Here is a 54594-nt window from a genome sequence, read left to right on the forward strand (position 1 = left end):
CCTAAGCCAATAGCCGCAGACAGCATACCGCAGCCTGCTTATTCTTTTATTGTGTCAAAACAAATAAGTTAAACCTGAATAGCCGATTTACTGGCTGTTCGCAATAAAAACATTTTCGAATGAAAATCAATGATAATGTCATACAGGCAATGATTGATCAGGCGAAAAAAGACGCCCCCAAAGAAACTTGCGGTTATCTGATGGGGCACGATGATACCGTCACCGAGAATTACTGGATGGAAAACATCGACCATAGCTCAGAGCATTTTTCTTTCGCTCCCAAGGATCAGTTTGCCGCTCTGAAATATGCCCGCAGCAAAGGACTGAAGATCCTCGCCAATTGGCATAGCCACCCAGCCTCACCGTCCCGCCCCTCACAAGAGGATATCAGACTGGCGAACGATCCGCATATACGCTACGCTATTCTCTCACTCTACCAAGGCATTCATCTGAATTCATTCAAAATCATCAGAAGTAATGTAGTCGACAAAGAGATTCATTACGCGAAAGACTAATTTCTTCTTTACTGAAAACAGATACGAACATGTATAGAATTCCATCAACACTTGACAGTGATCTCGACTATACGGAATCACTGATCAAAAAATTCAAGGCAGGAGAAATCCCTGCCGGTGAGTTAAAGAGCAACCGCGTACCTATGGGTATCTACGAGCAAAGGAAGAACCAGCATTATATGCTCCGCGTACGCTGTGCCGGAGGACTCATCACACCTCAGCAACTGGCCGAGGTGGCTTTTGTCGGTCACCAGTTGTCTACCTCTCATCTGCATATTACCACACGACAGGAGATACAGATCCATAATGTCGATATACTCGATGCCATCCCTGCCCTGCGCAAATTGGAGAAGGCAGGGCTGAGCACTGCCGGTGGAGGTGGAAATACCGTACGCAATATGACTGTCAATGACAGAAGCGGACTTACTGGAGATGAAGAATTCGACGTCTACCCCTACATCGTAGAACTGACGTCAAGGTTGATTGCCGAGAAAGACTCCTTCACGATGCCCAGAAAATATAAGGTAGCTGCAGACTATAATGTAAAGGATGCCCACTCTTCCTATGTCGCAGATTTTGGCCTGCAGGCAAGACTTGTGAATGGCAAACGGGGATTCCGTGTACTCATAGCAGGCAGTACGTCCACCAATCCTCATACCGGTTGGGAGGTTTTCGATTTCTTGCCGGAAGTCGACCTGTACCGCGCTGCAAAAGCCCTGAAGAATTGGTTCAACAAATATGGCAACCGGCGTAACCGCCATAAAGCGCGCATGCGCTATGTCTTCTATAAATATGGTGAAGAGGAAGCTAAGAAGCACTACTATGAAGAGTTCGATGCCTTGAAGAAAGATGCTAGTCTTGACTTCTTCGTGCCTGCCCTGCCTCTGGAACACCACAAACCTCCATTCGATCCCGTCGTTGACAACAGTGATGCTTTCAAGATTTGGAAAAAGCGCTATGCCCACCGCCAAACAACCAAAGAGGGGGTGGCTGAAAACCTCTGGTATGCTTACCTCCCCGTCGAACACGGGAATAACCGGACAGAATTCTTTGCTGCCATAGCAGAACATCTGGGAAAGTTTGGCAATGACGTGATCCGCTTTACACAGAAAGAACAGATCCAAGTACGCAATATCAATGAAGACTACCTGCCGGATATTTACCAGTTTTTCAAGAAGATCGGTGATTACCAAATAGATTATCCTGCCGTCGTGACCAATATGACCTCTTGCACGGGAGCTGATACCTGCCGTCTGGGAATATGCCTGCCGAAAGGCGCCATCAATGCGGTGACCAGACGCCTGATGACCAGTGGGCTCGATTTGGATGCAATCCCCGACTTTGAACTGAATATGAACGGCTGCACGAACATCTGTGCCAACGCGACATGGGCAGACCTCGGATTCAGCGGCCGCATCGCCAGAACAGGTGATGACCCTTTCCCTGCATATACCGTTTGGCTGCCGCTTAAAGGCCATAATGAGATTGATGTCCAACAAGGTTATGTCCCGGCTAAGCATCTCCCCGATTTCGTCACAGACTATCTGCAGGATGTCATCGCAAACAAAAGCAATTACACCGATTATTACGAGTATGTCAAGGCTAAAGGGGTGGATACAGTGGAGAAATTGCTTCTCAAGTATAAAAAAGTAAAACCTTTCTCCGAAGAGCCGAAAGCCTACTATGATTGGGGAGATGACGAGAAGTTCAGCCTCGTGAAATACGGACAGGCCGAGTGCTCCGCAGGTCTCTTCGACATCATCGAGATAGACCAGGACAATATTGCAGAAAAGCGGAAGGCTCTGGAAAGCGGCAATGCCGGGGATGAAGAGAAAATCCTGCACGCCATCGTATTCTCCGAGAACCGGATGTTACTGGTCACGAGAGGAATCGATCCGCGTACGGACGACGATGTCTACGATGGTTTCATCAAGGAATTCATCCAAGCAGGCATCGTACCTGCCAAATTCAAGGTGCTTACCGACAAAGCCCGCCAACATCAGAGTTTAGCGGCTGACAAAACCCTTATTTTCGAACTTGCCGACTTACTGAACGACTTATACAAGAACATGGGAGACAACTTGCAATTCAATATTGAAGGGAAAGAAAACAGCAAGGTTAAGGTCGAAACGAAACCTGCAGAAACAAGTTCCAAAAAGGAAGAAGTTGCTTCAAAGGTTGCTACCGGTAACGAGATCCAACCTGATCTCAAGAAGGACTTCCGTGGAGTAGCCTGCCCGATGAATTTCGTCAAGACCAAGATCGCGCTCTCTCCAATGAAGAGCGGGCAGATCCTCGAGATTCTCCTCGACGACGGGCAACCTATTCAGAATGTGCCGGGAAGTGTAAAGAACGAGGGGCACACTGTCCTTGCCACTGAAAAGGTCGGCAACTATTGGAAAGTGACGATTAAGAAGAAATAATTCTAAAAACATATCCATGCCTTTGAATTTCATTCCCATTGCCGTTAAGACAACTGCCCATATTACAATTATCGGCGGCAGTCCGGAAGGTATCAAGAAAGCCAAAAGACTGGCAAGGCTGACGGATCAGGTGACTTTCATCTCGCCTGAGATACCTGAAGCACTCCGGTCTCTGCCTTTTCACTTCATAGAACGGACATTTGAAGCGGGAGACCTGAAAGATACGAAGATTCTCTATGTCTGCACTGCTGATCTGAAGGAGAACCACCGCATCAAACAGATCGCAGAAAACCGGGGAATCCTGACAAGTGTCTGTGATGATCCGGACTACTGCGATTTCGTATCGCCCGCCGTCTTTTTGAAAGACAACCTCACTATTTCCGTAGGTTCTGACGCAAGAGATGTCAGACGGTCGATCAGGATTCGCAACCGGATCAGACAACTCATAGAACAAGGCATTTTGGATATCACTTGAACGGCATCATTTGCTTAGAAAATCGCAAACAAGAAATATAAGAGAGATTATGTATACTAAAAACATTACACATTTAAAGGAACTCGAGTCAGAGTCCATCTATGTCCTGCGGGAAGTAGCCGCACAGTTCGAACGGCCTTGCATCCTGTTTTCAGGAGGGAAAGACTCTATTGTAGTCACTTACCTGGCTTACAAAGCTTTTTACCCTGCCAAGATTCCTTTCCCTCTACTGCATATCGATACCGGGCACAATTTCCAGGAGACGATCGACTATCGGGACGCATTGGTCAAGAAACTCGGGGCAGAACTCATCGTAGGATCTGTACAGGAGAGTATTGACAAGGGAAGGGTGAAAGAAGAGACCGGCTATTATGCCAGCCGCAACAAACTGCAGACCGTGACGCTCCTTGATACCATCGAAAAGTACAAGTTTGATGCGGCTATCGGCGGCGCACGTCGTGACGAGGAAAAATCGCGCGCCAAAGAGCGCTTTTTCAGCCACCGTGACGAATTCGGACAATGGAACCCCAAGAACCAGCGACCTGAACTCTGGAACATCTTCAACGGAAGGAAGAATGTGGGAGAACACTTCCGGGTGTTCCCCATATCCAACTGGACCGAGATGGATGTCTGGCAATACATCTACCTGGAAAACATCCCTATGCCGAGCCTTTACTTCACCCACGAGCGGGAAGTTTTCAAGCGTGACGGGCAATGGCTCGCTGCCCTGCCTGTCATCAAGCGCAAACCCACAGAGAAGGTCGTCAAGAAGATGGTCCGCTGCCGTACGATCGGAGACATCACCTGTACAGGATTGACAGAATCCAAGGCGACGACAGTAGCTGATATCATCGACGAGATCGCATCCAGCCGCGTCACCGAGCGGGGAGGCCGCGCTGACGACAAGCGCAGTGAGACGGCAATGGAAGACCGGAAAAAGGCGGGATACTTCTAAAAAAACCGCTCGGGATACGAGGAATCGAAATTGCAAAAAAGTATATCATCATCAAATTCAACTAAGGAATAATGCCGGATACAAGAGGATATTTAAATATGGAACTGCTCCGCTTCTCTACAGCGGGCAGTGTAGACGACGGTAAGAGTACACTTATCGGACGCTTGCTCTATGACAGCAAGTCTATTTTCGAGGATCAACTCGAAGCTGTGGAGGCCGCTTCTAAAAGTCGCGGCAATGAAGAGGTGAATCTCGCCCTTCTCACCGACGGCTTACGGGCTGAGCGGGAACAGGGTATCACCATTGACGTGGCTTACCGCTATTTCGCTACACCGAAACGCAAGTTCATCATCGCTGATACACCGGGACATATCCAGTATACCAGAAACATGGTTACCGGTGCCAGCACAGCGGACTTGAGCATCATCCTCATCGACGCCAGGCATGGCGTTCTGGAACAGACGGTCAGACACAGTTATATCTCATCTCTTTTGGGCATCCCCCACATCCTTGTAGCCATCAACAAGATGGACCTTGTCGATTACGACAAAGGGGTGTACGACAAGATCGTCTCTGACTATCAGAAGATGTCGGAGGCGCTTCATATCAAGAACATCGTCTTCATCCCCATCAGCGCCAGAGTTGGTGACAATGTCGTGAACAAGAGTGACAAGATGCCTTGGTATACCGGTAAAGCCTTACTCGACTATCTGGAGACCGTACCTGTGGTACATAAGACCGTGAGTGACTTCTTCCGCTTTCCGGTACAATTGGTGATCCGCCCCATCAGTGATCAATTTCCTGACTATAGAGGATATGCGGGTCGCATGAGCGGCGGACTGCTCAAACCGGGCGATCGTGTCAGAGTACTGCCTTCAGGATTGGAAAGCACCGTCAAAAGCATTGATTTCGTAGATCAACACCTCCAAGAAGCTTTCTCTCCGGAAAGTGTGACAATCCTGCTGACTGACGACATCGATATCAGTCGTGGTGACATACTGGTGAAAGTGGATGAAAAGCAACCCCAAATCAGCCAGGATATCACGATGGACGTGTGCTGGTTCAACGAGCGTCCTGCCCAGATCCGGAACAAGTATATCATCCGCCAGACAACTGCCGAAAGTCTGGGGATCATCCGAAGCATCAACTACCGCAGGAATATCAATACGCTGGAGAAGGAAAACGGCATAGACCACCTGGACATGAATGACATCGCCGAGATTACGGTCCATACGGCCAACCCACTGGTATTTGACAAATATGCCGAAAACAAGGTCACCGGCAGTCTGATCTTCATCGATCCGGATACCAATGAGACGGTTGGCGCCGGTATGATCAAGTAAGAACACATGAAGTCATTATAACTTTGCTGATGAAAACAAAACAAGATAAAGCCAGGCAGGTCGAACAACTCAACCAACTACTCCGCAATGCACCCGCTGAAGAGGTGGTGAGGTATTTCCTCGATGCCTTCCAAGGCCGTATCGCCCTCTCCTCCAGCCTCAGCATTGAGGATCAGGTCCTCACGGACATCATCGTGAAGGAGAACCCGTCCAGCAGGATCTTCACTCTGGATACAGGGCGTCTCTTTCCGGAAACCTATCAACTCATTGACCGGACGAACCTGACCTACAATATCAAGATCGAGGTATTCTTTCCAGACTATAGAGAAGTGCAACGCATGGTCCGGGAAGAGGGCATCAATCTCTTTTATCAATCCATAGAAAGCCGGCACCGCTGTTGCCAGATCCGCAAATTGGAACCGCTACACAGGGCGATGCAAGGCCTGGATGCATGGATCTGCGGACTCCGCAGGCAACAGAGCATCACGCGCAAGGACATGCAACTGGTAGAATGGGACGATATCCACCAACTCATCAAAGTGAACCCGCTGATCAATTGGGAGGAAGATGAGGTATGGGCATACATCAGAAAGCATCATGTCCCCTATAACAAACTCCAGGATCAGAACTATCCGAGCATCGGCTGCGAACCTTGTACACGGGCTGTCAAACCCGGAGAGGATATCAGGGCGGGACGCTGGTGGTGGGAATCTCCCGATCATCGTGAGTGCGGACTGCATCAGAAACAATGAGTCCGACTCTGATTTCCAAAAAAGAAAAAAGGTCTGTTCAGGATAGAAGAAGCCAACAATATTGATCCGGATTTCCGGATCAGGGAGTTGACTGTTTCAATAATTGTGGAAAAATGGAGATAGACTATAGAATACTCAAAGACAAACTGGCAGAAAAGGGAATGTTTGTACTGACCCTTTCTTCAATACTGCTCGTCATTGCCATGGCCATCGGACTATACCTCAAATCAGCTCCGATCCTGCATCAATATCACCTGTGGGATCTGTTGACTGAGAGCAACTGGAAACCGATGCAGGGCAAGTTCGGATTCCTGCCTTTCCTGGCCGGAACTTTCTGGTGTACGGCGGTAGCCATCATCATAGCCCTGCCCATTTCTCTGTTCATGGCTGTCTACCTGACAGAATATGCAAATACTGTCGTCCGTAGATATGTCTATCCCCTGCTTGATATTCTGGCAGGATTACCCTCAGTGATCTACGGTGTCTGGGGCACATTGTTGATCGTACCTTGGATAGCAAAATTTGTCGCACCTTTATTCTCCGGGAACAACAGCGGTTATACCGTATTGACCGGCGGGATCGTACTCAGCGTGATGATCCTGCCCCTTCTCATTTCACTGTTTATGGAACTCTTCTCCAATGTTCCCAGAGAACTGAGGGATGCGTCACTGTCTCTGGGGGCGACCGTTTGGCAGACCACCAAATTCGTGGTCTTGAGGAAAGCCGCCCCCGGCATGATTGCCGCCATCGTACTGGCTCTCAGTCGTACCCTCGGCGAGACAATTGCCGTGCTGATGGTGTGCGGCAATGTACCGGTCGTACCCGGCAGCCTTCTCGATGCCTGCTACCCTATCCCGGCACTGATAGCCAACAACTATGGGGAGATGCTCTCGATACCGATGTATGAGAGTGCGCTCATGTTCGCTGCCTTCCTGCTGTTCTTCGTCATTGTAATACTCAATTTAGGTTCCCGTATCGTATTGCGGAGGATCAAAAATACCTGATGCTATGGTCAAAGGGAAATTCGTAGAAGAGAAGATAGCCAAAATACTGATGTACCTGTCTCTGGCCATCGTATTCTATTTTGTAGTCAGCGTCATTTGGACGATATTCAAACGGGGCTGTCCTGTACTGACCTGGAAGATGATCACCGAGCTCCCCAGTGGGGGGTTCTATATCGGAGGTGAAGGCGGGTTCCTCAACGCTATTGTCGGCAGTGTCTACATCGTAGGGGCCTCTACACTTTTGGGACTGCTCATTGCCCTACCCGTGGTCTTCTACCTGAATGTATACCTGAAACCTGACAGTAAGTTCGGCTATATTGCCCGTCTGGCTTTTGACACCCTCTTCGGAATCCCCAGCATCGTTTACGGTGCCTTTGCCTTCTCTCTGATGATATGGTTGGGAATGCGGGCTTCTTTGGCTGGAGGAATTCTGGTCATCACGCTCCTGATCATTCCCATCTTCATCCGGAGTATGGATGAAGTGGCGAAATCCATTCCGAAAGACATTCTGGAAGTTTCTTACAGTCTCGGCTCTACCCGACTTGAGACGATAGGCGTGGTGCTCCGGCAAATAGCGCCGGCGATAGCGACAGCGACCTTACTCGGCATCGGAAGAGCCATAGGTGACTGTGCCGGAGTCATGTTCACAGCCGGATTTTCCGACCATATTCCCAAGAGCCTGGACCAGCAGGCAGCAACCCTCCCTCTCAGTATTTTCTTCCAACTCAGCGCCCCTCAACAATCTGTACAGGACCGGGCTTATGCGGCCGCGGTCGTCCTCACGGTCATCGTATTGGTATTGAGTCTCGGCGGCCGGTTTATCCTGAATCATTTCTCTAAGAACAAGGTTTAGGATACCCGAAGCTCAGGGCCTCAAAACTGACAGATATTATCCTGATTTGACATACCACAATCGTGGAAAGACACCCTCACTTACCACGTTTATGGTATGTCAAATACCATGTATTTACTATTTTTTGAGTAATATAAAAGATGTACTTTTGTCGTAATTAACAGGAAAGGAGCCTATCATATATGGTAAGATATCTTTTAGCAGATAACCAAGAACTCACTCGAATAGGACTTGAAGCAATAATCGAAAAGGTTTCCCCGGGAAAAATTATCCGTGTAGAAGATAAGACCAGGTTGATAGAACTCCTTAAAGAGGATGGTCATGTGGTTATCCTTCTGGACTATACCCTGTTTGACTTTGAGGATGAGAATGGCCTGCTTATCGTCAGCGAAAGATTTCCTGAGGCGGAATGGATATTGATCAGCGAAGATCTGACTGACGATTTCCTGCGGCGCGTCATCTATTCCAACCACCACTTCAGCGTCATTTTCAAGGATTCTCCCGTCAGCATCATTGGAGATGCGATCTTGGCTGCCACCCAAAAGGACAGATACATCTGCCAGAGGGCTATGGAGATCCTACTGGAGCAACAGAAAAAGCAGGAGGTCACGACTATCCTCACTTCGACAGAAATAGAAGTCCTTAAAGCTATTGCACAGGGGAAGACAACTAAGGAAATTGCGGCCGAACGTTACTGCTCTATTCATACGATCAATACACACCGCAAGAATATCTTCCGAAAACTGGGTGTGAACACTGCCCATGAAGCAGTGAAATATGCTTTCAGGGCGGGACTGGTAGACACCAGCGAATTCTACATCTGATGCCCTGGGAGTGGAATGAGTATAGTGTAGATACTATCAAGAAAAACATTCTGTCAAGAACCACTTCCAAATACCTGTTTAACAGCTTATTTGGCGGTCCGGGAAACAGGGTCTTTTGCCATAGGGAAACAAGCATTCGTAGTTTCGAGAAAGTCAGCCGTCTCTTTCGAGAAACATAACGCTGACTTTCTCGAAACATAAACCGCCCTTTCCCTGATAGAGCAATTCCCCTCTCCCATCACTGATTGGCAGCCCCCTCTTCCAATGAAAATTACTGGCAGAATCAGCACTATAGAGTTTCCATCCTTATACAAGTATTTTTCTCCAAAAGGACTGACGTTGATGTATGAAAAACACTATCTTTCAACTGATCTATTTTGAAAAGGAACGGCCCAAGGCAAGTTGCATTCAGCATCGCAAAAGACCCGATCCCGAGTGCTCAATCGTTTTTAACTTATTTTATAGGACCTACGGGCACAAATGTGGCCGGCAAACCATTGAAAGTAAGATAATTTTGCAGCGTAAATGATTTAGAACTCAAAATTATGGAAAAGAAAATGTTTTGCTTTCAATGCCAGGAAACAGCTTTTGGCACAGGATGTACTTTTAGAGGGGTTTGCGGTAAACTTCCCCAGACTGCTCGCTATCAGGATCTGCTGATCTCTGTGGTAAGAGGCATCGGAACAGTTTATCATGAACTTCACGAAGCATCCGTGAAACCGTTGCCTGACATAGAGACCTTCCTCTATGACGCCATCTTCTCAACGATCACGAATGCGAACTTCGATGACGACAGTATCCTGAGACGTGTAGATGCAGGAGTCCGAATCAAAGCCGAACTGATCGGTCTGGCTCAAAAGAACAATGTCGCTCTGCCTGATTTCCACGAAGTGACATGGAAGGGACAACGGTCAGACTATGAACAGGAAGCTGATAGGGAAACGGTGCTGCGCAATACAGATCCGGATATCCGCTCCCTGAAAGAACTTACAGTATTGGGACTTAAGGGGATGTCTGCCTACGGTGAGCACGCTGCCCGTCTGGGGTATCACAGTCAGGACATCGTCAATTTCATGACTTCGGCTCTGAAGATTGTCTCAGATCCGGAATCGACAAAAGACCAACTCCTCCATACGGTATTGGCTACCGGACAATATGGCGTCAAAGTCATGGCCTTGCTGGACAAGGCGAACACGACTGCGTTCGGAAAACCTGAGATCACAAAGGTCAATATCGGAGTAGGCACGAATCCGGGGATATTGATTTCCGGTCACGACCTCAAGGATATCAAAGACCTGTTGGAACAGACTCAGGGAACAGGTATCGATGTCTATACGCATAGCGAGATGCTGCCTGCCCACTACTACCCGGAGCTGAAGAAATACAAGAATCTTGTAGGCAACTACGGAAATGCATGGTGGAAGCAGCGCCAGGAATTCGAGCACTTCAATGGTCCAATCGTCTTTACGACCAATTGTATCGTACCGCCGACACCGAAGGCCAGTTACAAGGATCGGGTGTTTACCACCAATGCAGCAGGCTATCCCGGTTGGAAACAAATCCCTGTAGATGCGAACGGCCATAAAGATTTCTCCGAAGTCATCGCTTTGGCTAAAACCTGTAAGGCTCCTGAAGAGATCGAACACGGTGAGATCATAGGTGGCTTTGCACACGATCAGGTGCTGGCTCTCGCTGACAAGATCGTTGATGCAGTCAAGAGTGGTGCCATCAAGAAATTCATTGTCATGAGCGGTTGTGACGGAAGGATGAGGAGTCGCGAATACTACAAGAACTTCGCTGAAACTCTACCGAAAGATACCGTCATCCTTACCTCCGGTTGTGCCAAATACAGATACAACAAATTGAACCTCGGTGCAATCAATGGTATTCCGCGTGTCCTTGACGCCGGACAGTGCAACGATTCCTATTCATGGGCTGTCATTGCGATGAAACTCCAGAAAATCTTCAAGGCTAAAGATATCAATGACCTCCCGATAGTCTTTAATATTGCTTGGTACGAACAGAAAGCTGTCATCGTCCTCCTGGCACTATTGAGTCTGGGGATCAAGCATATCCACATCGGCCCGACACTGCCTGCCTTCGTCTCACCGAATGTTCTGAAAGTGCTTCAGGATGAGTTTGACCTTGGAACCATCTCGACTGTAGAAGAAGACGTGAGGAAATTCCAGTTAGTGGAAAATTAAAAGGTCTGTCTATGACCTTCTGCGTAAACGGCAGGAAAGCAACGTTCTCATTCGGAGAACGGTCTTTTCCTGCCGTTTATGTTTTTTGAAAGGCCCTCGACTGTACCTATTGACCTCCAATGATGTCAAACCTATCCATATTGGAGCGGGGCATCGTTTTTTTTCTTATTTTTGCAGAAAACAAATAAAAGAGATGAACAAGTTCTGCAACCCTGTCACGCACATTTTCTTTTTCCTTTTTCTTCTTGCCTTCGACTTAGCGGCAAAGGCACAACCGACGTTCAACCCCGATTCTCTTCGAGAAAGTGATCTCCTTTTTGCTTATGTGCCCAAGGGCAACGCCATCACAAAAGTAACGCAGGGCATCTATGGGACTACCATTGACCATGTCGGCATTGTCATCAGGAAAGACAAGAGATGGCAGATCCTCGAAGCCATACATCGAGGTGTGGTCATCACTCCACTGGATTCATTCATCAACAGGAATACAACGGCAAATTGCCCGCCTTCCATCATCCAAGGACGTGTCACAGGTGACGTGGATATACCATCTTCCATACGGAACGCCATGCACGATATTGGAAGGCCTTATGATTTCTATTTCATGCCCGATGATCGGGAAATCTACTGTAGTGAACTTGTCCAGAAAAATTATGTAGACCACTCCGGCCATCTGATATTTCAGCCTATACCCATGTCTTTCCATGACCGCAAAGGACATATCCTACACTACTGGAAGAAGTATTATCAAAAAGCAGGATTATCTGTTCCTGAAGGTAAACCGGGAAGCAACCCGGGAGAGTTGTCGAGAAGCAGCAGAATCAGAATAATAAAATCATAAGTCTGACTCAATCAGGCATCAATTCCACGAAATAAAATTGATCCAAGTACAACGGCAGACTTACACCTATAGCCTGCCCTTTTCCTAAAGATGATACGCTAACGGTATTTCCTCTCATTACTGTAGGAGATGATTTTACACTCAACAATATGGGAGGAACCATCTGAATAGATCACTTAAACTTGTTCTTTGACAACTGGCATTTATTTTCCCTTAGCCGAAATCAGTTTCAGAAGTTCAAGTCTCAGTCCCCCTCGCGTGATTTCCTCTTATATTCCCATTGTACATAGGGTCAGAACATTAAAAACTATATTCTACAAAAGCCCTATACCTTCATTTTCATCATTCCGGAGCCACAAAGATTTGAGTCTGGAAAACTCTCTCATCATTTATATTTTTTAAGAATTAGAATTTGCAATATTCGATAAGATTAATTAACTTTGTAGTGTTCATTAAACGAAAACATTATGACAAAAGCAAAACAAGTTTATAGATGTGCCGTATGCGGCAACATCGTAGAAGTAGTTAACCCATCGGGTGGTACACTGACATGTTGTGGTCAACCCATGGAATTGTTGAAAGAAAATTCTACCGATGCAGCTTTGGAAAAGCATGTACCTGTAATCGAGAAGATCGACGGTGGGTATCGTGTTAAGGTCGGAGCAGTAGAGCATCCTATGACAGAAGCCCACTATATCCAGTGGATAGAGTTGATAACAGATAATAAAGTGTTGAGACAATATCTGACTCCTAAAGACAAGCCTGAGGCAGAATTCAAGACTGACGCTGATGAAGTTTATGCACGTGCTTATTGCAACCTGCACGGACTTTGGAAGTCTAAATAAACTTTAAAAGAGCATATCTTTTAAGAAGGAAATAACTGAACAATATCGGTTATTTCCTTTTTTTATTTTCCATACCTATGTTTCCCCAATAAGTGGAGATCGTAACGTCATCAATTACTTCATCATAATGAACTTCCCTTATATTCATACGGTGGGTGCCCGAGAAGGAACCCTAAAGGCTGTTTAAAGCTCCGTAGGGTGTTCTCTTTGAAGACTATGACTGAGTTACCCCAGTTGTTCTTGAAGCCAATGTTGAAGAACTATGGCATGATTGTGGTTTTCGTCCCTTGCGCCATAAAGCAACGTCACCGGAGACTTTTCCAAAAGTGACTTGCACTTGACAGCAAAGGCATGGGCCTCATCATTCTGATCGAGTTCGTTCCGGTAGTCTTCAGTGAATTTCGGAAATCGATCGGGCAGATGTCCGAACCATTGCCTCAAACTTGCAGTCGGAGCGATGCCTTTATTCCATTCGTCCAAGCAGGCTTTCTCTTTTGAAAGTCCTCTGGGCCAAAGCCGATCTACCAGAACCCGATATCCATCTCCAAGTGTCATGGGGGAATAGATCCGCTTGATTAAAATTGGATGATTTAACATGATGCGTCTGCCTCCTTCTTATTGCTGATCATTGTCAACTGCATTTTAAAGCGTTCTGGAGCATTGACGGCATGCAAAGCTCCCGCAGGAATAATGAAACTCTCCCCCTTCTTCAGGACATTTGTCTTGCCATTTACAGTCAGTTCCATCTTCCCGTCTATGACATAAATCAAAGCGTCATAAGGTGCCTGATGAGGACTTAAACCTTGGCCTTCATCAAAGGAGAACAAGGTCACTGAGCCAAAGTCAGTATGGACCAGTTCTTTACTCACTACTCCACCATCGGCATATACGATGCAATTCTCAAGATTGAATACTTTTGCTTTTTCAAATTTCATACTCGTGTTTCTCCTATTTCTGAAGTACCAGGCTTCTCCTCCAGAGTTTAAATGATTAAGAGTGCCTTCTCTCTTCGTATACTGCAAAGATAAAGACCAAATGGTTATCCAGAGGGCACAAAAGTGCCCATTTGGAGTTAAGTTATCTTAAAATTTCAGGAGACCTTTTTTCCTTACACCTGAATAAAATATTTTATTTCTTTTTTCCTATCTTTGCAGTATGGAAGAAAAAGCTAAGACCGCACTCCTGTCATGCCCGCTGTTCGACAAGATAGAAGGAGAAGAACTAGAAGCCATAATGGAGGATATCCCTTACAAGACCATCGAATTTTCGAAGGGTGATATCATCACTGTAGCCGGTATGCCTTGCCGTTATGCGGATATTGTCATCAGAGGTTCTCTCATTTGCAGCATGGCTGCATTGAGTGGGAAACAGATCGAAGTCAGCCGTCTGTCTTCCGGGGATATCATTGCGCCCGCTTATCTCTTTTCAGACAACCATGCGATACCGGTGAGCGTCAAGGCTGACAGCAAGACCGAACTTCTCCGGATTTCAAAAGAGAGTCTCAAGATCATATCTGAAAGGCATTCGCAGATCGGATTGAATTTCATTCGGCTGCTCTCGAATATCAATGTCTTCCTGACGGGGAAGATCAGGGTGTTGAGTCTTTATACAGTACGTGAAAAAGTGGCTTATCTCCTTCGTAAAATTGCCAAGGAGCAAGGTAGTCATCTCATCCATCTGGACCGAAGCCGACAAGAGATTGCCCAGAGTTTTGGTATTCAAAAGTTCTCATTGCTCCGTGTCCTTTCTAATTTCGAGCAGGAAGGTGCCATAAAAATTGATGGAAAAGATATCCAGATCCTTGACCTGAGACTTATCAAATAACCGTTTGGACCTTTTATAATCTAAGGTTGTCCGAGAACACAAAGTGGCAGTTTGCCCTCGGATAAAACGCTTGAGGAAGTTTTGGCAATATCTCCTGTGCCTGAAGATATTTCAACAGGAAAGTATTTCCATGGGCCTCAAACTGATGACCGATAGTCGGATATTTTGAATCTGCTCTTACTAAAATTCGACTCGAAAAGGCAATTTCTTGAAAATTATAATTACCTTTGACTACTGAATACAATAGACATATATATGAAAACCATTTTATTTATCATCGGCTCAACGAGAGCCAAATCTTTCAACCTGCAAACTGCAAAATATGTAGAAAGTAAGTTGGCAGGTAAAGCCAGTATAAAATATCTCGATTTCACCGACCTCCCATTCGTCAATCAGGATCAAGAGAATCCTGTTCTTGAAGTTGTTGCAAGGATAAGGAAAGAAGTGATGGAGGCTGACGGACTATGGATATTCTCACCTGAATATAACTTCAGCTATCCCGGGTATCTCAAGAATTTGCTTGACTGGCTATCTCGCCCCAAAGATCCTAACATATTCAATGGTCCTACTGCCATAGCTGGCAAGAAAGTCACTGTCTCCGGTGCTGGTGGAGCATTCGCCACAAAAGGAATGAAAGACAAACTCACAGAACTTCTTGAATTCATCAAGGCTGACGTGATGAAGGCACCAATGACTGGAATCCATGTCAATCAGGATGCCTGGACTACGGATGTCCTTGTCTTATCCAATGAAGACAAGAAACACTTGCAAGATCAGGCAGAAGCCTTTCTGAAATTCATCTGAATAGCAAGGGCAAAATTTCGTTTTCGGTTCGATGAAACCATTTGTTTTAGTAGTAATATGCTGAATTCTAACTTAAGAGTTCAGCATATTTTTTATACCATTCATACAATTTCTGAATCCCCTCATGAAGGGAGGTCTCAGGTTTGTAACCAAAATCGTTCTGCAAACGAGTCGTATCTGCATAGGTACGGGTGACATCTCCTGGTTGCATGCCCAACATCTTCATCTGAGCCTGCTTTCCTGTTACCTCCTCTATGGTATGGATAAAATCGAGTAATCTGACAGGTTGGGAATTTCCGATATTATAGATTCTATAAGGTACTGTTTCCTTTATGTCTGCGTGCAGGACACGGCGGATTCCCTCCACAATATCATCAACATAAGTAAAGTCCCGCAGCATATCGCCATGATTAAAGACTGGGATTTCCTGACCTGAAGAGATGGCTCTCATGAATTTTATCGGGGCCATGTCCGGACGTCCCCAAGGACCATAGACTGTAAAGAAGCGCAGCCCTGTCGTTTGAATATGATAGAGTTTGCTATAGGCATATGCCATGACTTCATCGCTCTTCTTTGTAGCTGCGTAAAGGCTCACCGGTGAGTCGGTGCGATCGGTCTCTGAGAAGGGCACATGGGCATCCATACCATAGATACTGCTCGAACTGGCATAGACTAAATGCGGAAGGCCGTGATGTCTGCAAGCCTCCAGCAAATTCAAGAAACCTACAATGTTGGACTGGATGTAAGAATACGGATTCTCTATGGAATAGCGCACTCCGGGCTGCCCTGCCAGATTACAGACATGGGTAAAATGCTCTTCTTCGAAAAGTTGATTCAGACGCTCTTTGTCTGTCAGATCTAAACGGACAAAACGATAATTTGCCATCGTCCGACTTTGAACAGTTTTTCCAGGCACTATCTCCTCCCGCTTGATCCCGGTATCCTCTAAGCGGGCATATTTCAAATTCGGATCATAGTAATCGTTGATTTCATCAAGTCCTATAATTTCCGCTCCTTCTGCAGCAAGCGCCTTCACTAACTGATGGCCGATGAAACCGGCAGTTCCGGTAATTAGTATCTTCATTTTCCTACCTGTTTTATATCTATTGCCTTCGCAATGTATTTATATTTCCAACCTCCCAAATCTTACATTCTGTCTTGACTCAGTCGTCAGGAGCACAACTTTAAGACAGATGATCTTCAATTCGTTTTTCTTGTTTCTGCTCTTTATGGAACAGGACAATATTTCTAATATATGTCAAGAACCCCACAGACTGTCCCAGTATCAAAACCGGATCCCATCTGAAGACACCATAGCTGACGATAATGGAACTTCCTATTAAACTGATCACCCAAAAACCTATGGGTAGAATGGATTCATGACGATGATAAGAATAAAACCATTGGTAAACAAATCTCAGTGTAAATATAATCTGACCGACCGATCCCCAGATCAAAAGTGGCAATGAAACGGCTTTATTATGCAGGAAACTGGAGAGAAAGTGAGGCACATCGGAAAGCATGAAGCAAATGGCGACCAAAGGCAACGCTCCTATCACAATCCTGAACAGCAGAGGAATCCTCTGCCATACTTTCTTGATGTCCAGATTCCAAATATAAATGTAAAAGGATATCAATTGACCTAAGATAATGGCGAAGTCATCCCGCATCCAACCATAAATAAACAGTAGGATGCTCCCTACCAGACCACAAATCCAATAAAGATCGGGTGACACGACTTTCTTTGCGCGTTCTGACAGAATCCATTGGATAAGCATCCGGGCAGAGAAGAAGCCTTGGGCGATGAAGCCGATGGCATAAACAAAAAGTGGAGATATTTGCATTCAGGCTTTTTTATAAAGGTTTTGTTCGTCTATATGATAACGGATATATCGTTTTTTCATCCACCGATAAGCAAAGCAATCGACAAAGGGACCTTTCAGCCGATTCCACAGATGGTATTTCGAAACTCCTGCCACACGGGGATAATGCCTGACTGGTACTTCCTTGAACTTTCCCTGCTCCAACATCATCAAGGCTGGGAGGAAACGATGCATACCGTCAAAGAAAGGCAGGCGCTTGGCATAAGCTGTCCACATCACTTTCAACGGGCAACCGGTATCTGTAGCTGTATCGCCGGTCATCTTCCGCCGGAAGCCATTGGCAATTTTAGATTGCAGATTCTTGAAAAAGGTATCTTTGCGATGGGCCCTGATACCGGAGACAAGTTGGTAATCAGCCACAAATTGCAACAAGAGGTTGAAGTCCTCCGGATCTGTCTGCAAATCAGAATCAATATAACCGATATATTTACTCTCAACAGTATCTATACCCGATTTCATCGCAGTACTCAAACCGTGATTATCATTTGAGGAGATAAAATAGAAATCCTTATTGCGGGCACATATCGCCTTTATTTTCTCTAGACTGTGATCTTTGGATCCGTCATTGATCAAAAGCAGACAGGTTTTCATCGGGGCTGTCGGCAGATAGGCCTTCAAAGACTTCTCAACTCTGTCCAGATTATCTTCCTCGTTATAAACAGGCATGATAATCGTGAAATCATAATCCCTTGTATTATTCATATCACTGTTTTGTTCCTTTATTTTAGTATATTCATAGTTCTTGTTTTCATTTTCGGGGGTATGCCGAATGTAAAATCGACCGTCCCTTCTTTCCGGTTACAGGAGGGTTGATGGCTTTCTTGGGAGTCGTATCCATTTTCTTCTTCAACAAGGTCACATAATTGAGGAAGGCGCTACTGTAATGTCTATCCTTTTTCGGATGCTTATTATCATCATAATACCCTATCTTGACGACATCCAAATGTTTCAGAATGGAGACAGGCATCTCCTGAGCAATCGGCTTTTGCGAGACGACGGCGAGAGGAAGTGAGGACATGACCTCGATGGAATCGCTTAAATTCATTGGCAAGATCTTCCGATTTGCCTCATAGACAAGTTCTATTCTCAACGGCTCTTTTGCATTGTGATAGAAGGGAACATGCTTGAGGGTACTGATCTGCGATACGGCATTGATGCTATGTGCTTCCGGGTTGCCAAACATCTTTCCGACAGGCTGCAGGAAGAACAATTCCGCGATAAAGAAAAGGGCCGCATAAGTCCAGACAAATCCTTTGGTCAAGTTCTTATGCCGGCTTTCTGTCTCCAGCCACATCAAGACAAATGCTACAGACATGGCTATCGTAGGTGCCATAGGCAGCAAATAGCGCATCTTCTTCTCCGGCATGCAGGAGAGTAGAACAAGTTGGAGCAGCATCCATAGGACAACGAAAAAATATTTCCGCGGTTGTTCCAATCGCTTCTGCCAGAAAGGAACAGCCAAAGAGAGCAATATAAACGGTGCCCAGAGTCCGCCTTCCAGGAAAAAGCGCCAGTAATAATACCAAGGACGGACATTATGCCCGGACCAGGCAGAAGATTCTTTATGGATAACGTATTCTACAGCTTCTGAATGGTAAGTCAGCAAATAGGCATACCACCATCCGCCTAGGACAAGAGTGATCAAAATAGCTACGATCAACGGCCCCCATTTGCCTTTCATATGAGGACGTCTGAGACAGATGACGACTAGGATAAAAGGTAAGAGTAAGGCATAGAGGGAAACCGGTCCTTTACTCTCAAAGGAAAGCCCCATGAAAAGTCCTGCCAACAAGAACCACCGCCATTTATGCTGGTGAACTAACCCAGAATCATAAAAGCCTCTATCTTCTTCATAGAAACCATGGTCATCATCGTAAAATCCCCGCATCAGGAAGTAGATGGCTCCCATCATAAAGGCATGACAGTAGATATCCCATGTCGCAGACCGTCCCATGAGCACGACATTGTACAAAGTAATGAAGACCAGTACTGTATTGACTGCAAAATCATCTCTTCTTGTAAGATACCTTGCCGTCAGGAAAAGAAACAAAGTCCAGATAAGACCCATCACTGCGGGGGCAAAGCGCTGGGCCGAAAGGCTTCCCGGTGCAATCATTTCCACAGCCCCTGCTACCCAAGTAGGCAAAGGCGGTTTTTCCAACCGCAGTTCTCCGTTCATCGTGGGTACGAGCCAGTTGCCGTCAGAGACCATCTCACGGGCAGTCACGATGTTACGGGACTCCATAATATCGGTAGGCAGAGCTCCACGATTGATAAAGAATGTAGTAACGCTCAGGATAATCAAGAGAGCAAAGAGGACCGTATTTCTTGATTTCATCTTACTTCTAATTTGTTTATTCTTAAATTGCGAATTTACTTCCTTATTCTGTAGATTCTTTGGAGATCTCACTGGCAGTATACTGCCGGACTTCATCAACCAATATCTCTACAAGCCGGGGCAAGGCATACTCTCCCAATTCCGATTCCTTAATCCAAATATAGCCTTCCGGCAATTCCGGTTTCACGGTCAACTCCAGCAAATAGAAATCAGCATAAAGGACACGATGCGTCAACACGTGTTTTACGCTTTGCCGGAGCAACACCGGCTTTTCCTCTATCTTCTCCAATATCGGATCTAGCGGTGAATCCGCCTTTTTCTCTATCCACAAGGGTTCCCATAGCCCCTGCCAGATACCCTTTTCCCGACGATGAATGGCGACCTCCCCACCGCAACGCAGATAGAAATAGGCAAACCGAATGGTCTGGATTTTAGTCTTCTTCAATTTCACAGGCAGCATGCCAACTCTATGCGTATGGAAAGCAATACAAGTTTCGATAAAAGGACATGTGGTACATTGTGGAGCCTTCGGTGTACAATGTGTTGCACCGAAATCCATCATTGCCTGATTAAAGTCACCTGGTCGATCCTCCGGTACAAATGACTGCGCCAACTGGGAAAAGAGTTTCTTTCCCTCTGTCGAATTGATCGGTGTATCAATGCCCATCAAACGGGAGAGCACCCGATAGGCATTCCCGTCTACGGCCGCCACTGGTACACCGAAAGCGAAAGACGCCACTGCCGCCGCCGTATAAGGACCGATTCCTTTCAATTTCTCCAACTCTTCAGGTGTTGTCGGGAAATGGCCCAAAGAGACAATTTGCCGTGCCGCTTTATACAGATTGCGTGCTCTACTGTAATATCCCAGCCCTTCCCAAAGGAGGAGGACTTTATCTTCACTGGCTGCTGCCAAATCCTGTACCGTAGGAAAAGTCTTCAGAAAGCGTTCCCAATATGCTTGTCCTTGCACGACCTGAGTCTGCTGGAGAATCACTTCACTCAGCCAAATCGCATATGGATCATGTGTATGACGCCATGGGAGATCCCTGCCATTCGTATCAAACCATCTCAACAGTGCAGGCACAAAAGAGTCATTCATATTATTTATTGTGCAAAGATACGACAAAAATAAATGAATATAAAAAGTTTTCTGTATTTTTGCACCAAAAGGTATAAATTGCAAAGATTCCGAGTCTATATCATTTCCCATTAAGAAAGAGGACGACTCGATACCAGAAAATTGCCAACCAACTCTATACTTTCTAGAAGGAGATCTATTTCCATCCAAGACGGAACATGAAGAATCTCTTCAAACACACAAATAATAGTGATATGACAAATCAAATATTGCCGGACAATCAGATTCAACCCGATCAAACGATCTCTAAAGAGAACGGGAGGTCTCTCTCCATGGGTCCGCATACCATCTTCCACCCCATCAACACGGACCTTCCTCTGCCTGACAAACTAAATGATCCTTTCCATTACAAGCCTCATCCACTTTGTCTGATTGCGGCTAAAGAAGTACAAGAATTTCTGATTTCATCGGAAGTACCCGATGCTTTTAAGGCTGAAATCTCACAAGGGAAGATGTTCGGTGTCCTTGTTGTCCAAGACTCTCTAAGGGACTTGGGGTATCTTGTCGGCTATGGTGGGCAGATTTGCGGACGGAGCGACTGGGAAGGTTTCGTCCCTGCCATTTTCGACTATCTACAGCCAAAAGGCTATTTTAAGAAAAAGGAGTCGGAAATAACGAGTATCAATCGTCACATCGATCAAATGGAACATTCTGAACGATACCACAACCAATTGACCGCTTATAACCTATTGAAAAGGGAGTCTGAAGATGCGGTCAATGAGAAGAAAGAGATCATGAAAACTTTCAAGTTGCAGAGAGATAAGAAAAGGGCTGAACAAACTTTGAGTCAAAGTGAGGAAAAAGAATTGATCCATGAAAGTCAGTTTCTGAAAGCGGAGGTCCATCGTACCAAAAGACTGTATGCAACTTATTTGGACAACAAAAAATTTGCGCTCGACCAATACCGCATGAGGATAACGAATCTGAAGTTTCAGAGGAAAGCCAAAAGTGATGCTTTGCAGCAATGGCTGTTCAATCACTTTAAACTGTGTGATTCACATGGGGAATTCCATAACCTATTGGAGATTTACAGAAGACATTACATTCTGTCTCATCCTTCATTCCGGCCGAATTCATCGGGGAGAGAAACGCTCTTGAACGATATTTATCCACCTTCCGGTTGTGGGGAATGTTGTGAACCCAGATTACTGCAATATGCCAACCTCCACCACTTGCGCCCTATCAGCATGGCTATGTTCTGGTGGGGAAAATCTCCCAAAGGAAAAATCAGGAAACACTTACACTATTATCCGGCATGTGAAAACAAATGCCGCCCCATTCTCTGGTATTTACTCCCATCCGAACAAAGCGGACTCAATAGATAGCGGGAAAGTACTTATACGAAAAACATAATCAGAATCTGGGCTATAATGACTCGGACAAACATTCCCAACGGATAAACTGAAGCATAGGACACACTGGGAGAATCACCTTTCAATGTATCATTGGCATAACCTAAAGCCATTGGATTGGCCATGCTCCCACATAAGATTCCGCAAATCGTTCCAAAGTCGTATTTCTTTGTTTTCAGAGCGATGAGACCGATCAAAAGACAAGGTATAACTGTAATAAAGAAGCCGATGACTACCCAGATCACACCTTCAGGTCTCATGACTGTGGCAAAGAAATCTTTTCCTGCATCCAATCCCAGACAGGCCAGGTAAATACTCAACCCGAATTTTCTCATCATCAGCGATGCCGAACGTGTCGTATAAGAAATGAAATGCATTTGAGGTCCCAAAGCGCCCACGACAATACCCATAATAATAGGTCCACCGGCAATACCCAATCTGATCGGACTTTCCATACCTGGGATATGAATCGGTATCGTACCTAGTGCCAAACCAAGGATAAGTCCGATGAAAATACTGCCCAGATTAGGCTCATTCAAAGTCTTGACGGAATTTCCGAAGAATTTCTCTACATTGTCTATTGCGTCATGAGTGCCGACCACTGTCACCCGATCCCCATATTGCAGTCTCAAATCACTGGTCGCCAAGAGTTTGACATCACCCCTGATCACACGGCTAACATTGACATCATAAGTATCCCTCAGATGGAGTTGTCCCAGATGCTTTCCGTTGAGGACTGTCCTGGACACGACCAAAACCCTGCTCTCGATATTTGCGTCAATGGCATTCCAATTGACCTTATCTTCATTCCAGTTCTTCTTCAGTTTGCCGAAAAGAAGAACTAGGGACTCCTCATCATCCTTAGTCGTCACGATCATCACATTATCGTTGATATGCAGCACCGTATCCGGTTCCGGGATAATGACCTTATTGCTTCGCCATAGCCTGGATACAATGAATTTCAAGTGGGTCATGTGAGTCAGATCCGCAATGGTCTTGCCTTCAAGGGCAGGGTTGACCACAACAAACTGGGCAATATAGGTTTCATCGTCTTCGGTCAATGGTTTCACCTCCAGATCCCGAGGTTTGACAAAGACTTTTCTCATCAGTACCATGACAATAATAACACCCAAAACACCTAAAGGATAAGTTACGGCAGTTGCCAGAGCCAAAGTACCTGAGGGGAGTCCTAAATGAGCCATTGCCTGCGTGGCAGCTCCCAGAGCAGGAGTATTGGTGGTAGCTCCGCATAGCAGACCGACCATATCCGGGAGTTTGACGCCTGTAAAAGGAATAAGGCACAAGGCAAACAGCGTCCCAAAAAGGATGACAGCCAGACTCCATAGATTCAGCCCCATCCCTTCATGGCGTAACGATCCGAAGAAGTTGGGACCGACATGCAGTCCGAGGCAGTAGACAAAAAGCCCCAGACCGAAAGTCTCAGAGTAAACGAGTATCGTATGGTCAATGCTGAAACCGAAATGACCGACAAAGATGCCGAAGAAGAAAACGAAAGCAATCCCCAGTGAAATACCTTTCACTTTGAGTCTTCCCAATCCTAGTCCTACCGCAATAATCAGCGAGATAACTACAACTGATTCAATATCTGAATGAATCTTAAAAAGCCCAGCGAGCCAATCCATGATTTTTCTATGATTTTCCTATGTTGTCTGCAAAATTACTTCAATCTGTGTAAATTACAAACAAATTGCTTGAAAAACGTTTAAATATTCGAGGTAGTTTCAGATGAGAGAAGTGTTTTTAACACTAAAGAACTTTTATTTTTAAACGTTCACATCATAACGTCAACTTACCTCAATTACCGTATCAGATCGTGATTTTCATACTATAAGATATTCAGGTATTGCTCTATAGGAATACCATGATTCTTATCTACATTGTCTTTATTCAAGTCTATGAGTTTCCATACTGCATCCATAGCTTTTTGGGTACTTTCCTCCAGTGTATGATCGTCGAGGACGTACCTGATCAATACCGCAGAAAAGATGTCTCCCGTACCAGGGAAATGGACAGGGATTTCGGTATAGGGGAGGAAGAAATAGGATTCCGTATCGGCATTATAGCCACAGACACAGGTTTGTCCGTCTACCGGAATACTGGTAATCAGGGCAGAACGCGTTCCAAGTTTTCTCAGATGATTCAGCAAAGTACGTGCAGTCGCCTTGTCTACCCCTTCAGGTTGATAAGGACGGTCTGTCAGCATACAAGCCTCTGTATAGTTAGGATAACAAAGGTCAGCTACAGACAACATTTCTCTCATACTCCGGACAGAGTCCTTCGTCATACCGTTATAGAGTTTCCCCTCATCCCCCATGATAGGATCGACAAAAACCGGTGTGCCCGATTTTGCCTGCTCTTTACAATATCGGCTGATATAGTCTGCCTGACGGACACTTGCCAGAAGACCCGTGGCAATCGCATCGAAGTGAAACCCCAGTTCTTTCCATACAGGGAAGACTCCTTTGATATAATCGGTCGTATCCAGCATATTGAATTTTCCATAGTCCAGCGTATTCGACACAATAAGTGTGGGAAGATTATAGGTCGAATAACCGAAATAAGAGAGGATGGGCAGCATTGCAGCTGTTGCCACTTTACCGTAACCGGCAATATCATTGATGAGGAGAATCTGTTTCTTATCCATTTCTAATTCTATTTTTTATGCAAAGTTAATGAAAAATCAATATTCTACGTCAATTATTTACTTTTTCCGGTCAAATTACCCAGAAATCAACTCCTTTACCTTCCATAAAGACGATTCTAAGACTCGAAAAGTATCTGTATAAACAGAATATTAGCTCAGACCACCCGTCTTTTGCGAAAATATAAGTACATTTGCAAAATATTTAAATAAAGAAAGATGAACCAGGCAACTAACCAAGGCGAGAACAACAAGGATAGGATTTCTCAGCAAGATGAGCAGACAAAAGCCGATACAATCTGTTGTATCGGCCATATCACTAAAGACAAGATCATCACTCCTGAGAATACGGTCTATATGGCTGGAGGAACTTCTTTTTATTTCTCCTATGCCATGAACAGACTTCCCAAGAAGGTGAGATTTTCATTAGTCACTGCCATGAACTTGAAAGATGCAGAGCCGGTTGAGAAGATGCGGCAGGCAGGCATCGACGTCACACTTTTCCCGTCGCACGATACCGTCTTCTTTGAAAATATTTATGGCGCTAATCCCAATGACCGACGCCAGCGCTTACTGGCCAAGGCAGATCCTTTCAGTATAGACGAACTGAAAGACATCCACGCTGGAGTTTATCACCTCGGGAGTTTGTTGCATGATGATTTCCCCATTCAACTCGTCCAATACTTGGCACAAAGAGGCAGGGTATCTATCGATGCCCAAGGATATTTGCGGGAAGTACGAGGTGAGGATGTCTACCCTACTGACTGGAAAGAAAAGAAAGAAGTGCTGCAATATACTTATTATCTGAAAGTCAACGAGACCGAGATGGTAACGATCAGCGGTAAGAAAGATACGAGAGAAGCTGCTCTGGAACTCCATCGCTGGGGGGTGGAAGAAGTCTGCATCACTCTAGGCAGTTTGGGGTCCATCATCTATGCCGACGGACAATTCTATGAAATCCCAGCTTATCCTCCCAAGCGCGTCGTCGACACCACCGGTTGCGGGGACACCTATTCTGCAGGATACCTCTATTGCAGGATGCAGGGTTTGTCCCCTCTCGAGGCAGGGAAATACGCAGCTGCGATGTGCACTTTAAAACTAGAACACAACGGTCCCTTCAACGGCACTGAAGAGGATATTCTAAAGGTTTTAGGAAGAATTTAAATATTCTGTACCCCGTCTATCAAACAGAAATCATCTTTCTTTCGGTTTTTCTTTCATAACCGTAACCCTCAGCGTTGAACGGTCAAATTCGATTCCTTTTCTCTCTACATATCGACTGAGATCTCCCCGATCTGCCAGTTCCCGAGGTGTGCCTACAGACAAGCCCCGTTCACTGTCCATGAGCCAAAGCAAGTCTGCTACCTGCAAAGCGAGTTCAAAATCATGAGTAGACAGAAAGACCGTCTTATCCATTTCATGGGCCAACCTGCGAAGGAGAAGCAACATCTCTATTTTACTTGGGAAATCCAGGAATGCCGTCGGCTCATCCAGGAAAATGACAGGTGTCTGCTGAGCCAAAGCCTTTGCAATCATCATCTTCTGCCTCTCACCATCACTTAATGTCTGAATCAACCGGTTTTTCAATTCGGCAATACCAGTCAACGAAAGGGCATGTTCGACAACCTCTTCATCTTTCGACGTCAACCGCCCCCAGAAACCGGTATAGGGAGAACGCCCCTGTCCTACCATTTCAGTGACTGTCATATTCCGCACATGAGGTCTCCCAGTCAGGACAATACTGACCAACTGAGAAAGTTGGTGTGTAGAATAACCCGACAGAGGATGCCCTTCCAGCATGATCTGACCGGAAATCGGAGGTTGGAAAGCAGAAAGCGTTCGAAGGAGCGTAGACTTGCCCACGCCGTTAGCTCCCAACAGACAAGTGAGTTGTCCACTGTACAACGTGGCATTGAGTCCTGACATGACTGTCTTGATGACTTTTCTATGTTCTGTATAACCAATACTCAAGTTTTCTAATCTCAATGTCTCCATATTGCAAAATTAAGAAACTCCGGTAAAGGAACAAAATAAAAACCATGTATTTTCTTCTCAGACGGTCATTACCTTTTTTATCGATCATCAGAATTACAGAAACGATAACGTCCATAAGTCTATAACCGCTCTTAAATCTTTATCAGAATTCGGAAGTCTCATTCCCCTTACAAATTCTGATCAGCCCCTTATCTAAGAGCATCCGACACTAATTTCACAACTTATATCCGTTAAACTCTCGACTTTATACCGATGCAAAGAACGATCTCTTTTGCCCTTTGCCAATAATAAAGTCTTCCATTATCAAGGAAAGGGAATAACTTGATAAAATAACATTTACAGGATTCTCAATTCTGAAAATTTATCCTTATCTTTGTCATGTTTTTAGGAACTTTTCTTAAAACAGGTATACAAGTTCTAGACAGAATGCCTCTATGATAGATCGAAACCATTTCAAATTCGAAGTTTGTGCCAACTGTGTCGAAAGTTGTATGGCAGCCCAAGACGGTGGAGCAGACAGGGTCGAACTTTGTGCAGGAATTCCGGAAGGTGGTACAACACCCTCTTATGGAGAAATCCTTGTCGCGCGGAAAGTATTGACTCATACCCTTCTGCATGTCATTATCCGCCCCCGTGCCGGGTCTTTCGTCTATAGCCCTCTTGAGGCAGAAAGAATGATGGCAGATATAGATATTTCCAGAGAACTTGGTGCTGACGGAGTCGTTTTCGGTTGCCTGACTCCTGAAGGGACGATCGACAAGGACTTGAATGCCCGTCTCGTGGAACATGCAAAGGGCATGAACATCACTTTCCATCGGGCTTTTGACGTCTGTTCCAATCCTCAACAGGCAATTGAGGATATTATCCAACTGGGATTTAACCGTATATTGACATCCGGTCAAAAGCCTACGGCTATCCAAGGCGTAAAGGAACTTGCAGCCTTTCAGCGACAGGCAGATCACAGGATACAGATAATGGCTGGCTGTGGAGTAAATGAAAGTAATATTGCGAGGATATATTCTTCCACCAAAATCACAGAATACCATTTTTCCGCACGCAGGAAGGCAGGACATAATAGCAAAGACGGGCAGATCTGGACACAACAGTTTGGAGAATTCCTGACCACGACTCCAGATAGAGTTAAGAGCACCATTGACGCACTTTTCAACAATCTGTAAATTCAAGCAACGCAATACAAATCTTCAACCAATTCCAATTCTAAGGATATATAAGTATTAATTTTAGATTTATCTTTAATGAAAAAGATCTTTTCTCTTATCTTATTAAGCATCTTCTGTATGACGATAAAAGGGCAGGAAAACAGCCATTTCATCACAGATGCGGCTTACCGCAATAAAGTCGTACAGGTTTTTGACAACAGGATGAAACTCATCGGGAAACCTATCCCCGGGTTCAGCGATGTGCATGCCACCCCACAGGAAAAAGAAGCCTTGCAGTTCCTTTATGCCTATATGCCTCTTGCCGACTTGACAGACTACCCCGTCTCTTTCTATTTGGAGAATGTCAGGTGCAGTTTCAAGACCAGAGAAGAAATGCCATGGGGGAATAAAGTTCCGGAGTTGCTGTTTCGGCATTTCGTTCTGCCGATCCGCGTCAACAATGAGAATCTGGACAGTTCACGTGCCGTGTTTTACAAGCAATTGAAACCCAGAATAGAAGGGATGAACATGTACAATGCCATCTTGGAAGTCAATCACTGGTGTCACGAACACATGACCTATGAACCTTCCGACGCCCGGACTTCCGCTCCTCTCGCCTCCATGCGAACAGCAACGGGGCGCTGTGGAGAAGAGAGCACCTTTGCCGTAGCTGCACTCCGAGCCGTGGGTATACCAGCCCGCCAAGTGTATGTTCCTCGTTGGGCTCATACGGATGACAACCATGCCTGGGTCGAAGCTTGGGCTGACGGCCAATGGTACTTCTTCGGAGCATGCGAGCCCCAGCCTGTCCTCAATCTCGGGTGGTTCAATGCACCAGCTTCACGCGCCCTCCTCATTCACACGAGTGCGTTTGGAGACTACGAAGGACCCGAGGAAGTCGTCCTCCGCACGAATAACATCACAGAAATCAATCTGATCGACAACTACGCGACAACGGCACGCGTCGATTTTCATATTGTGGATGTGAACGGCAAACCTGTGAAAGATGCACGCGTCGATTTCAAGATCTACAACTATGCAGAATTCTATTCAGCCGTAACGAAATACACAGATGCTGACGGTAGCACCTTCCTCACTGCAGGTAAGGGTGACATGCTCGTATGGGCTTCAAAAGACGGGATGTACAATTACGCCAAAGCTTCCTTTGGAAAAGACAGGACGGTAAATATTGTATTGAGTCGTAATGGGCAGAAGGATCTTCAGCAAACTGCTTTTCCTGAGGATTCTCTGAATATCGTGCCGCCTCCTGAGCACGCTCTCATACCGGAAGTGACGCCAGAGATGGACCTCGCCAACAAAAAAAGGACTGCCAGAGAAGACTCCATCAGAAATGCCTATACGTCCACTTTCCTCAACGAAAATGAAGCGCGTAAAATATCTTCAGACGCTGCCCCATATCTGGTCAAATCCAGAGGAAATCATGCAACAATCGAGGCTTTCCTGGCTCGCCATCAAGACAACTTACCCCGGGCTATTGCGCTACTGAAGACTTTAAGTGACAAGGATTTGAGGGATATGCCTCTCGCTATTCTTGAAGATAATTTCACGGCCACCAGCAACGAACTCTGTCCACGGGTTGAGGATGAGATGATCATCGCTCCCTTCAAGCACTATTTCGAGAACGCATTTGATAAAAAGACTACACGAAGCTTTATCAAGGACCCTTCCAAACTCGCAACTTGGATAAAGGAGCATATCAGGATGAATCCTGACAAGAAAGCCCTGTCCATCGCACAAACACCTGTAGGCACAATGAAATTCAGGATGACGGATCCTCGCTCACGGGATATTTTCTTTGTAGACGTGGCTCGAAGCCTCGGTATCCAGGCCCGTAAAGATGCCGTTACTTCAAAAGTCCAATATTTCAAGAACAATAAATGGATCGATGTCAACTTCGATTCGGGAACTCCCGTCATTCCTCCTGCCGGAACATTGAAATTAGATTACACACCTACTAAGATCTTGGCTAACCCAATGTATTACAGCCATTTTACCATCAGTAAAATAGATAAGGGGACCACTCAACTACTTAATTTTGACGAAGGGCAAGTCGATATGGGAGGCGGTACAAGTTGGGAGAACACTTTCAAAAACGGTGTACAACTTGATGCCGGGACTTATCTTCTCACAACCGGAACAAGACTAGCCAATGGCAGTGTACTGGCAATAAACAGAATATTCAATATCAAGGACGGAGAGACCACAGAACTGCCCCTTGATATCAGGCAAGATATATCCAAAGCAACAGTCATCGGGACCTTCGGTTCAGAGTCGGAATACCTTCCTTATGATCTTAAGACCAAGAAAGTCGGTACATCGAAGACCATCTTATCCCAAACCGGCAGAGGATTTTATGTTCTGGGAATATTAGGAGTAGGCCAGGAACCTACCAATCATGCCCTGCATGATATTGCCAAGATTCGGGAGACCTTCAATCAATGGAAACGTCCATTCGTCTTTCTGTTCGAAAACAAGTCTGATGCAGATAAGTTCAAAGCCAAAGATTTTGGCACTCTTCCATCCAATACGTTCTTCGGCATAGACAACAAAGGCAGCATCCTCAATAAAATTGTAAGCAACTTGAAATTGAGCAATCGTTCACAGTTGCCGATCTTCATTATTGCAGACACCTTTGATCGTGTCGTATTCGTATCACAAGGATACACCATCGGACTCGGAGAGCAGATCAAGAACATCATAGATCAGTTATAATCGGATCTTTCAAAAGGTATAAAAAGGCAGGAAGAACGTATGAGTTGTTCTTCCTGCCCTTTTTACATTATTTTGCATATACAGGCTAATCTGACCAAAGGAACATTCTTTAAATAAGAAATACAAGCCATCTCTGTTCACCAATAAAATAATTTCAGTATCTTTGCGACAAGATGAGTGATCAAGATTCTCCGATTCAGGCGCTACAAAGACAGAAACTGCTCCTGAAGATGGAATATTTCGAAGAAAAGGAAGCTTTCCGCAAACAGACAGAAGCAACAGGTTTACAACGCAAGATCAAACGTGGTGACGCCTGGTATCCGCTGACCATCGGGAAGAGCTATTATAATTCTTTGAATCAAAAGGTGTTAGAGGTGTTCCGCACAAATGAACAGGACATCGAACACAATTTCGAATTCGGGAAACCGGTTGTTCTGTTCAGTATTTCAAAAACGAAAGAAAAGAACAGTATACACTACTTCAATTTCACCGGAACCGTGAGTTTCGTGGAGGGTGACCGTATGGCTATCATCGTTCCTGATACGGAAATCCTCAGCATTCAGACCTGCACAAATCCCGTGGGCGTACAACTCTTCTTTGACGAGACCAGTTATCGCCTGATGTTCGATGCCTTAGACAGGGTGATCAATGCCAAGGACAACCGACTGGCTTATCTCCGGGACTTGTTCTATACTCACCGGCAGGCAGGACGATTCACTTTTGCCCCGACCCGATTTCCATGGTTGAATCCCACTCAGGAGAAAGCCGTCAACGAGGTACTATGGGCTAAGGATGTTGCCGTTGTACACGGCCCTCCCGGAACAGGAAAGACCACTACTCTTGTGGAAGCCATCAATGCCACGCTGATGCGGGAAAATCAGGTACTGGTCTGTGCCCAAAGTAATATGGCAGTAGACTGGATCTGTGAAAAACTCGATGACAGAGGGATCAACGTCCTGCGCATAGGCAATCCCACTCGTGTGACTGACCGCATGCTATCCTCCACTTACGAACGGCGATTCGAAGACGACCCTGACTACCCCTCTCTTTGGGCTATCAGAAGAAATATAAGAGAATTAAGACAACACCGCAAGAAAGGTGAGCACCAAAAGTTGGAGCGGTTAAAGAGCAAGGCCATCGAACTGGAACTCCGCATCCGCGCACGTCTGTTCAGTGAGGCGCGGGTCATCGCCTGCACACTTACCGGATCGGCCAATCATCTGTTGGAAGGACAGAAATATGCGACGTTGTTCATCGATGAAGCTGCCCAAGCCTTAGAGGCGGCATGCTGGATTCCCATGCGCAAATGCACCAGAGTCATCTTTGCCGGAGACCACTGTCAATTACCCCCTACGGTCAAAAGTTTGGCAGCCGTCAAAGCCGGACTCGGAAAGACGTTGATGGAACGGATTGTAAAGAACAAACCGGAGGTCGTAACACTTTTGAAGGTCCAGTACAGGATGAATGACCAGATCATGCACTTTTCCAGTGAGTGGTTCTATAACGGTCAAGTGGTCAGCGCCCCCCAAGTCAGGCAACGTGGCATTCTGGACTACGATCATCCCATGATGTGGATAGATACCAAAGATTTCAGCCTTGACCCGGAATATAAGTCAAATGGAGAAAGTGAGACGGAGCAACCCTTCCACGAAGAGTTTGTAGGTTCCTCTTTCGGACGGATCAATAAGGCAGAGGCAGAACTCACCTTGAACACGCTGGAAAACTATTTCGAAAAGATCGGAAAGCAGCGCATCCTTGATGAGGAAATAGATACGGGGATCATTTCCCCTTATCGTGCCCAGGTGCAATACCTCAGAAAACTCATCCACAAGCGGGCATTCTTCAAGCCTTATCGGTCTCTTATTACAGTGAATACTGTAGACGGGTTCCAAGGGCAGGAAAGGGATATCATCCTGATCTCTATGGTCCGGTCAAACGAAGATAAGCAGATAGGGTTCCTCAATGACTTGAGACGGATGAATGTCGCCATCACCAGAGCGCGGATGAAACTCGTCATACTCGGGGATGCCTCAACATTGACCAAACATCCTTTCTATTTGAAATTGTGGAACTACATCCAGGATATCAATAAGACAGATCACAATCAGACCGGAGAAACCGATCCTTCAGTAAAGGACTTTCTGGTGGAGGCAGAAAAGGGCGAACCAAACAGCCCTGAAGGGCTTCCGGATGATCTGCCATCAGATACAGAATCGAAAAAAGAATAATTCAAACTTTCAATCAACGAAAATCTATGTTAGAAAGAGACTTTTTTATGAGAATCCTCCGAGAATTTGAAGCCGCCGTACAAGCCTTTCTCGAGAAAAACGAAGGTGAAGACAAAGATGCAATGCTCAAAGAGTTGTACAAGCGTTATGTAGGGCCGTATGAACTGCTGAGGAATATGACCATCGACGAGGCTCTCGATTATGCACAGGACAATTGGAAGCCTGAAGAGCGCATCCAAAGACTGGAAATGCTGGCAGAACTCTGGTATGACGAAGGTGATCAAATGGGAAGTAAACCTATGCGTGACCTGATACTGGACAAAGCCTTCAAACTCTTGGATTATGTTGACAGCCATAGCAGCACTTACTCTATGACGAGAAAACAAAAACTCGCTCATATCCGGCAACTGCAGGAAAACTGAAAACGGGGTAAGACCACCGGACGTATCACTTGACAAACTCTTTTGAGCCGGCGGGCACAAGAGAAGATACGCCGGTCATACTTCCAAGACAAACTACGAAACAGGATAACAAAGATAATGTACAAAGAAGCAGAAACATGACAAATACGAATGACATGACCATCGGATCCCCCACAAGGGGAATTCTGAGATTTGCTGTACCTCTTATTTTGGGATACATTCTCCAGCAAATGTACCTCATCATCGACGCAGCCATTGTAGGGCGATGGATAGGTGTAAATGCGCTTGCTGCAGTAGGAGCCTCAACATCCATTATGTTCCTGATATTAGGGTTCTGCAATGGGTGTTGTGCAGGATTTGCCATCCCTATAGCCCAGTCCTTCGGTGCCAAAGACTATACGAAGATGAGGTCGTACGTGGGTAACGCACTTCGTATCGGCGTTGTACTGGCAATTGTCATCACTCTCCTGGCGTGCATTTTCTGTACACGGCTTCTGAAACTTGTCAACACTCCGATAGGCATTTTCCACGATGCCTATATCTTTCTCCTGTTACAGTTTCTTGCCATTCCCTTCATCTTCGCCTACAATCTTTTTTCAGGGTTCATCCGTGCTCTCGGCAATTCTAAAGAACCATTCTACTTTCTGATCCTATCTTCGTTCCTGAACATATTACTCGATATCATCTTGATCATCATCTTGAAAATGGGGGTAGCCGGCGCCGGACTGGCAACAATGATCTCTCAGGTTTTCGCCGTCTTGCTTTGCTGCATCTATATCAAGAGAAAACTCCGTATCCTGATTCCTCAGGGGAAGGAACGGCAGTACGACAATAAACGGATCAGTATACTCCTCAATAACGGTGTACCCATGGGACTGCAGTTTTCCATCACAGGAATCGGCATCATCATGCTCCAAAGTGCCAATAATGCATTAGGTACGATCTATGTAGCTGCTTTCACAGCCTCTATACGAATCAAATATCTTTTCACCTGTGTCTTTGAGAATATAGGTGTAGCCATGGCCACCTATTGCGGACAGAATATCGGAGCGAAAGACACCAGTCGTGTAGCTTTAGGCGTTCGCTCAGCCATAAAGATCATGCTGGTCTATTTTGTCATAACGGTCCTCCTTATCTATCCGTTCGCTGATGACATGATGAGTCTTTTCGTCAAGTCCGGAGAGACATCAGTCATCAACAATGCAGCCATGCTGATGAGAATAGCCAATTTCTTCTATCCGGCATTGGGAATTCTGACGATCTTGCGCTACTCGATCCAAGGTCTGGGATATTCCAATCTGTCTATGATGAGTGGCGTAATGGAAATGATCGCCCGTTGTATTGTCAGTATCTGGATGGTCCCGGCACTGAAATTCTTAGGTGTGTGCTACGGAGATCCGGTGGCCTGGTGTATGGCTGATATGTTCCTCATTCCGGGATATATATGGCTCTACCATCATCTGAAGAAAAAAATGGCTTTGGAAAAACAATCCCCCTTGTCTGGCAAGGCTCAATGAAACCCAAGCAATATATCGTTGTGGCAGATCATAATGTTGTGTTGACAGAACAAATCAACTGAAAACATACGGATTCGTTATCGCCAAGAAAGGACTAAAAGCAAACGGTTATCTGTCAAATATTTTCCATATCCGTATATTGTCAGTCAACATCCTCCAAAAAGAAAATACCTTTCAAAAAGAGCTAGGAATACCTTTCGTTAAACCTATTAAAGCCCTTTCCCAAGATTCGAGAAACAAGTTTTCGTAGTTTCGAGAATGTTGCCGTCATGTTTCTCGAAAGAGACGCCTGACTTTCGAGAAACTATACCCTCTTCTTTCTCGAAAGAGACAGGGGTATTTTTATGAACGACAAACTGTAAATATACTTTACCTAAAAGGCTCGGAATGAACTGGGTATTTTTTGTTTCTTAATATAGTACTGTCCCCTCATGAAGCTTTCAGATAAAAGCAAGCAAGGCTATATCCGAATATCCACAAGGATATTCATAGCAGGATTCATCAAGTTATCGACCTTTTATTATTTATATTCAGATCTTCCGAAAGTTTTAAAGGCCACTCCTCCAGCAGATTTCAAGAAATCGGTTCAAGTCTCCTCTTGAGAAAGAACTTTCTAGTAGCTAAGAAGAAAAGAACGACGCCACAGACATTGTCGCCTACTACCATCCAGAAAGCTGCGGAATATCCGAAGAACTGTGACACAATACCACCCAGCAGGATACCTATACCGAATCCGAAATCCCAGGATGTGAGGATGGAGGAATTGGCAGTTCCTCTCTGATCGTGACGTGCTGTTGCCACAAACATATTCAGGAATGCAGGATACATGTGACCGTTGCCAAGTCCGATAAGGCATGCCGAAAGGTAGTAACCTACGAGATTCGGGAAGGCGACGAAGACCGTATACCCCACTAGGGCGATGATCATTCCATAAGCTGCATTATGAGTGACGTGCCCTTGCCTCAAAGATTTTGCCCCCTGAAGTCTGGAGCAGACAAGTCCTAGGGAAAGAAAAGCGAAATAAGTGCCGGTTCCATCGGTAATTCCCATGACATCTCTCGAATAAATGGCAAGGTAATTACTCAACACACCGAAGCAGAAACCGAACAATGCGATATTGATTGCCAACAGCCATGCACGTGTCAGGAAAAAACGGTCAAGGGAGAATTTTCCTCTATTTTCTACAATATCCTTAATCGGAATTTTAACCGACGAATCAATCAGGAAGCCTATGATGGCAACGATCAGGGCGATCCAGAAAAGTACAGTAAAATTATGGCAAGCCTCATAGATATAAATACCTGCAGAAGGAGCCACAGCCATCGCCAAATTATTGCTCAACCCATAATATCCCAAGCCTTCTGTGCGCCTGGTCGAAGGCAGTACGTCAATGGCCGCCGTACTGTTCGCGACAGTAGCTGCGCCAAAAGGTCCTCCATGAACGGTCCGGACGATGGCGAACATCAATAAGGTACCGGCTACCAAATAACCGGCAAAGCAGGCAGCAAAGGCGAAGACACAAGCCATCAGCACCTTTTTCCGATTAAAACTGTCGACGATATAACCGCTAAAAGGACGAAAGAGCAGAGCTGCCACAGTATAGCCAAACAGTACCAGTCCGATGACGTCTTTCGTCGTCCCGAAACGCTCAGTCAAATAAATCGGAAGCAGAGGGGCAAGCAGATAAAAGGCAAAATACATCATGGCATTGGCTGCCAACACCTTAACGTAATCGATATTCCAAAGTTTGTCGTTACTCTCGTGTTGTAAATTTTGTTGCATACTCTTATTTCTCGTATATTGTGTCCTTGTCTCTGAAATTCCGAATTTCGCATTACCGGATTCGACTACCTCCACCGGCGATCATGTCCCGGTCATCAGTCTTCAAAATCAATCTCCAATTCTCTCCATTCCGGTCTATCTTTCTCCTGATCTCCCGATTTGGACACCGACAGACCCATGAGGCGGATAGCGTGATTCACGTCATAACTGACTTGCCTCAGAAGGGATTTTGCCAAAGGCAGAATATCAGCCTTGGTCCGGAGTAATTTTCCTTGTGTCAAACTACGGGTAATCTGGGAGAAATCGCCATATTTCACTTTCAACGTCAAAGTCCTGCCCTCAAAATGACTCTTCTCAATACGCTCCTGAAGTTCAAGGACAATATGATAGAGTTCGATAATGACAGTAGACTTCAAACTGATATTTTCAGAAAACGTATGCTCGCAGCCCACTGATTTCCGCTCACGATGCGTGACCACAGGCCGCTCGTCTATACCCCGTGCAAAATCATAGAATATGCTTCCGGTCTTTCCGAAAACTTCTATAAGATGTTCCTGGGAACAAGAACGGAGTTGGGCGCCCGTAAAGATACCCATCTTATGCATGATTTCAGCAGTCCTCTCACCCACGCCCCAGAATTTTTCCACCGGCAGTTGAGCGATAAAATCGAGTGCTTTTGAAGGATGGATGGTACAGAGACCGTCAGGTTTGCGATAATCGGAAGCGATCTTAGCCAGGAATTTATTGTAGGAAACACCGGCGGAGGCCGTCAGATGAAGTTTATCCCTGATCTCCTTTTTTATCGCTTTTGCGATGTCATCGGCAAGCGCGATATTCTTTTTATTCTCCGTGACATCGAGGAAAGCCTCATCAATGGAAAGAGGTTCGACCAAGTCGGTATATTCGTGGAAGATATCACGGATCTGTTGGGAGATCTGAACGTAATGTTCCCGATGTCCTTCTACGATGACCAGTTCCGGGCACAAGTGCTTGGCCGTGACCATAGACATGGCAGAATGGACACCAAACTTCCGCGCCTCATAGCTGGCGGTAGCCACCACTCCCCGCGTACTGTCATGACCGACAGCCACAGGCCGTCCTTTCAGTTCAGGATGGTCCCGCTGCTCGACACTCGCAAAGAAAGCATCCATATCAATATGTATGATTTTACGCTCTGCCATACTCTAAATGCAAAGATACAATTTTCCGGTGAATTCCTAAAAGCGTATTCGCCAAATTGCAGACTTTGCATCAAAGTATCACAATCCCCCCTGACTTGCTTGTTCAAAGGTCGACAGGATGGAACGAGACAGCGGTTGTGTCAGATCAAATGCAAGGCATAGCAGTCAACCGGCATGCCATCAAATGGAGAAAGATATCCCGACCTGGAAATTCCGACCCGGTGCCGCATTGTAATACCGTGCCCCATAGGCATTGATATCGTAGCCCAAACTGTATTTCTGATTCAGAATATTATCAAAGAACAAGAATATCTCTTTCAGATTTATCCGATGTGTAGATTTGGGAAGATAACTGATCCGGGCTGACAACTGATGATAGCTGCGGGCATAGGCATCGTTGGCATCATCCATAGCTGCACGACTGGCATAATGGTATTCCACCATACAACTCAGGGACCATGGCAGACCGGCTTTCAGATTAGTGACCAGTGTCGTACGTGGCACCCCTGGCACCCGATTGCCCGAATAATCCTGATCATCCTCCTGATAGTCTCCAAAGTGATAGAAGGAATAGGTATAACTTTCGTTCAAATATAAGAAACGGATAAACCGGCTATCTTTCTGAGGCAAAATACCGCAGAAGACAGAACCTTCTATGCCCGTTTGCCGGATCTTACCGGCATTGACAAAAAACGCCTGACTCAATTCGTTCTGACGGGATATAATACCATTGTTGAGGATGTAACGGTACACTGAGGCATCGACCATAAGGCGGTTATCAAACAGATTGAGCCGGAAACCAGTCTCATAATTCCAGCCGGTTTCAGGTTCAAGATCTTTATAGATCTTCTGATCCGACGGACGCACCTCATCAGTTGTGGGCACGGAATAGCCTTTACTTACAGTTGCCCGCAGAGAAAGATGGGAATTAAATCTATAATTGATGGCGAAATGAGGCATCCAAACCGGATGGAAGTTGTCACTGACTCGAGTTGTATCCTTAAAGCGATACCCGTCGAAATTCCATGAAACTGCCATTTCGGCTATAAAGCGCTTCCATTCTATCCTGGAGCGGACAAAGCCGAAGACGGCATGACTCATAATGTTACTATAGGACTGTTCATCACCGGCTACGCCTCCATTATTATCAAAAGTATGGATATGAGAGGACATGAGTTGTCCTTCAGCCCCTACTTCCAGACTCGGTTTGAAATCGACTTGCTCTTCATCCGGTCTGTGCAGAGCCAGATAGGTCCGGAAGCCCAGATTATTCATCTGGTCACTTTCATAGTCCGGTATAGCATAATTCCGATGTTTCAAATGTGAGCCCCATAGAGCAGTCGTAAAGTCGGCATACGCATTGAATGACGTTTTATTGGAAACTCCTAAAAAGAACATATTGTCCAAGCTCCCTGTATTCTGCTCTCTTGACCCAGGCTGAGTTTTAGTCGCAGGTCTGGACATTCGGGGATCGGCATCAAACTGTGCCTTGGTCAATCCACCGGGTGTGTCATAGTGTATTCCCGAGAAGAAAGACATGATATTCAATTCCGATTTCCTGTTGTATTTCCAGTGGTCGTCCAATTGAAAGAACAAGCGACGCGAAAAGGACTGGTCTCTGTAACCGTCAGATCTCTGATAAGAACCATTGAGATTCAAAAGATTGTTGGACGGCCGAACCTGGTAATGAAAGGCTCCTCCTGCCAGCCCATACGAACCGCTGAAGAGTTTCAGACTGCCTATTTCGGATCTTTGGTTCTCAGACTGCAGCAGAACGACGCCACCTGAGTTTTCTCCGAAAAGACTGCCATCAGGACCCTTGAGTATCTCTATTCTGGAAATAACACTCGGGTCAATCAAATTCAAATAAGTATTCCCTCCTGCATCCGTCAGAGAAAAGTCATCATAATAGATTTTCACATTCCGTATGCCGTAAGGAGAACGGATCACATTCCCTCTGATAGACAAGCGGTAACTTGCAGGAGAACGTTCTTCCATCCTCACGCCCGGAACAGAATTCATGGTTGCAACCAAAGAAGTCGGTTGTCTTGAATTCAACTCCAACTGATTGATGACGTTGACAGATGCGGGGGTCTGTGACAAATATTGATTATGGAGATAACCATTGATGACAACCTCCGGTAAATTCGTATGGGAAGTATCCGAATGTACGAGAATACTGTCATTTGACTCCCCTTTACCATATATGAGAGAGGAAGACATCAACACCAGCATGCACATCAGGCATCTTTCAAGCAAATCCCGTCTTCCTGCAATGTTACCGTTTCTATTCATTATTATAAGTTATAGGTAAAACCTGCCATAAAGTTTCTCGGAGCGCCCGGCCATTTGTAAATGTTATTATAGGCACTCTGCCAATAAACTTTATTCAGGATGTTATCCAAATTAAAGAAGACCTCTATATGATGCCACCGGTACTGTAGTGCACCGTTGAATATGACATATCCGGGTAAACGCAGCCCGGGAGTAAGCGTATTCCGGCGACTAACCTGACTGTGTCCGAGCATAATGCTGAGATTGCTCAGGAAGCCATGATCAAAAGTATATTTGATCCAACTGTTACTAATATTCTTCGGCGCATTTTCCTTCAGGTTCCCGACTTCACTCGGGACATCACTCTTCTCTACTTTTGCCACATCATAGGCATAGTTGATATTGACGGATAAGTTCGGAAGAATATTGCCGTTCAACTCCAGTTCTATGCCTTGAGAACGATCCTCGCCATGCTGGACATACAGATCAGGTTGGGAAGGATCATTGGCATTGACTGCCGTATTCTTCACATCGAGGCGATAGACGGCTAATGTCGCCATCAACTTCTGATTGAAAAACATGCCTTTCGCACCAAACTCATAGAGTTGGCTCACGATAGGTTTGAACGGATTCTTGAATATCTGAAGGTCATTGGACTGTTCGAACGGATCAAATCCTTTGCTGTACTGGACATAAGTGGTCACGTTAGGAGTAATGTCGTACAAGAGAGCGATCTTCGGCAGCCAGATATTCTCTATCTTTCCGCCCAAATCCACTTCATCGTCGTCATCGTCTGCATCAGCAGAACCCTCATCGCTACCGGAATCATCGTCATCATCAGCCCCTCTATAGAACTCACGCCTGATACCTGCCAGTAATTTCCATCTGTTCCAAGTCAGGAATTCCTGGATATAAAGGCCTTGAGTACGATAGATATCGGCATCTACTTCATTATTCTCGTTATCAGCATCTGAAAGCACATAAGTGGAGAAATCAGGCGTCTCATACACCGGGTGCCTCAAACTGAAAGCGCTGACGATCCCGCTATTCTTGCCAAACAGAGAAGGAACTTCATACCTATCCTGGTCACCACGATTGATTTTCGTCTGGATATAATCCCAACCTGCCACTAGGTCATGTTTCAAAGGACCGGTCTTGAAACGGAAACTGAAATAGTTGGTCAGACTATGAGTGACCGTCTTGTAGTTCCACTTCGTGTAATACAATCCTATCGTATCCGGTGAGAGATAACTCTGGAAACTATGCTCCGCTACTTTCTCATTGGAGATATAGTTCAAATAGCCGGTATTGAAACTGATATGCTTGTTGAACTTGTAAGATCCGAATATGGAAGTTGCAATATCGGTCTCCTTCAGTCTGTCTCCCTTTTGGTTCAAAGTCAGACGAATGGGTGAGAAATCTTTAATCGATTCGTTTTCGATTCCCGGAACACCGCGATCCAAGACAGAGTTGGTATGGGAAAGAGAAAATTCAACATTCAACTCCAACTTGTCATTAGGGATAAAAGACAAGGACGGCGCAATCTGATAAGAGTGCGCAAACTGATTATCCCTGAAAGAATTATGGGTATCATACCCTGCATTCAATCTGTAGAGCAAGGTCTTGGATTTATTCAAAGGCCCGGTCACATCCCCCATGAAGCGCCAGTGGTCCCAACTTCCACCCATGACTGAGACACTAGCCCTGTTCGTGTCTAAAGGTTTCTTGGAGACCAGATTAATGCTGCCCCCAGGGTCACTGTTGCCGTACAAGGTGGCTGCAGGACCTTTGAGGATCTCTATTCTCTCCACATTGACCAGCATCGGACTGGCAAACTTGGAGTTGTAACCTCTAAGACCGTTGAACAACCTCGCATTTTCAGCTCTGAAACCGCGGATCGTATATTCATCAAAACCGGAATAACTGGCTACACCGGCTACATCAGAAGAAATATCCTGCAAAGAATATTGTAACTTATCATTGATCAATTCCTTGGTCACCGACGAGATGCTTGCGGGAGTCTGAAGTATAGGTGCCTGTGTCTTCGTCAACATATAGCTATAGTCACTCGTATAACTCTGCACCCGTCTTCCTTCAACTTCCACGGTCGGCAAAACCACTTTTGTACTGTCGTTCTGTGCATAGGTATTCTGAGAAATACCTACCCACAAAAACAAAATCGAGAGACCTTCCACAAAAGGAAGTCTCCCGATCTTAAATATTCTCGATGTCATGTTCATCAAATTTACTCCATTTATAAGGAATAGATGACGATCTTACATTTAGCAGATGCACCGACACCGGTCCACAAACTTGATTTCAATCCGGCTGTTACAGCGACATATTGCTTTCCTTTAATAGCATAAGTGATGACGCCACCGGCATTCATCAAACCAGTAGAACCCTTCCAAAGGAGTTTTCCTGTCTCAGAATCAAAGGCATAGACATCGCCGTTCTGAGCAGCTGTGAACAACAGTCCACTTGCAGTAGGAGTAACACCGGAAACGATAGGAGAAGTAGCATGATAAGACCATTTTACAGATCCGTCGGCGGCATTGAATGCCTTCAACCAACCTTTAGCCTGATCAGCCTTGTCCCAGATCATGTCTGAAGCACCAAACCATTCCTTACCAACGGCAGGTATGTTTTTCTTAGCTTCTTCCAAAGAAGGCAACTTCATCTTGACGCCCCAGTCATCGGTGCCATTGAACAACAAGTTTTTCGTCGGATCAAAAGCAGGTCCGTTCCATTCATTGCCGCCCATATAGCCAGGTTTGAAATAGGTATAGATTTCACGGCTCAAACGTACATCGGTATTGATACGTGTAGTTGTAGGTACCTCATAAACGAAAGGCAGAGCCTCAGCCGGATCTTCAGTAGTAGCGATCTTTGAACCGTCCATTACAGTCAGCAGGCCATTCTTGCCAGCCTCAGCAACCAATTTGCGGTTGTCTTTTGTAGTAAAGATAATAGGTGCGGCAGAAGCATCCCAATCGTGGGCGTCATTCTTCACAACCTGTTGATTTCCTTTAACCTTACCGGTATTGATATCCAAAGCGATGACATTATTGAAATAAGGTCTGTCTGCGCCACGGAATTCAACATCGAAGTCAGGAGATGGATTACCAACAGATGCATAGAGCAAACCGTTTTCCTTATCTATAGACATTGTTGTCCATACACCGCCACCGGAAACTGGCAGTCCTGTAGAAGTCTTCGGATTCTCTTTCGCATCAGGAACGGTATTGAACCTCCAAAGCATGCGGCCGTTGGAAGCATCCAAAGCATAGACACTACCGATAACACCGGCATTGTCACCGCCACCATTTCCGATAAAGACTTTTCCATCGTATGCAACAGGGCACATACCGAAGTATTTCCCGGGATCAGTTGCACCTTGAGGAATAACATCCCAAATTAATTTGCCGTTTTTCATGTTATAGGCCAGTACGTGTCCGTCAGAAGTTCCTCTGAACAATCTGCCGTTCAAGTAAGCCAATCCTCTGTTGGCGCCATAGCCTGAACCTCCACCCTTACGGGTAGCCTTCCAGATCAACTTCCCAGTCTTACCGTTGATAGCATAGGTTGCAGTATCTGTAGAGAAATACAATTTACCGTCTATAGCCAAAATACCGGTTTGGAAACTGTTGACATCTGAACCTAGATCAAATGCAGCTACCTCTTTCATATTAGCCACATTTTCTGGAGTAATCTGTGTTAAAGGAGAGAACCGGATACCATCAATAGTTCTGTTATAACTCGTCCAGTTTTCTGCCTTATCCTCGACCTGAGCGCTCAATGCACCCGCTCCCAAGCATAGAAACAACGCTGAGATCCCAAGGATTCTGTTAATATTACTTTTTTTATTTATAATAATACCTCTTAGAAAAAATTATTAGTTTTAAATCCTAAATACAATAATTAATACAATCCATGTACAAAGTTACAAAAAAAACCAAAAATGAGTAATTATAACTTATTTTTTTTCTAACTCAAAACGTTTTTTTTACCTTACTAAGTCTTTCCTCTCTTTTCCTTCCTTTTCACCTATTATAAAATAGACCCAGGTTACCTGTTCCAGAACGGATCCCCGATAAACAGAAGTGAAGCGGTCTCCTGAAAGGATAAAAAAAATTTTACGCTAGTCTGACTTTTCGATTATTTTCACTAACTTTGCACTTACGAATTCGAATCACTGAAATTATACCGGTATGAAAATAGAAGATCAGATCTGTAACGCGGCCGCTCATGCCGTCAAAGAGTTGTATGGGCAGGATGTACCTGAGAAAATGCTTCAGATACAACAGACAAAAAGTAACTTTGAAGGTAATTTGACCCTCGTCGTTTTCCCTCTGCTTAGGATTTCTCATAAAAAACCTGAAGACACAGCTCGGGAAATAGGCGAAGCCTTGGTAAAAAACTGTCCGGCAATAGCCGACTATAATGTGGTGAAAGGATTTTTGAACCTCACCATTGCTCCTTCTGCTTGGATTAAGTTACTCAATGATATCTATGCAGATCCGAATTACGGAAAGACAGCGCCCGCTAAAGATGCTCCGCTCTATATGGTGGAATACTCTTCCCCTAACACGAACAAACCTCTGCATCTGGGGCATGTCCGCAATAATCTGTTGGGTTGGGCTCTATCTCAGATTCTGGCAGCAACCGGAAAGAAAGTCATAAAGACCAATATTGTCAACGACCGCGGAATCCATATCTGCAAGTCGATGATTGCCTGGAAGAAATGGTTCAATGGTGAGACACCGGAATCAACAGGCAAGAAAGGCGACCATCTCATCGGCGATTGCTATGTCGCATTCGAGCAGCATTATAAGGCTCAATGGGAACCGTTGAAGAGTCAATATATGGCCGAGGGCATGGACGAAGAAAAAGCTGAAGAAAAAGCCAAGAATGAGGCTCCTCTCATCCAGGAAGCGCATCACTTACTCGTCCGTTGGGAAAACAATGATCCTGAGGTCCGCGCTTTATGGAAGAAATTGAATTCCTGGGTCTATGCCGGTTTCGACCAGACCTATAAAGCACTGGGCGTAAGCTTTGACAAGATCTATTACGAATCCAACACTTATATTGAAGGTAAACGCAAAGTTTTGGAGGGTTTGAAAAAGGGTCTCTTCTATCGGAAAGAAGACAACAGTGTCTGGTGTGACCTGACACAGGAAGGACTCGATCAAAAACTCCTGTTGAGGAAAGACGGCACCTCTGTCTATATGACTCAGGATATCGGTACGGCAGAAATGCGTTTCCACGACTATCCTATAGACAAGATGATCTACGTGGTCGGCAATGAGCAGAATTACCACTTCCAGGTGCTTTCTATTATCCTTGACAAACTCGGATTCAAATGGGGCAAGGATCTGGTACATTTCTCCTATGGGATGGTCAATCTGCCTAATGGGAGGATGAAGAGCCGTGAAGGGACTGTAGTAGATGCCGACGAATTGATCTCAGAGATGATACGACAGGCACGTCAGACCTCCGATGAACTCGGGAAATTCAAAGATATGACTGAAGAAGAGAAGTCTGAAATCGCACGCATTGTCGGACTCGGTGCTCTAAAATATTTCATACTGAAAGTCGATGCCCGGAAAGACATGCTCTTCAATCCTGCCGAATCCATCGATTTCAACGGAAATACCGGTCCTTTTATCCAATACACTTACGCCCGTATCCGGAGTATCATGAGAAAGTCTGCTGAATTGAATCTCAAGATTCCGGCACAACTCCCTGATGACATGCCACTCAACGAGAAAGAGATACAACTTATTCAGAAAATGAACGATTTCACCGCAACTGTACAAGAAGCCGGGAACAACTATAATCCTGCTGTCATAGCCAACTATACTTACGAGTTGACGAAGGACTTCAACCAGTTCTACCATGATTACAGTATTCTGAATGCCGAGAATGAATCTGAGAAGATCACCCGTCTAGTTCTTGCCGGCAATGTCGCCAAGGTTATCAAGAATGCGATGGATCTCCTAGGTATCGAAGTACCGGAACGTATGTGATCACTAAATCTTTTTCTGTCTGACAACAGGAAAAGATCTATTTATACATTATGTCTAAAAAGAACGAACCGATTAATCCTCCCGATTACCGTCATGATACAGTACTTCCACTACCCCTGGCCGTAAAGGCAAACGCATGGGCAGTGGATGCCGCTTGTTCAGGTAATCCCGGGCCAATGGAATACCAGTGTATCGACCTGGCTACAGGTGCCCGTATCTTCCATTTCGGTCCGGTAAGAGGCACTAACAATATCGGGGAATTCCTTGCCATCGTCCATGCCCTTGCCCTGATGGATCGCCAGGATATCCGTGACAAAGTCATCTATTCCGACAGTTATAATGCCATTCTTTGGGTTCAGAAGAAACAGTGTAAGACCAAACTCGTCCGTGATGCCAGCACAGCTCCTCTCTATGGAATCATCGCAAGAGCAGAGAAATGGCTTCGCACACATCCTGTCCAAGTACCTATCCTAAAATGGGAAACGGCACAATGGGGAGAATGTCCTGCCGACTTCGGAAGGAAGAAAAAATAAAGAATCATTCTAATTTCAATAAAAGACCTTATGTGGTATTTTATTTGAAATGCATCAAGTTTTGAAGGACTTTTGCTCTGCCAATGCTTGATTTTTCATAAATCCTCTATATATCCTTTAGTGAACATATCATAACTGAGTGCCTCCAACTCTCCCAATCTCATCTTCTCGACAGCTTCCTCGATCTTCCGGATCAAGACTTCACGCTTATAATCATCAGATGCCGTCAATCGGGACGTAAATCTATTCGTTCCCATACTCCTCCTTCCTCTCATAAGTACAAATCAATTGATTGTCCTCAACTTCCTCGTTCAACAGTACTAAATCCCCTGGGAGTTGTGGGGCACGAGTTCCCTCCTCGATTAAACGATCCAGAGCTGTCTCTACCCTAATCTCATCCCAAAGGCCAGCAGACAGAAAACTCCTGAGTGTCGCTGCTCCACCTTCTACTACCAAACTCTGTTTATGTTGTTCATACAATCGCTGAATGACTGTCTGTGGAGTATCTGGAGGACGGAGGACGATTCGCTCAGGATCAGGGCCACTCCAGTCACGGACGTTCAGTTGAGGATGCTCACGTTCATCGGTAACGTGCCCCACCAAGATCGCATCGTTTTCAGACCGCAGTTGGTGAACGAGCATACGGGTAAAATCAGAAGAAAGTTGTACCGGTTTGAAATGGTCATCGATAAAACCATTTGCGCTCTGAGCCCATTTCAGAATAATATACGGTCGATGATATTTATGGAAAGTCATAAAACGCTTATTGAGATGGCGGCATTCCTTCTCCAGAACACCTACAGTAACCTCTATTCCTGCAGCTCGTATCTTCTTGATACCACGTCCCTGAACCTTGGCAAAGGGATCAATACAGCCACAGACCACACGCCGGACACCTTTCCTGATAATCAGATCACAACAAGGGGGAGTCCTGCCGTAATGAGAACAAGGTTCCAAACTGACATAAATCGTAGATTCGGGAAGGAATCGCTCATCTTCAGGACTCACGGATGCAAAAGCATTCACTTCAGCATGACCCTCACCACAACGAATATGATAGCCTTCTCCTATGATCCTACCCGAAGCATTCACGATGACCGCTCCTACCATCGGATTAGGTTTTGCGTTCTGACGGCCATTCACAGCCAATTGCAAACAACGGCGCATGAATTTTTCATCTTGACCTTTTTGGTCTTTCTCCATATTTTCTGTATTTTTGCAGTATGATCAACTTCCAGCATCTCTATCAGGAACTTACTCCACTCTATGAGGAACGTGAAGCAAAAGCTATCGTGCGAGCCGTGCTGGAAGTACGATTCGGACTGACACTGACAGATATTCTATGTGACAAAGTTAGTGAATTTTCACCAAAAGAACTGCAAACGCTCCAAGAAATCATGAAGAGACTCCAAAAAGGAGAGCCCGTACAGTATGTATTAGGGGAAACTGATTTCTGCGGACATACCTTCAAAGTAGCACCGGGTGTCCTCATTCCAAGACCGGAGACAGCAGAACTCTGTGAGTTGATTCTGCAGCAATCACCTGAAGGAGAGATTCTGGATATTGGCACCGGCAGTGGATGCATTGCTATCACCCTCGCATTAGCCCTAAAAGGAAAGGGACAAGTCACCGCATGGGATATATCTCAAGAAGCTTTACTAATAGCCAAAGAGAATGCTACAGAACTCGGAGCCAATGTCAACTTCGGACGACAGGATGCCCTCCAGTTGCCAGAAAATCAGGTGCAATGGGATTTCATCATCAGCAATCCGCCTTACGTGACAGAAAAAGAACGAGTAGAGATGCAAAGGAACGTACTGGATTATGAGCCTGCTATGGCTCTCTTTGTACCAGACGAAGATCCTCTGCTTTTCTATCGGGCCATCACGAAATATGCCAAGACAGCACTACGACACGGAGGTTCACTCTTTTTCGAAATCAATCCCCAATATGAAGAAGCGATGAAATCAATGATTTTAGAAGAAGGTCTCCTTGAACCAAAGGTCTATAAAGACAGTTTTGGAAAACCTAGAATGTTTAAAGCCCATCGATAAACACCTGGAACAGTTTTTACAACTTGCATCATAGTCACTCTCTAAATAAACTCAATTGTATATGAGAAGAATCATCAGACAAAAATCAGAGCAACAGGCTTTGGAAATTCTTTCTGCCCTCTGTGCCTCAGCAGAATACTGTTCGCAGGACATGATCGGAAAGATGAAACGTTGGAATATGCCAGAAGAAACTCGTAATAGAGTGATAGATAAGTTGATTTCAAACGGTTTCATCGATGATTCCAGGTATTGTAAGGCTTTCGTCCATGACAAGATCAAGTATGCGAAATGGGGACGGAGAAAATTGGAACTCGCCCTATATCGAAAGGGAATTCCTCAGACCATCTCTACTCCGATTCTCGACGTAATCCCTGAAGAAGATTATATTCACATACTCAAGCCTCTACTCAAGACAAAAGCAGCATCTGTCCATGCCGAATCCGACTATGAGTTCAGGCAAAAACTTTTCCGTTTTGCTGCCGGTCGAGGTTTTACTCCTGACCTGATCATGAAATGTATGCCAGCACAAGATGAAACTTCTTTTGCTGAGTCTGAAAGCGGGACGGAATTTTCTGATGAATCCTTCCCGGGAATGGAAGAGAATACAGAAATCGGTGATTTCACCGATCAGAAAGACTCTAAAGAAAACTCCTCCGACGAGGAAGAACAGACCGACCTTATCTCAAATACTTTCGGAGACGATGACAAGATAGACAGAGTTTCCACAACTTTCGGTGCACAAAAAACTGATAAAGACAAGTCTGCGAAATGACGACCAGTTTACTTGAAAGGATTCTCAATCTAATTGCCCCAAGGGCTTGCGCTATATGTGGAAAACGCCTTGCACCTAGAGAAGAAATGATCTGCTCGACCTGTAATCTTGATTTGCCCCGCACCTACCAGTGGCAACATCCATTAGACAATGAGATGGCAAAGGCCTTCTGGGGAAGGATTCCAGTGGAACGCGCTGCGGCATGGCTCTATCATCATGGCGGCTCTCAGGAAGCCCGCATCATCTATGACCTAAAATATAAGGGGCATAGGGAATATGGAGAATTGATGGGTAAAATGCTGGCAAAAGAAATCATCTCTTCACACTTCTTTGAAGGAATTGATGCCATTGTCCCTGTTCCTTTGGCAAAGAAGCGCTTACGCCAAAGAGGGTACAATCAAAGCGATGAAATCGCTGAAGGAATACATCAAGTTACCGGTATCCCGGTATGGGACAATATCGTCACCCGCAGCAGTTTCAGCAGTAGCCAGACCAACAAAGACAGATGGGAACGCGCAGAGAATGTGGAAGGACTCTTCCAAATACGCAATTCTGAGCAGGTGAAGAACCACCATCTCCTTCTCGTGGATGATATCTGCACGACAGGGGCAACACTTACAGCCTGCGCCCAAGCCCTCATGAAAGCCGGTGAAGTCCGGTTCAGTATCCTCACCATAGGTTATGCCAAAAATTAACGACACTTTCAGGCAGAAAAAGAGCCTTTCATAAGTAAAAAGCACAAATTAGCACTTCCACCAGTACGTTATTAAGAAAAGAATTGTACCTTTGTACTAAAATCCATATCATTCTAAGATTCATCATGGACAACTTAAAAAAAGTTTTCGCTTCAAAACTCCTTCAGATCAAGGCTATTAAACTACAGCCCAACGACCCTTTCACATGGGCATCTGGATGGAAGTCACCTTTCTATTGTGATAACCGGAAGACGCTGTCTTATCCGGAGTTAAGGATATTCGTCAAACTCGAATTTGCACATAGCGTTCAGAAATACTTTCCGGATGCAGAAGCCATTGCCGGTGTTGCTACCGGGGCTATTCCCCAGGGAGCACTCGTGGCAGACGCTCTTAACCTGCCTTTTGTCTATGTCCGCTCCAAACCTAAGAACCACGGACTCGAGAATCTGATCGAAGGTGAACTGAAACAAGGCACGAAGGTCGTCGTACTGGAGGATCTTGTCTCTACAGGCAATTCCTCACTCAAAGCTGTCGAAGCCCTCCGCAAATACGGTTGTGAAGTCATCGGCATGCTCGCCTCCTATACCTATGGTTTCCCGATTGCCCAAAAAGCCTTCCAAGACGCAGATGTACCCCTCTATACTTTGACTGACTATGATCATGTCGTAGCAGAAGCTTTGGAAACCGGATATATTAAAGACAGTGATGTAGAATTACTGCACAAATGGCGCAAGGACCCGGCTAACTGGAACAAGGACTAAGTATCCAACGCCAATAGCAGGTAACAAAAAGAGCGCATTCATCGTCTCAAAAACACCCCTTAAATAAAACATGATAAAAATAGAAAGCAGCATCAAACAGATACCTTACGCACAACAGACTGTATATAATAATCTGAGCGACCTGAGCCATCTGGAACGATTGAAAGACAAAATCCCCACTGACAAAGTTGGAGACGTCTCCTTTGATCGAGATAATATTACCTTCAAACTGCCTATGGCCGGACAAGTCACGATGAAAGTCATCAGTCGTGAAGAACCGAAGACCATCAAGATGGAAACGGTGAAAAGTCCGGTCCCACTCACTTTTTGGATTCAACTTCTGCCCACTGAGGAAAAAGCGTGCAAGATGAGACTTACCGTCCAGGCTAATGTCAGTCCTTTCCTAAAAGGAATGGTCCAAAAGCCCTTGCAAGAGGGATTGGAAAAGATGGCCGACGCCTTAGCAGCAATTCCATACGACGAGGAAATCTAATACTGCATTTACAGATGCTCTGGTCCCTTTGAAAAGGGCCAGACAATTTGAAGTATCAGAACTGTATAACGAAAACTGTTGTGCAAGAGATGTCTGTGTAACCGTGAAAGTATGCTAACGACAACCGGGAGAAGCAGTCATCGGTTATCTTGAGCAGTTAAATACTTCCGGACAACTGACGGATATTCTTCAAATAAAGAGAAACGATTATGGCAAAGAAACTTTGGGAAAAAGGTTATGAGATCAACAAGGAAATAGAGACTTTTACGGTCGGACACGACCGAGAAATGGACCTCTATCTCGCCAAATATGATGTTCTCGGTTCGATGGCACACATCACTATGCTCGAATCCATCGGTCTTTTGACAAAAGATGAACTCACCCGGCTCTTAGCCGAACTCAAGAATATCTATGCTGTCTGTGAATCAGGTCAATTCAAGATTGAGGATGGTGTCGAAGATGTTCACTCACAAGTTGAACTCATGCTCACCCGCAAACTCGGAGATACCGGCAAGAAGATTCACTCAGGCCGCAGTCGCAATGACCAGGTACTCCTCGACCTCAAACTCTTTACCCGCCATGAGCTCAAGGAAGTCGTTGATCACGTGAAAGTTCTCTTCGATGAACTCATTCAGAAGAGCAATCAGTATAAGAATGTCCTCATGCCAGGCTATACCCATCTTCAGATCGCCATGCCAAGCAGTTTCGGACTCTGGTTCGGAGCTTATGCCGAATCGCTGGCTGATGATATGTACTATCTCCTAGCTGCCTACAGAATGGTCAACCGCAATCCTCTGGGCAGTGCTGCAGGCTATGGCAGCAGTTTTCCGCTCAACAGGACCATGACCACCAAACTCTTAGGTTTCGATTCCATGGACTACAATGTCGTCTACGCTCAGATGGGACGCGGGAAGATGGAGCGCAACGTCTCTTTCTCTCTGGCGACTGTTGCAGGCACACTCGCCAAACTCGCTTACGATGCCTGCTTGTTCAACTGTCAGAATTTCGGATTTGTCCATCTTCCAAAAGAGTGTACGACAGGTTCCAGCATCATGCCCCATAAAAAGAACCCGGATGTCTTCGAACTTATCCGTGCAAAGAGCAATAAGATCCAGAGTTTGCCACAACAGATCATGATGATCATGAACAATCTTCCTTGTGGCTATTTCAGAGACCTGCAAATGATCAAAGAAGTTTTCCTACCGACATTTGACGAACTGATCAACTGCCTGCAGATGACAGCCTATATCGTCAACAAGATGGAAGTCAATACTCATATTCTCGACAATCCTTTATACGATCCGATATTCTCTGTTGAGAAAGTCAACAAACTCACAGCAGCAGGAATGCCGTTCAGGGATGCTTATAAGAAAGTAGGATTGGAAATTGAGGCAGGAACATTCAAACCAGACAAGCACATTCATCACACCCATGAAGGTTCTATCGGAAACCTCTGCAATGACCGCATCGAAGCCCTTATGACACAGAATATTCAACAGTTCCACTTCGAGAGAGTCGAGACAGCAGAGCAGGACTTATTGAAATGACCTTTGACGTCATCCAAATCTCATTAAATCCTCTTCATTAACTGATTTTTTACTCTAGACCGTTCGGAAAGTATTTCCGATCTGTCAAGTTCTAAAGGAACCTGCTGTCCAACAAACAGCCGGTTTCCTGAAAAACTTACTTCTTACATCAGAGCGTCAAATGAGTATTCTATCCCAATACGTCAATACGCATTATCATTTTTACCGGCAAATACATCCCATACAGTCAACCAGATAATTTTCAGATCCAGCAAGAAGGACCAGTTTTCTATATACCAGATATCTTTCTTCACCCGTTCCTCCATCTGCCTCAACTCACGGGTTTCACCCCTGCAACCAGTAACCTGAGCCCAACCGGTGATACCCGGTTTCACGAAATGCCTCATCATATATTTCGAAATGAGTTGGGAATAGATTTCCGTATGCTTGAGCATATGAGGACGAGGACCTACAATAGACATAGTACCGATGAATACGTTCCAAAACTGTGGCAGTTCATCAATATTCGTATGTCTCATAAAGTTTCCGAAACGCGTTTTGCGGGGATCATCCTTCGTAGCCTGAATACTGTCAGCTTTGTCATTCACCTTCATGCTACGAAACTTATAGCACCAGAAATCACGGCCGTCTAGTCCTGTCCGCTTCTGCTTGAAGAATATCGGACCAGGCATGGTCAGTTTGATGATCGCACCAACAATCAGGAATATCCAAGGGAAGAAAAATACGAGGAACACACTTGATACGATTACGTCAAATACCCGTTTGAGGAGTTGGTTTTCAGGTCGATTCAACGGTATCTCACTCACATACAGCACCGGCACATCTCCATAAAGCGCCATATTCATCTTTCGTTTCAGATAGTTTCTCACATTCGGTACGCTATAGAACAGCACCACATGCTGGGTACAACATTCTATCAACTCCCTGATCTCATCTGCCCTTGCAGAAGGCAGACTGCAGAATACAGCGGAAATTTTCCCTGCGTGACTGTCCAGCCATCCCTTTACTTCAGAGACCTTTCCCAAATAAGGAACGTCAGGAAGGAAAGTCTCATCTGAAGGATCGGCAAAATAACCTTTCAAGAAATAGCCAAAAGAGGCATCGTCTTTCATGGAAGCATAGAGATCCTCCAAATTGGATCCTCTACCGACAAACAGCACCTCGTGCTTTACCCCTTTACGTTTCCGATATTCCAACAACAACTCACGACCTCTAAGGTGATCCGTAGCTAAAATAATAAAGAACAACGTATAATAATATGATTATCCTCAATTGGGTGATTAATAATTTTGAGTATTCCCCGATATTCATTACCTTTGCATCAATTATCAAAACCTCGTCAAAATGAAACTGATAGAATTTTCAAAACGCTTCCCCGATGAA

47 protein-coding genes are annotated in these 54594 nt (G+C 45.2%); 29 read left to right on the forward strand and 18 right to left on the reverse strand.

Going from position 1 to position 54594, the window contains the following annotated elements:
- Positions 1 to 119: 119 nt before the first annotated feature.
- The 12 genes from NG821_RS06300 (at position 120) to NG821_RS06355 (ending at position 13034) form a co-directional block, all read left to right on the forward strand.
- Positions 120 to 515, forward strand: a complete 396-nt coding sequence (locus NG821_RS06300) for a M67 family metallopeptidase (protein WP_252760813.1) — start codon at positions 120 to 122, stop codon at positions 513 to 515.
- A 29-nt stretch (positions 516 to 544) separates the two neighbouring features.
- Positions 545 to 2938: a sulfurtransferase TusA family protein gene (locus tag NG821_RS06305; RefSeq protein ID WP_252760814.1), complete on the forward strand. Its 2394-nt coding sequence runs from the start codon at positions 545 to 547 to the stop codon at positions 2936 to 2938.
- A 16-nt stretch (positions 2939 to 2954) separates the two neighbouring features.
- Positions 2955 to 3413: a precorrin-2 dehydrogenase/sirohydrochlorin ferrochelatase family protein gene (locus tag NG821_RS06310; RefSeq protein ID WP_252760815.1), complete on the forward strand. Its 459-nt coding sequence runs from the start codon at positions 2955 to 2957 to the stop codon at positions 3411 to 3413.
- A gap of 49 nt (positions 3414 to 3462) precedes the next feature.
- A complete protein-coding gene (cysD, locus tag NG821_RS06315) occupies positions 3463 to 4368 on the forward strand; it encodes a sulfate adenylyltransferase subunit CysD (RefSeq protein ID WP_252760816.1) in 906 nt (301 codons plus the stop codon).
- Between the two features lie 71 nt (positions 4369 to 4439).
- Positions 4440 to 5711: a sulfate adenylyltransferase subunit 1 gene (locus NG821_RS06320; protein WP_252760817.1), complete on the forward strand. Its 1272-nt coding sequence runs from the start codon at positions 4440 to 4442 to the stop codon at positions 5709 to 5711.
- Positions 5712 to 5740: 29 nt separating this feature from the next.
- Positions 5741 to 6463 carry a phosphoadenylyl-sulfate reductase gene (locus tag NG821_RS06325; protein WP_252760818.1) on the forward strand — a complete coding sequence of 241 codons (723 nt, stop codon included), beginning with the start codon at positions 5741 to 5743 and terminating at the stop codon, positions 6461 to 6463.
- Between the two features lie 113 nt (positions 6464 to 6576).
- On the forward strand, positions 6577 to 7467 hold the full coding sequence (pstC, locus tag NG821_RS06330; RefSeq protein WP_252760819.1) for a phosphate ABC transporter permease subunit PstC: 891 nt from the start codon (positions 6577 to 6579) through the stop codon (positions 7465 to 7467).
- Positions 7468 to 7471: 4 nt separating this feature from the next.
- On the forward strand, positions 7472 to 8320 hold the full coding sequence (locus NG821_RS06335) for a PstA family ABC transporter permease (protein WP_252760820.1): 849 nt from the start codon (positions 7472 to 7474) through the stop codon (positions 8318 to 8320).
- Positions 8321 to 8502: 182 nt separating this feature from the next.
- On the forward strand, positions 8503 to 9144 hold the full coding sequence (locus tag NG821_RS06340; RefSeq protein ID WP_252760821.1) for a helix-turn-helix transcriptional regulator: 642 nt from the start codon (positions 8503 to 8505) through the stop codon (positions 9142 to 9144).
- Positions 9145 to 9689: 545 nt separating this feature from the next.
- Positions 9690 to 11348 (forward strand): hydroxylamine reductase, encoded by a 1659-nt coding sequence (gene hcp, locus NG821_RS06345; RefSeq protein ID WP_252760822.1) that lies wholly within the window; start codon positions 9690 to 9692, stop codon positions 11346 to 11348.
- Between the two features lie 193 nt (positions 11349 to 11541).
- Positions 11542 to 12189 carry a YiiX/YebB-like N1pC/P60 family cysteine hydrolase gene (locus NG821_RS06350; protein ID WP_252760823.1) on the forward strand — a complete coding sequence of 216 codons (648 nt, stop codon included), beginning with the start codon at positions 11542 to 11544 and terminating at the stop codon, positions 12187 to 12189.
- Between the two features lie 467 nt (positions 12190 to 12656).
- Entirely contained in the window at positions 12657 to 13034 is a 378-nt protein-coding gene (locus tag NG821_RS06355) for a desulfoferrodoxin (protein WP_252760824.1), read from the forward strand.
- Positions 13035 to 13259: 225 nt separating this feature from the next.
- Here NG821_RS06355 and NG821_RS06360 read toward each other — a convergent pair whose 3' ends face one another.
- Together NG821_RS06360 and NG821_RS06365 are read right to left on the reverse strand one after the other, a co-directional pair.
- Positions 13260 to 13631 carry a DUF488 domain-containing protein gene (locus tag NG821_RS06360; RefSeq protein ID WP_252760825.1) on the reverse strand — a complete coding sequence of 124 codons (372 nt, stop codon included), beginning with the start codon at positions 13629 to 13631 and terminating at the stop codon, positions 13260 to 13262.
- Positions 13625 to 13969: a cupin domain-containing protein gene (locus NG821_RS06365; protein WP_252760826.1), complete on the reverse strand. Its 345-nt coding sequence runs from the start codon at positions 13967 to 13969 to the stop codon at positions 13625 to 13627. Before NG821_RS06365 ends, NG821_RS06360 begins: the two co-directional genes overlap by 7 nt.
- A 220-nt stretch (positions 13970 to 14189) precedes the next feature.
- Here NG821_RS06365 and NG821_RS06370 point away from each other — a divergent pair, with 220 nt between their 5' ends.
- On the forward strand, positions 14190 to 14858 hold the full coding sequence (locus tag NG821_RS06370) for a Crp/Fnr family transcriptional regulator (protein WP_252760827.1): 669 nt from the start codon (positions 14190 to 14192) through the stop codon (positions 14856 to 14858).
- A gap of 255 nt (positions 14859 to 15113) precedes the next feature.
- Positions 15114 to 15662 (forward strand): NAD(P)H-dependent oxidoreductase, encoded by a 549-nt coding sequence (locus tag NG821_RS06375; protein WP_252760828.1) that lies wholly within the window; start codon positions 15114 to 15116, stop codon positions 15660 to 15662.
- A gap of 67 nt (positions 15663 to 15729) precedes the next feature.
- On the opposite strand, the gene NG821_RS06380 is transcribed toward NG821_RS06375, so the two are convergent.
- The 5 genes from NG821_RS06380 to mutY all read right to left on the reverse strand — a co-directional run bounded on the left by NG821_RS06380 (position 15730) and on the right by mutY (position 20982).
- Positions 15730 to 16746, reverse strand: coding sequence for an NAD-dependent epimerase/dehydratase family protein (locus tag NG821_RS06380; protein ID WP_252760829.1), 1017 nt, complete (start codon positions 16744 to 16746; stop codon positions 15730 to 15732).
- A 100-nt stretch (positions 16747 to 16846) separates the two neighbouring features.
- Positions 16847 to 17506: a lipid-A-disaccharide synthase N-terminal domain-containing protein gene (locus tag NG821_RS06385; RefSeq protein ID WP_252760830.1), complete on the reverse strand. Its 660-nt coding sequence runs from the start codon at positions 17504 to 17506 to the stop codon at positions 16847 to 16849.
- A complete protein-coding gene (locus NG821_RS06390) occupies positions 17507 to 18247 on the reverse strand; it encodes a glycosyltransferase family 2 protein (RefSeq protein ID WP_252760831.1) in 741 nt (246 codons plus the stop codon).
- A gap of 46 nt (positions 18248 to 18293) precedes the next feature.
- Complete coding sequence (locus NG821_RS06395; protein WP_252760832.1) at positions 18294 to 19883, reverse strand: ArnT family glycosyltransferase; 1590 nt, start codon at positions 19881 to 19883, stop codon at positions 18294 to 18296.
- Positions 19884 to 19926: 43 nt separating this feature from the next.
- Positions 19927 to 20982, reverse strand: coding sequence for an A/G-specific adenine glycosylase (mutY, locus tag NG821_RS06400; protein WP_252760833.1), 1056 nt, complete (start codon positions 20980 to 20982; stop codon positions 19927 to 19929).
- A gap of 233 nt (positions 20983 to 21215) precedes the next feature.
- Here mutY and NG821_RS06405 point away from each other — a divergent pair, with 233 nt between their 5' ends.
- Positions 21216 to 22346, forward strand: a complete 1131-nt coding sequence (locus NG821_RS06405) for a hypothetical protein (RefSeq protein WP_252760834.1) — start codon at positions 21216 to 21218, stop codon at positions 22344 to 22346.
- 11 nt (positions 22347 to 22357) lie between these two features.
- Here NG821_RS06405 and NG821_RS06410 read toward each other — a convergent pair whose 3' ends face one another.
- Both NG821_RS06410 and NG821_RS06415 read right to left on the reverse strand, forming a co-directional pair.
- The gene (locus NG821_RS06410) at positions 22358 to 24016 is read right to left on the reverse strand and encodes a putative transporter (protein WP_252760835.1); all 1659 of its coding nucleotides are present in this window, start codon (positions 24014 to 24016) and stop codon (positions 22358 to 22360) included.
- Between the two features lie 203 nt (positions 24017 to 24219).
- The gene (locus NG821_RS06415) at positions 24220 to 25038 is read right to left on the reverse strand and encodes a pyridoxamine kinase (protein ID WP_252760836.1); all 819 of its coding nucleotides are present in this window, start codon (positions 25036 to 25038) and stop codon (positions 24220 to 24222) included.
- A gap of 216 nt (positions 25039 to 25254) precedes the next feature.
- Between NG821_RS06415 and NG821_RS06420 the strand changes: the two genes are divergently transcribed.
- The gene (locus NG821_RS06420; RefSeq protein WP_252760837.1) at positions 25255 to 26199 is read left to right on the forward strand and encodes a PfkB family carbohydrate kinase; all 945 of its coding nucleotides are present in this window, start codon (positions 25255 to 25257) and stop codon (positions 26197 to 26199) included.
- Positions 26200 to 26229: 30 nt separating this feature from the next.
- Here NG821_RS06420 and NG821_RS06425 read toward each other — a convergent pair whose 3' ends face one another.
- Positions 26230 to 27030: an ABC transporter ATP-binding protein gene (locus NG821_RS06425; protein ID WP_252760838.1), complete on the reverse strand. Its 801-nt coding sequence runs from the start codon at positions 27028 to 27030 to the stop codon at positions 26230 to 26232.
- Between the two features lie 434 nt (positions 27031 to 27464).
- Between NG821_RS06425 and NG821_RS06430 the strand changes: the two genes are divergently transcribed.
- The 5 genes from NG821_RS06430 to NG821_RS06450 all read left to right on the forward strand — a co-directional run bounded on the left by NG821_RS06430 (position 27465) and on the right by NG821_RS06450 (position 35090).
- Positions 27465 to 28208 (forward strand): copper homeostasis protein CutC, encoded by a 744-nt coding sequence (locus tag NG821_RS06430; RefSeq protein ID WP_252760839.1) that lies wholly within the window; start codon positions 27465 to 27467, stop codon positions 28206 to 28208.
- A gap of 78 nt (positions 28209 to 28286) precedes the next feature.
- Positions 28287 to 30923, forward strand: a complete 2637-nt coding sequence (locus tag NG821_RS06435) for a transglutaminase-like domain-containing protein (protein WP_252760840.1) — start codon at positions 28287 to 28289, stop codon at positions 30921 to 30923.
- A 173-nt stretch (positions 30924 to 31096) separates the two neighbouring features.
- Positions 31097 to 33151 (forward strand): AAA domain-containing protein, encoded by a 2055-nt coding sequence (locus NG821_RS06440; protein WP_252760841.1) that lies wholly within the window; start codon positions 31097 to 31099, stop codon positions 33149 to 33151.
- A 47-nt stretch (positions 33152 to 33198) separates the two neighbouring features.
- Positions 33199 to 33573, forward strand: a complete 375-nt coding sequence (locus NG821_RS06445) for a hypothetical protein (protein ID WP_252760842.1) — start codon at positions 33199 to 33201, stop codon at positions 33571 to 33573.
- Positions 33574 to 33710: 137 nt separating this feature from the next.
- On the forward strand, positions 33711 to 35090 hold the full coding sequence (locus NG821_RS06450; RefSeq protein ID WP_252760843.1) for an MATE family efflux transporter: 1380 nt from the start codon (positions 33711 to 33713) through the stop codon (positions 35088 to 35090).
- A 573-nt stretch (positions 35091 to 35663) separates the two neighbouring features.
- Here NG821_RS06450 and NG821_RS06455 read toward each other — a convergent pair.
- From NG821_RS06455 to NG821_RS06475, 5 genes are all read right to left on the reverse strand, one after another.
- Positions 35664 to 36872, reverse strand: a complete 1209-nt coding sequence (locus NG821_RS06455) for an MFS transporter (RefSeq protein ID WP_252760844.1) — start codon at positions 36870 to 36872, stop codon at positions 35664 to 35666.
- A 95-nt stretch (positions 36873 to 36967) separates the two neighbouring features.
- Positions 36968 to 38053 carry a DNA polymerase IV gene (dinB, locus tag NG821_RS06460; RefSeq protein ID WP_252760845.1) on the reverse strand — a complete coding sequence of 362 codons (1086 nt, stop codon included), beginning with the start codon at positions 38051 to 38053 and terminating at the stop codon, positions 36968 to 36970.
- 180 nt (positions 38054 to 38233) lie between these two features.
- Positions 38234 to 40348 carry a TonB-dependent receptor gene (locus NG821_RS06465; RefSeq protein WP_252760846.1) on the reverse strand — a complete coding sequence of 705 codons (2115 nt, stop codon included), beginning with the start codon at positions 40346 to 40348 and terminating at the stop codon, positions 38234 to 38236.
- Positions 40349 to 40350: 2 nt separating this feature from the next.
- Complete coding sequence (locus NG821_RS06470; protein WP_252760847.1) at positions 40351 to 42561, reverse strand: TonB-dependent siderophore receptor; 2211 nt, start codon at positions 42559 to 42561, stop codon at positions 40351 to 40353.
- A gap of 20 nt (positions 42562 to 42581) precedes the next feature.
- Positions 42582 to 44141: a pyrroloquinoline quinone-dependent dehydrogenase gene (locus tag NG821_RS06475; RefSeq protein ID WP_252760848.1), complete on the reverse strand. Its 1560-nt coding sequence runs from the start codon at positions 44139 to 44141 to the stop codon at positions 42582 to 42584.
- A gap of 397 nt (positions 44142 to 44538) precedes the next feature.
- Here NG821_RS06475 and argS point away from each other — a divergent pair, with 397 nt between their 5' ends.
- Positions 44539 to 46356 (forward strand): arginine--tRNA ligase, encoded by a 1818-nt coding sequence (argS, locus tag NG821_RS06480; RefSeq protein WP_252760849.1) that lies wholly within the window; start codon positions 44539 to 44541, stop codon positions 46354 to 46356.
- 50 nt (positions 46357 to 46406) lie between these two features.
- On the forward strand, positions 46407 to 46889 hold the full coding sequence (locus tag NG821_RS06485; RefSeq protein ID WP_252760850.1) for an RNase H family protein: 483 nt from the start codon (positions 46407 to 46409) through the stop codon (positions 46887 to 46889).
- Between the two features lie 95 nt (positions 46890 to 46984).
- Here NG821_RS06485 and NG821_RS06490 read toward each other — a convergent pair whose 3' ends face one another.
- The gene (locus NG821_RS06490) at positions 46985 to 47146 is read right to left on the reverse strand and encodes a hypothetical protein (protein WP_252760851.1); all 162 of its coding nucleotides are present in this window, start codon (positions 47144 to 47146) and stop codon (positions 46985 to 46987) included.
- On the reverse strand, positions 47133 to 48092 hold the full coding sequence (gene ribD / locus NG821_RS06495) for a bifunctional diaminohydroxyphosphoribosylaminopyrimidine deaminase/5-amino-6-(5-phosphoribosylamino)uracil reductase RibD (RefSeq protein ID WP_252760852.1): 960 nt from the start codon (positions 48090 to 48092) through the stop codon (positions 47133 to 47135). The genes NG821_RS06490 and ribD overlap by 14 nt, the downstream gene beginning before the upstream one ends.
- Positions 48093 to 48112: 20 nt before the next feature.
- Between ribD and prmC the strand changes: the two genes are divergently transcribed.
- From prmC to argH, 6 genes are all read left to right on the forward strand, one after another.
- Positions 48113 to 48943, forward strand: coding sequence for a peptide chain release factor N(5)-glutamine methyltransferase (gene prmC / locus NG821_RS06500; protein ID WP_252760853.1), 831 nt, complete (start codon positions 48113 to 48115; stop codon positions 48941 to 48943).
- A gap of 61 nt (positions 48944 to 49004) precedes the next feature.
- Positions 49005 to 49715 carry a regulatory protein RecX gene (locus tag NG821_RS06505; RefSeq protein WP_252760854.1) on the forward strand — a complete coding sequence of 237 codons (711 nt, stop codon included), beginning with the start codon at positions 49005 to 49007 and terminating at the stop codon, positions 49713 to 49715.
- Positions 49712 to 50410 carry a ComF family protein gene (locus NG821_RS06510; protein WP_252760855.1) on the forward strand — a complete coding sequence of 233 codons (699 nt, stop codon included), beginning with the start codon at positions 49712 to 49714 and terminating at the stop codon, positions 50408 to 50410. Before NG821_RS06505 ends, NG821_RS06510 begins: the two co-directional genes overlap by 4 nt.
- A 125-nt stretch (positions 50411 to 50535) precedes the next feature.
- On the forward strand, positions 50536 to 51171 hold the full coding sequence (pyrE, locus tag NG821_RS06515; protein ID WP_252760856.1) for an orotate phosphoribosyltransferase: 636 nt from the start codon (positions 50536 to 50538) through the stop codon (positions 51169 to 51171).
- A gap of 70 nt (positions 51172 to 51241) precedes the next feature.
- A complete protein-coding gene (locus tag NG821_RS06520; RefSeq protein WP_252760857.1) occupies positions 51242 to 51664 on the forward strand; it encodes an SRPBCC family protein in 423 nt (140 codons plus the stop codon).
- Positions 51665 to 51873: 209 nt separating this feature from the next.
- On the forward strand, positions 51874 to 53211 hold the full coding sequence (gene argH, locus NG821_RS06525; RefSeq protein WP_252760858.1) for an argininosuccinate lyase: 1338 nt from the start codon (positions 51874 to 51876) through the stop codon (positions 53209 to 53211).
- Positions 53212 to 53393: 182 nt separating this feature from the next.
- Here argH and NG821_RS06530 read toward each other — a convergent pair whose 3' ends face one another.
- Entirely contained in the window at positions 53394 to 54458 is a 1065-nt protein-coding gene (locus NG821_RS06530) for an undecaprenyl-phosphate glucose phosphotransferase (protein WP_252760859.1), read from the reverse strand.
- Between the last annotated feature and the right edge of the window lie 136 nt (positions 54459 to 54594).

Origin of the sequence: Segatella cerevisiae (genome assembly GCF_024054555.1) — a bacterium.
GTDB lineage: Bacteria > Bacteroidota > Bacteroidia > Bacteroidales > Bacteroidaceae > Prevotella > Prevotella cerevisiae.

Excerpts from the sequence above, each read along its gene's own strand:
- NG821_RS06300 (WP_252760813.1), top strand. The coding sequence starts at position 120 with ATGAAAATCAATGATAATGTCATACAGGCAATGATTGATCAGGCGAAA.
- NG821_RS06305 (WP_252760814.1), top strand. The coding sequence starts at position 545 with ATGTATAGAATTCCATCAACACTTGACAGTGATCTCGACTATACGGAA.
- NG821_RS06310 (WP_252760815.1), top strand. The coding sequence starts at position 2,955 with ATGCCTTTGAATTTCATTCCCATTGCCGTTAAGACAACTGCCCATATT.
- cysD (WP_252760816.1), top strand. The coding sequence starts at position 3,463 with ATGTATACTAAAAACATTACACATTTAAAGGAACTCGAGTCAGAGTCC.
- NG821_RS06320 (WP_252760817.1), top strand. The coding sequence starts at position 4,440 with ATGCCGGATACAAGAGGATATTTAAATATGGAACTGCTCCGCTTCTCT.
- NG821_RS06325 (WP_252760818.1), top strand. The coding sequence starts at position 5,741 with ATGAAAACAAAACAAGATAAAGCCAGGCAGGTCGAACAACTCAACCAA.
- pstC (WP_252760819.1), top strand. The coding sequence starts at position 6,577 with ATGGAGATAGACTATAGAATACTCAAAGACAAACTGGCAGAAAAGGGA.
- NG821_RS06335 (WP_252760820.1), top strand. The coding sequence starts at position 7,472 with ATGGTCAAAGGGAAATTCGTAGAAGAGAAGATAGCCAAAATACTGATG.
- NG821_RS06340 (WP_252760821.1), top strand. The coding sequence starts at position 8,503 with ATGGTAAGATATCTTTTAGCAGATAACCAAGAACTCACTCGAATAGGA.
- hcp (WP_252760822.1), top strand. The coding sequence starts at position 9,690 with ATGGAAAAGAAAATGTTTTGCTTTCAATGCCAGGAAACAGCTTTTGGC.
- NG821_RS06350 (WP_252760823.1), top strand. The coding sequence starts at position 11,542 with ATGAACAAGTTCTGCAACCCTGTCACGCACATTTTCTTTTTCCTTTTT.
- NG821_RS06355 (WP_252760824.1), top strand. The coding sequence starts at position 12,657 with ATGACAAAAGCAAAACAAGTTTATAGATGTGCCGTATGCGGCAACATC.
- NG821_RS06360 (WP_252760825.1), bottom strand. The coding sequence starts at position 13,631 with ATGTTAAATCATCCAATTTTAATCAAGCGGATCTATTCCCCCATGACA.
- NG821_RS06365 (WP_252760826.1), bottom strand. The coding sequence starts at position 13,969 with ATGAAATTTGAAAAAGCAAAAGTATTCAATCTTGAGAATTGCATCGTA.
- NG821_RS06370 (WP_252760827.1), top strand. The coding sequence starts at position 14,190 with ATGGAAGAAAAAGCTAAGACCGCACTCCTGTCATGCCCGCTGTTCGAC.
- NG821_RS06375 (WP_252760828.1), top strand. The coding sequence starts at position 15,114 with ATGAAAACCATTTTATTTATCATCGGCTCAACGAGAGCCAAATCTTTC.
- NG821_RS06380 (WP_252760829.1), bottom strand. The coding sequence starts at position 16,746 with ATGAAGATACTAATTACCGGAACTGCCGGTTTCATCGGCCATCAGTTA.
- NG821_RS06385 (WP_252760830.1), bottom strand. The coding sequence starts at position 17,506 with ATGCAAATATCTCCACTTTTTGTTTATGCCATCGGCTTCATCGCCCAA.
- NG821_RS06390 (WP_252760831.1), bottom strand. The coding sequence starts at position 18,247 with ATGAATAATACAAGGGATTATGATTTCACGATTATCATGCCTGTTTAT.
- NG821_RS06395 (WP_252760832.1), bottom strand. The coding sequence starts at position 19,883 with ATGAAATCAAGAAATACGGTCCTCTTTGCTCTCTTGATTATCCTGAGC.
- mutY (WP_252760833.1), bottom strand. The coding sequence starts at position 20,982 with ATGAATGACTCTTTTGTGCCTGCACTGTTGAGATGGTTTGATACGAAT.
- NG821_RS06405 (WP_252760834.1), top strand. The coding sequence starts at position 21,216 with ATGACAAATCAAATATTGCCGGACAATCAGATTCAACCCGATCAAACG.
- NG821_RS06410 (WP_252760835.1), bottom strand. The coding sequence starts at position 24,016 with ATGGATTGGCTCGCTGGGCTTTTTAAGATTCATTCAGATATTGAATCA.
- NG821_RS06415 (WP_252760836.1), bottom strand. The coding sequence starts at position 25,038 with ATGGATAAGAAACAGATTCTCCTCATCAATGATATTGCCGGTTACGGT.
- NG821_RS06420 (WP_252760837.1), top strand. The coding sequence starts at position 25,255 with ATGAACCAGGCAACTAACCAAGGCGAGAACAACAAGGATAGGATTTCT.
- NG821_RS06425 (WP_252760838.1), bottom strand. The coding sequence starts at position 27,030 with ATGGAGACATTGAGATTAGAAAACTTGAGTATTGGTTATACAGAACAT.
- NG821_RS06430 (WP_252760839.1), top strand. The coding sequence starts at position 27,465 with ATGATAGATCGAAACCATTTCAAATTCGAAGTTTGTGCCAACTGTGTC.
- NG821_RS06435 (WP_252760840.1), top strand. The coding sequence starts at position 28,287 with ATGAAAAAGATCTTTTCTCTTATCTTATTAAGCATCTTCTGTATGACG.
- NG821_RS06440 (WP_252760841.1), top strand. The coding sequence starts at position 31,097 with ATGAGTGATCAAGATTCTCCGATTCAGGCGCTACAAAGACAGAAACTG.
- NG821_RS06445 (WP_252760842.1), top strand. The coding sequence starts at position 33,199 with ATGAGAATCCTCCGAGAATTTGAAGCCGCCGTACAAGCCTTTCTCGAG.
- NG821_RS06450 (WP_252760843.1), top strand. The coding sequence starts at position 33,711 with ATGACAAATACGAATGACATGACCATCGGATCCCCCACAAGGGGAATT.
- NG821_RS06455 (WP_252760844.1), bottom strand. The coding sequence starts at position 36,872 with ATGCAACAAAATTTACAACACGAGAGTAACGACAAACTTTGGAATATC.
- dinB (WP_252760845.1), bottom strand. The coding sequence starts at position 38,053 with ATGGCAGAGCGTAAAATCATACATATTGATATGGATGCTTTCTTTGCG.
- NG821_RS06465 (WP_252760846.1), bottom strand. The coding sequence starts at position 40,348 with ATGAATAGAAACGGTAACATTGCAGGAAGACGGGATTTGCTTGAAAGA.
- NG821_RS06470 (WP_252760847.1), bottom strand. The coding sequence starts at position 42,561 with ATGACATCGAGAATATTTAAGATCGGGAGACTTCCTTTTGTGGAAGGT.
- argS (WP_252760849.1), top strand. The coding sequence starts at position 44,539 with ATGAAAATAGAAGATCAGATCTGTAACGCGGCCGCTCATGCCGTCAAA.
- NG821_RS06485 (WP_252760850.1), top strand. The coding sequence starts at position 46,407 with ATGTCTAAAAAGAACGAACCGATTAATCCTCCCGATTACCGTCATGAT.
- NG821_RS06490 (WP_252760851.1), bottom strand. The coding sequence starts at position 47,146 with ATGGGAACGAATAGATTTACGTCCCGATTGACGGCATCTGATGATTAT.
- ribD (WP_252760852.1), bottom strand. The coding sequence starts at position 48,092 with ATGGAGAAAGACCAAAAAGGTCAAGATGAAAAATTCATGCGCCGTTGT.
- prmC (WP_252760853.1), top strand. The coding sequence starts at position 48,113 with ATGATCAACTTCCAGCATCTCTATCAGGAACTTACTCCACTCTATGAG.
- NG821_RS06505 (WP_252760854.1), top strand. The coding sequence starts at position 49,005 with ATGAGAAGAATCATCAGACAAAAATCAGAGCAACAGGCTTTGGAAATT.
- NG821_RS06510 (WP_252760855.1), top strand. The coding sequence starts at position 49,712 with ATGACGACCAGTTTACTTGAAAGGATTCTCAATCTAATTGCCCCAAGG.
- pyrE (WP_252760856.1), top strand. The coding sequence starts at position 50,536 with ATGGACAACTTAAAAAAAGTTTTCGCTTCAAAACTCCTTCAGATCAAG.
- NG821_RS06520 (WP_252760857.1), top strand. The coding sequence starts at position 51,242 with ATGATAAAAATAGAAAGCAGCATCAAACAGATACCTTACGCACAACAG.
- argH (WP_252760858.1), top strand. The coding sequence starts at position 51,874 with ATGGCAAAGAAACTTTGGGAAAAAGGTTATGAGATCAACAAGGAAATA.